This window comes from Iodidimonas sp. MBR-22 (assembly GCF_029946565.1).
Taxonomy (GTDB): Bacteria; Pseudomonadota; Alphaproteobacteria; order Sphingomonadales; family Rhodothalassiaceae; genus Iodidimonas; species Iodidimonas nitroreducens.
Window position 1 is genome coordinate 1 of the sequence record NZ_JARKVQ010000006.1, and the last position, 57,671, is coordinate 57,671.

General features: G+C 54.2%; 51 protein-coding genes and 1 tRNA gene (1 of these 52 running past the window's edge). 28 read left to right on the plus strand and 24 right to left on the minus strand.

All coding sequences use genetic code 11. The annotated features are described in order from the left end of the window. Nucleotides 1-90: 90 nt before the first annotated feature. Nucleotides 91-300, plus strand: coding sequence for a hypothetical protein (locus QK300_RS06005; protein ID WP_281320825.1), 210 nt, complete (start codon nucleotides 91-93; stop codon nucleotides 298-300). A gap of 590 nt (nucleotides 301-890) precedes the next feature. Here the strand turns inward: QK300_RS06005 and QK300_RS06010 are convergent. Continuing rightward, nucleotides 891-978, minus strand: a tRNA-Ser gene (locus QK300_RS06010). Between the two features lie 320 nt (nucleotides 979-1,298). Between QK300_RS06010 and QK300_RS06015 the strand changes: the two genes are divergently transcribed. The 9 genes from QK300_RS06015 (at nucleotide 1,299) to QK300_RS06055 (ending at nucleotide 10,471) form a co-directional block, all read left to right on the plus strand. Continuing rightward, nucleotides 1,299-2,453 carry a lytic murein transglycosylase gene (locus tag QK300_RS06015; RefSeq protein ID WP_281300943.1) on the plus strand — a complete coding sequence of 385 codons (1,155 nt, stop codon included), beginning with the start codon at nucleotides 1,299-1,301 and terminating at the stop codon, nucleotides 2,451-2,453. A gap of 138 nt (nucleotides 2,454-2,591) precedes the next feature. Further along, entirely contained in the window at nucleotides 2,592-3,248 is a 657-nt protein-coding gene (locus tag QK300_RS06020) for a septal ring lytic transglycosylase RlpA family protein (protein WP_281300942.1), read from the plus strand. A gap of 124 nt (nucleotides 3,249-3,372) precedes the next feature. Further along, complete coding sequence (locus QK300_RS06025; protein WP_281300941.1) at nucleotides 3,373-4,521, plus strand: D-alanyl-D-alanine carboxypeptidase family protein; 1,149 nt, start codon at nucleotides 3,373-3,375, stop codon at nucleotides 4,519-4,521. A gap of 35 nt (nucleotides 4,522-4,556) precedes the next feature. Next, nucleotides 4,557-5,255: a dTMP kinase gene (gene tmk, locus QK300_RS06030; RefSeq protein ID WP_281300940.1), complete on the plus strand. Its 699-nt coding sequence runs from the start codon at nucleotides 4,557-4,559 to the stop codon at nucleotides 5,253-5,255. After that, nucleotides 5,255-6,457 carry a DNA polymerase III subunit delta' gene (locus tag QK300_RS06035; RefSeq protein ID WP_281300939.1) on the plus strand — a complete coding sequence of 401 codons (1,203 nt, stop codon included), beginning with the start codon at nucleotides 5,255-5,257 and terminating at the stop codon, nucleotides 6,455-6,457. Before tmk ends, QK300_RS06035 begins: the two co-directional genes overlap by 1 nt. Before the next feature lie 30 nt (nucleotides 6,458-6,487). Beyond that, the gene (gene metG, locus QK300_RS06040) at nucleotides 6,488-8,044 is read left to right on the plus strand and encodes a methionine--tRNA ligase (RefSeq protein ID WP_281300938.1); all 1,557 of its coding nucleotides are present in this window, start codon (nucleotides 6,488-6,490) and stop codon (nucleotides 8,042-8,044) included. Further along, nucleotides 8,044-8,841: a TatD family hydrolase gene (locus QK300_RS06045; protein WP_281300937.1), complete on the plus strand. Its 798-nt coding sequence runs from the start codon at nucleotides 8,044-8,046 to the stop codon at nucleotides 8,839-8,841. The genes metG and QK300_RS06045 overlap by 1 nt, the downstream gene beginning before the upstream one ends. A 43-nt stretch (nucleotides 8,842-8,884) precedes the next feature. Further along, the gene (locus QK300_RS06050; protein ID WP_281300936.1) at nucleotides 8,885-9,664 is read left to right on the plus strand and encodes an MBL fold metallo-hydrolase; all 780 of its coding nucleotides are present in this window, start codon (nucleotides 8,885-8,887) and stop codon (nucleotides 9,662-9,664) included. A gap of 165 nt (nucleotides 9,665-9,829) precedes the next feature. Beyond that, a complete protein-coding gene (locus QK300_RS06055) occupies nucleotides 9,830-10,471 on the plus strand; it encodes a TIGR02281 family clan AA aspartic protease (protein WP_281300935.1) in 642 nt (213 codons plus the stop codon). Nucleotides 10,472-10,483: 12 nt separating this feature from the next. Here the strand turns inward: QK300_RS06055 and QK300_RS06060 are convergent, their stop codons facing one another. Then, nucleotides 10,484-12,091, minus strand: coding sequence for a pilus assembly protein TadG-related protein (locus QK300_RS06060; protein ID WP_281300934.1), 1,608 nt, complete (start codon nucleotides 12,089-12,091; stop codon nucleotides 10,484-10,486). A 288-nt stretch (nucleotides 12,092-12,379) separates the two neighbouring features. Between QK300_RS06060 and QK300_RS06065 the strand changes: the two genes are divergently transcribed. Continuing rightward, the gene (locus QK300_RS06065; RefSeq protein ID WP_281300933.1) at nucleotides 12,380-13,012 is read left to right on the plus strand and encodes a TadE family protein; all 633 of its coding nucleotides are present in this window, start codon (nucleotides 12,380-12,382) and stop codon (nucleotides 13,010-13,012) included. Beyond that, on the plus strand, nucleotides 13,003-13,599 hold the full coding sequence (locus QK300_RS06070; protein ID WP_281300932.1) for a TadE/TadG family type IV pilus assembly protein: 597 nt from the start codon (nucleotides 13,003-13,005) through the stop codon (nucleotides 13,597-13,599). Before QK300_RS06065 ends, QK300_RS06070 begins: the two co-directional genes overlap by 10 nt. 174 nt (nucleotides 13,600-13,773) lie before the next feature. On the opposite strand, the gene QK300_RS06075 is transcribed toward QK300_RS06070, so the two are convergent. After that, on the minus strand, nucleotides 13,774-14,166 hold the full coding sequence (locus QK300_RS06075; protein WP_281300931.1) for a helix-turn-helix domain-containing protein: 393 nt from the start codon (nucleotides 14,164-14,166) through the stop codon (nucleotides 13,774-13,776). Between the two features lie 138 nt (nucleotides 14,167-14,304). Next, the gene (locus tag QK300_RS06080) at nucleotides 14,305-15,672 is read right to left on the minus strand and encodes a cytochrome P450 (RefSeq protein ID WP_281300930.1); all 1,368 of its coding nucleotides are present in this window, start codon (nucleotides 15,670-15,672) and stop codon (nucleotides 14,305-14,307) included. Between the two features lie 59 nt (nucleotides 15,673-15,731). Here QK300_RS06080 and QK300_RS06085 point away from each other — a divergent pair, with 59 nt between their 5' ends. Then, complete coding sequence (locus QK300_RS06085) at nucleotides 15,732-16,334, plus strand: trimeric intracellular cation channel family protein (protein ID WP_281300929.1); 603 nt, start codon at nucleotides 15,732-15,734, stop codon at nucleotides 16,332-16,334. Nucleotides 16,335-16,465: 131 nt separating this feature from the next. After that, nucleotides 16,466-16,942 carry a hypothetical protein gene (locus tag QK300_RS06090; protein ID WP_281300928.1) on the plus strand — a complete coding sequence of 159 codons (477 nt, stop codon included), beginning with the start codon at nucleotides 16,466-16,468 and terminating at the stop codon, nucleotides 16,940-16,942. Between the two features lie 15 nt (nucleotides 16,943-16,957). Here QK300_RS06090 and pepN read toward each other — a convergent pair whose 3' ends face one another. The 4 genes from pepN to QK300_RS06110 form a co-directional block, all read right to left on the minus strand. Continuing rightward, a complete protein-coding gene (gene pepN / locus QK300_RS06095; protein WP_281300927.1) occupies nucleotides 16,958-19,624 on the minus strand; it encodes an aminopeptidase N in 2,667 nt (888 codons plus the stop codon). 107 nt (nucleotides 19,625-19,731) lie between these two features. Next, nucleotides 19,732-20,250 carry an Hpt domain-containing protein gene (locus QK300_RS06100; RefSeq protein ID WP_281300926.1) on the minus strand — a complete coding sequence of 173 codons (519 nt, stop codon included), beginning with the start codon at nucleotides 20,248-20,250 and terminating at the stop codon, nucleotides 19,732-19,734. Then, nucleotides 20,243-20,794: a response regulator gene (locus QK300_RS06105; RefSeq protein WP_042084281.1), complete on the minus strand. Its 552-nt coding sequence runs from the start codon at nucleotides 20,792-20,794 to the stop codon at nucleotides 20,243-20,245. The genes QK300_RS06100 and QK300_RS06105 overlap by 8 nt, the downstream gene beginning before the upstream one ends. A gap of 102 nt (nucleotides 20,795-20,896) precedes the next feature. Beyond that, nucleotides 20,897-21,220 carry an Hpt domain-containing protein gene (locus QK300_RS06110; RefSeq protein WP_281300925.1) on the minus strand — a complete coding sequence of 108 codons (324 nt, stop codon included), beginning with the start codon at nucleotides 21,218-21,220 and terminating at the stop codon, nucleotides 20,897-20,899. A 116-nt stretch (nucleotides 21,221-21,336) separates the two neighbouring features. Between QK300_RS06110 and QK300_RS06115 the strand changes: the two genes are divergently transcribed. Next, a complete protein-coding gene (locus QK300_RS06115; protein WP_281300924.1) occupies nucleotides 21,337-24,141 on the plus strand; it encodes a hypothetical protein in 2,805 nt (934 codons plus the stop codon). 293 nt (nucleotides 24,142-24,434) lie between these two features. Then, nucleotides 24,435-26,234: an acyl-CoA dehydrogenase gene (locus QK300_RS06120; RefSeq protein WP_281300923.1), complete on the plus strand. Its 1,800-nt coding sequence runs from the start codon at nucleotides 24,435-24,437 to the stop codon at nucleotides 26,232-26,234. 15 nt (nucleotides 26,235-26,249) lie between these two features. On the opposite strand, the gene QK300_RS06125 is transcribed toward QK300_RS06120, so the two are convergent. The 3 genes from QK300_RS06125 to tpiA form a co-directional block, all read right to left on the minus strand. Further along, nucleotides 26,250-27,878: a CTP synthase gene (locus tag QK300_RS06125; protein WP_281300922.1), complete on the minus strand. Its 1,629-nt coding sequence runs from the start codon at nucleotides 27,876-27,878 to the stop codon at nucleotides 26,250-26,252. 138 nt (nucleotides 27,879-28,016) lie between these two features. Then, nucleotides 28,017-28,319 carry a preprotein translocase subunit SecG gene (secG, locus tag QK300_RS06130; RefSeq protein WP_281300921.1) on the minus strand — a complete coding sequence of 101 codons (303 nt, stop codon included), beginning with the start codon at nucleotides 28,317-28,319 and terminating at the stop codon, nucleotides 28,017-28,019. A 173-nt stretch (nucleotides 28,320-28,492) separates the two neighbouring features. Continuing rightward, nucleotides 28,493-29,251, minus strand: a complete 759-nt coding sequence (gene tpiA, locus QK300_RS06135; RefSeq protein ID WP_281300920.1) for a triose-phosphate isomerase — start codon at nucleotides 29,249-29,251, stop codon at nucleotides 28,493-28,495. Between the two features lie 236 nt (nucleotides 29,252-29,487). On the opposite strand from tpiA, the gene QK300_RS06140 reads away from it, so the two are divergent. Together QK300_RS06140 and trpE are read left to right on the plus strand one after the other, a co-directional pair. After that, nucleotides 29,488-31,419, plus strand: coding sequence for a peptidylprolyl isomerase (locus QK300_RS06140; protein ID WP_281300919.1), 1,932 nt, complete (start codon nucleotides 29,488-29,490; stop codon nucleotides 31,417-31,419). Next, nucleotides 31,420-32,955 (plus strand): anthranilate synthase component I, encoded by a 1,536-nt coding sequence (trpE, locus tag QK300_RS06145; RefSeq protein ID WP_281300918.1) that lies wholly within the window; start codon nucleotides 31,420-31,422, stop codon nucleotides 32,953-32,955. Between the two features lie 14 nt (nucleotides 32,956-32,969). Here trpE and QK300_RS06150 read toward each other — a convergent pair whose 3' ends face one another. Further along, nucleotides 32,970-34,013, minus strand: a complete 1,044-nt coding sequence (locus tag QK300_RS06150; RefSeq protein ID WP_281300917.1) for a divergent polysaccharide deacetylase family protein — start codon at nucleotides 34,011-34,013, stop codon at nucleotides 32,970-32,972. Nucleotides 34,014-34,240: 227 nt separating this feature from the next. On the opposite strand from QK300_RS06150, the gene QK300_RS06155 reads away from it, so the two are divergent. The 6 genes from QK300_RS06155 to lexA all read left to right on the plus strand — a co-directional run bounded on the left by QK300_RS06155 (nucleotide 34,241) and on the right by lexA (nucleotide 39,330). Further along, nucleotides 34,241-34,837, plus strand: coding sequence for an aminodeoxychorismate/anthranilate synthase component II (locus tag QK300_RS06155; RefSeq protein WP_281300916.1), 597 nt, complete (start codon nucleotides 34,241-34,243; stop codon nucleotides 34,835-34,837). A gap of 1 nt (nucleotide 34,838) precedes the next feature. Beyond that, entirely contained in the window at nucleotides 34,839-35,867 is a 1,029-nt protein-coding gene (gene trpD / locus QK300_RS06160) for an anthranilate phosphoribosyltransferase (RefSeq protein WP_281300915.1), read from the plus strand. Further along, nucleotides 35,860-36,660: an indole-3-glycerol phosphate synthase TrpC gene (gene trpC / locus QK300_RS06165; protein WP_281300914.1), complete on the plus strand. Its 801-nt coding sequence runs from the start codon at nucleotides 35,860-35,862 to the stop codon at nucleotides 36,658-36,660. Before trpD ends, trpC begins: the two co-directional genes overlap by 8 nt. After that, entirely contained in the window at nucleotides 36,653-37,159 is a 507-nt protein-coding gene (gene moaC / locus QK300_RS06170) for a cyclic pyranopterin monophosphate synthase MoaC (RefSeq protein ID WP_281300913.1), read from the plus strand. The genes trpC and moaC overlap by 8 nt, the downstream gene beginning before the upstream one ends. Continuing rightward, entirely contained in the window at nucleotides 37,156-38,370 is a 1,215-nt protein-coding gene (gene glp, locus QK300_RS06175; protein ID WP_281300912.1) for a gephyrin-like molybdotransferase Glp, read from the plus strand. The genes moaC and glp overlap by 4 nt, the downstream gene beginning before the upstream one ends. 111 nt (nucleotides 38,371-38,481) lie before the next feature. After that, on the plus strand, nucleotides 38,482-39,330 hold the full coding sequence (lexA, locus tag QK300_RS06180; RefSeq protein ID WP_281300911.1) for a transcriptional repressor LexA: 849 nt from the start codon (nucleotides 38,482-38,484) through the stop codon (nucleotides 39,328-39,330). Here lexA and QK300_RS06185 read toward each other — a convergent pair. Continuing rightward, nucleotides 39,324-41,516, minus strand: a complete 2,193-nt coding sequence (locus QK300_RS06185; RefSeq protein ID WP_281300910.1) for a ComEC/Rec2 family competence protein — start codon at nucleotides 41,514-41,516, stop codon at nucleotides 39,324-39,326. The two genes, lexA and QK300_RS06185, sit on opposite strands and share 7 nt — an antisense overlap. A 212-nt stretch (nucleotides 41,517-41,728) precedes the next feature. On the opposite strand from QK300_RS06185, the gene gltX reads away from it, so the two are divergent. Next, complete coding sequence (gltX, locus tag QK300_RS06190) at nucleotides 41,729-43,159, plus strand: glutamate--tRNA ligase (RefSeq protein ID WP_281302277.1); 1,431 nt, start codon at nucleotides 41,729-41,731, stop codon at nucleotides 43,157-43,159. Between the two features lie 81 nt (nucleotides 43,160-43,240). Beyond that, nucleotides 43,241-44,551: a citrate synthase gene (locus QK300_RS06195; protein WP_042084243.1), complete on the plus strand. Its 1,311-nt coding sequence runs from the start codon at nucleotides 43,241-43,243 to the stop codon at nucleotides 44,549-44,551. A gap of 174 nt (nucleotides 44,552-44,725) precedes the next feature. Here the strand turns inward: QK300_RS06195 and fabZ are convergent, their stop codons facing one another. From fabZ to rpsB, 11 genes are all read right to left on the minus strand, one after another. Further along, nucleotides 44,726-45,184 (minus strand): 3-hydroxyacyl-ACP dehydratase FabZ, encoded by a 459-nt coding sequence (fabZ, locus tag QK300_RS06200; RefSeq protein ID WP_281300908.1) that lies wholly within the window; start codon nucleotides 45,182-45,184, stop codon nucleotides 44,726-44,728. Nucleotides 45,185-45,239: 55 nt separating this feature from the next. Then, complete coding sequence (locus tag QK300_RS06205; protein WP_281300907.1) at nucleotides 45,240-45,764, minus strand: OmpH family outer membrane protein; 525 nt, start codon at nucleotides 45,762-45,764, stop codon at nucleotides 45,240-45,242. Nucleotides 45,765-45,824: 60 nt separating this feature from the next. After that, nucleotides 45,825-48,227: an outer membrane protein assembly factor BamA gene (bamA, locus tag QK300_RS06210; RefSeq protein ID WP_281300906.1), complete on the minus strand. Its 2,403-nt coding sequence runs from the start codon at nucleotides 48,225-48,227 to the stop codon at nucleotides 45,825-45,827. A gap of 50 nt (nucleotides 48,228-48,277) precedes the next feature. Next, entirely contained in the window at nucleotides 48,278-49,393 is a 1,116-nt protein-coding gene (gene rseP, locus QK300_RS06215; protein ID WP_281300905.1) for an RIP metalloprotease RseP, read from the minus strand. An 11-nt stretch (nucleotides 49,394-49,404) separates the two neighbouring features. Continuing rightward, nucleotides 49,405-50,568, minus strand: a complete 1,164-nt coding sequence (locus QK300_RS06220) for a 1-deoxy-D-xylulose-5-phosphate reductoisomerase (protein ID WP_281300904.1) — start codon at nucleotides 50,566-50,568, stop codon at nucleotides 49,405-49,407. A 15-nt stretch (nucleotides 50,569-50,583) separates the two neighbouring features. Then, nucleotides 50,584-51,492 carry a phosphatidate cytidylyltransferase gene (locus QK300_RS06225; RefSeq protein WP_281300903.1) on the minus strand — a complete coding sequence of 303 codons (909 nt, stop codon included), beginning with the start codon at nucleotides 51,490-51,492 and terminating at the stop codon, nucleotides 50,584-50,586. Next, entirely contained in the window at nucleotides 51,482-52,219 is a 738-nt protein-coding gene (locus tag QK300_RS06230; RefSeq protein WP_281300902.1) for an isoprenyl transferase, read from the minus strand. Before QK300_RS06230 ends, QK300_RS06225 begins: the two co-directional genes overlap by 11 nt. After that, a complete protein-coding gene (gene frr / locus QK300_RS06235) occupies nucleotides 52,219-52,776 on the minus strand; it encodes a ribosome recycling factor (RefSeq protein ID WP_042084224.1) in 558 nt (185 codons plus the stop codon). The genes QK300_RS06230 and frr overlap by 1 nt, the downstream gene beginning before the upstream one ends. Before the next feature lie 3 nt (nucleotides 52,777-52,779). Further along, on the minus strand, nucleotides 52,780-53,505 hold the full coding sequence (gene pyrH, locus QK300_RS06240; RefSeq protein WP_348651841.1) for a UMP kinase: 726 nt from the start codon (nucleotides 53,503-53,505) through the stop codon (nucleotides 52,780-52,782). 173 nt (nucleotides 53,506-53,678) lie between these two features. After that, nucleotides 53,679-54,605 (minus strand): translation elongation factor Ts, encoded by a 927-nt coding sequence (gene tsf, locus QK300_RS06245; RefSeq protein WP_281300900.1) that lies wholly within the window; start codon nucleotides 54,603-54,605, stop codon nucleotides 53,679-53,681. 99 nt (nucleotides 54,606-54,704) lie between these two features. Further along, entirely contained in the window at nucleotides 54,705-55,532 is an 828-nt protein-coding gene (rpsB, locus tag QK300_RS06250; RefSeq protein ID WP_348651837.1) for a 30S ribosomal protein S2, read from the minus strand. A gap of 288 nt (nucleotides 55,533-55,820) precedes the next feature. Here rpsB and QK300_RS06255 point away from each other — a divergent pair, with 288 nt between their 5' ends. Further along, on the plus strand, nucleotides 55,821-57,344 hold the full coding sequence (locus QK300_RS06255; RefSeq protein ID WP_281300899.1) for a replicative DNA helicase: 1,524 nt from the start codon (nucleotides 55,821-55,823) through the stop codon (nucleotides 57,342-57,344). 229 nt (nucleotides 57,345-57,573) lie between these two features. After that, on the plus strand, nucleotides 57,574-57,671 hold the 5' portion of the coding sequence (locus QK300_RS06260; protein ID WP_281300898.1) for an ABC transporter permease. 676 nt of this gene lie beyond the right edge of the window; 98 of the gene's 774 nt are visible here — the first part of the coding sequence; its start codon is at nucleotides 57,574-57,576; the stop codon falls past the right edge of the window.

The window sequence follows — 57,671 nt, forward strand, 5'->3', positions numbered from 1 at the left end:
CAAACTGCGCATAGCCCACCGGAAAACACGAACCAAATGGTGCTGCAATGGCAGTGAATTTAAACCGGACAGCAGTGAGGGCTGACCACAGTGGCGGGTCGGCGTGCATTGCTGGCGAGGGTTCGCCGCCTTGAGCGGGTGCGCGAGTCGCCCGTGTTCATGTACCTCGCTTCGCCAGAGTTTGAGGCGGAGATGCGCGCGGGTGTTGAGGCGGGGCGCTACGACGCCAAGGACATGGCCATCGTGCTTGCCTCAGTGCAGAAATGGGCGCGCGACCGCGTCTGGGAACTGTGGTCATAGCGATGGAGGAACCGGCTTGGCTCAGTGCGTGGAGGGCACGCGGCCCGCGCGCCCGAAGGGTAACTCGTACGGGTTCGTTGAACCGGAGTCTTGGCCCTATGACGGTGGCAAGCGGCGCGAGTCGGTGCTGGACTTGGAATACTTCCCGCCGCGTGTCGTGCGTAAGGTGGGCTGGCGGAACTGCATGTGCTGCGGCAAGCCGTTCTGGTCGGAGGACACGACCCGCCTTCGCCTGTGTGACGGTGATACCGGATGCCGGGACCAGACGCCGGTGAGGTACAGGAAAGCTGCTACGGACTAAGGAGATGCGACCCTGTAGCAGCGCGCGGCTTAGTCACCCGCGACGGGGCATAGCGTTCAGTTCCCCGCTAAATCCAACGGACGCAGGCAGGGCGCGGTTTCTCCTTACCCGCGTGACCTGTCCAGCACCCTCGCCATGCGGCGGGGGTGCTTTCACGAGCGGGGGCTACAAATGCGCTACAAGTGCCCTGTGCGGAAGCAGCTTTGCCGCCGCGTTTTTCACCCTTGTAGCAGCCCTGTAGCGGGGGCGCGGGAAGCGGAACTGACGCTAGATAAGTGCTTGAAAAACTTGGCGGAAGGGGTGGGATTCGAACCCACGGATGCTTGCACATCGGCGGTTTTCAAGACCGCTGCAATCGACCACTCTGCCACCCTTCCGTAATAAGTTTTCAAGACCGGTGCATTCAACCGCTCTGCCACCCGTCCGCGATATGGCGCCCTTGTATCCGAAGTTTTTGCTGTCGCCAAGTGCCTAAGCACATCATCGGCGATTGCCGATTCCCCAAAAATATCAATTGGCATCAAAAGCAACGACAAGGCTTGCGATCAGAGCGCCACTTGTGGAAACTAAGGCCATGGCCGCCTAAAATGTGCCGCACATCTCTGCCAAGGCTATGAAGCCTCAAGGCTTTGAGGGGATATGGGCGGGTATTTTATGGCGTTTCATCTGATTGTGCGATCATAAGGAAAGTTTTTTCATGGGTTTTGTATCCTTCCGCCATTTCAATCGCACGCTTTTGCCTTGGCTTTTTATGCGCGCCTTTATGGTGATCATCTTTATGAGCGTGGCTTTTTTGCCCTTTGCACCATCCGCCCTGAAGGCCCAAGAAACCGCCCAAGAAACCGCCCAAGAAACCGCCCAAGAAACCGCTGAGGACACTGACGCTACGGAGCCTTCGCTGCCGCCTTTTGATCAATGGCTTGATGAATTGCGCGCCGAAGCCCGCAGCAAAGGAATTTCTGAGGCAACGATTGATGCCGCTTTGGGCGCGGTGGTTCCCAATGAACGGGTGGTGGAACTGGATCGCAAACAGCCTGAATTCACCCAGACTTTCGAGGCGTATCTGGCTGCCCGCGTCTCCCCGGTGCGGATCAAACGCGGACGGGAGATGATGGTTGAATATCGCGAGCCTTTGCGCGCCGTGGCCGATCATTATGGTGTGCAGCCTCGGTTTATCGCCGCCATTTGGGGGCTGGAAACCAATTATGGTTCCTTCACCGGGGGCATGAATGTCATTCAATCCCTTGCCACCCTGGCTTATGATCGGCGGCGATCCGATTTTTTCCGCCGGCAGCTTTTTTCCGCCCTGCAAATCATCGATGAAGGGCATATCACCGCATCCGAGATGAAAGGATCATGGGCCGGGGCCATGGGCCAAAGCCAGTTCATGCCCGGCAGTTTCATTGCCTATGCCGAAGATTTCGATAAGGATGGCCGCCGGGATATCTGGAATACCCCTGTGGATGTTTTTGCATCGATTGCCAATTATCTGAAAGCCCATGGCTGGGATGATCGCTATACATGGGGCAGGTCGGTGCGCGTGTCTCCTGATCTTTTGCCCACGAAGGGCGATCTGGCCCAGGAAACGCCCCCAGCAAGCTGTAGCCGCGCCCTTCGAAATCACAGCCGGATGCTCAGCCTGGTGGAATGGGATCGCCGAGGCGTGAAGCGCCTGAATGGCGAGGCTTTACCGATGGTTGAGATCAAGGCATCCCTTGTGAAGCCGGGGACGATTGCCGATCAGGCTTTTCTCACCTATGGGAATTATCGGGCTATTTTGAGCTATAATTGTTCCGATCTTTATGCTCTGGCTGTGGGGCATTTGGCTGATGCCCTTTTATCGGCGCAATGATGGGGGGATATGATCCTGAAGACCATGACAGTGAAACAGCTCTTACCCGTGCTATGCCTTTTAATCCTGGCTGCCTGCAGCAGCGGCTCGGGATCTTATAGCCCGTCGCAAAGCCCGACGCCTGCTACGGGGCAAAAGGTGGGCCGACCCTATCAGATCGGCGGTATCTGGTATTATCCGGCCATCGATCATGATTATGATCGGGTTGGGGTGGCATCCTGGTATGGGCCGAATTTTCATGGCAAACCGACCGCCAATGGTGAAGTTTTTGATATGAATAAGGTGAGCGCCGCGCATCCCACTTTGCCTTTGCCAAGCATGGCACGGGTGACCAATCTGGAAAATGGGCGGGCGATTACGGTGCGGATCAATGATCGCGGCCCCTTTGCACGCGAGCGGATCATCGATATGTCGCGCCGGGCGGCGCAGCTTTTGGGCTTTCAGGATCAGGGAACGACCCGTGTGCGGGTACAGGTTGTGCGACCCGATGGCAGCCTGGCCGATGGCGGGAAACGATCTGCAACACCCCGGCAGCTGGCCGCTGATACCGTGGTGCCGGGGCCATTTTTCATCCAGATCGGTTCTTTTGCGGATCGGGGTAATGCGGATCGGGTTTATCACAGTTTGAATGATCTGAAATCGGTGATCATTCAGGCCGCCGATACGGATGAGGGGCAGGTTTTCCGCGTTCGTATCGGGCCTTTTGGGAATGAGCGCGATGCCCGGCGTATTCTGGATCGTGTTTTTGATCGCGGCTATCATGATGCCCGCATTTTCACCGATCGGCTGGGCTGATATGATCCCGGCTTAAAAACCGCCGGAACCCGCTGGTTTATTTAAGCGCTCACCCTTGATGTTCACTTTGAAGAAGCACCTGAAAATGATTGTAGTAAAAAGATTATTCAAAATCTGTTGTCTCATGGCCCCCCTGTTGGTGGTGGCGCCCTTGGCAGCGGTGGCGCAGGGGCTTGAAACATCGGCCCGCCATGCCTTGCTTTTGGAGATGGAAACCGGCGATGTGCTGTTTTCCAAAGACCCGGAAACCCCGTTCCCTCCGGCATCGATGTCAAAGATGATGACTGTGTATCTGGCATTCGATCAGATCCGCGCGGGCAGCCTTTCCCTTGAGGATACCACAAGGGTGAGCGATGAAGCCTGGCGGCGCTGGGCGGGAACCGAAGCCTCCTTGATGTTTTTAGGCGCCGGTGAAGAGGTAAGCGTAAAGCAATTACTCCACGGAATCATTGTCTCGTCCGGGAATGATGCCTGCACGGTTCTGGCCGAGATGATGTCGGGAACGGAAGATGCCTTTGCCCTTTGGATGAATGAAAAAGCCGCTGAAATCGGCATGACCAACAGCCAGTTCAAAAATGCATCCGGCTGGCCTGCAGATGGGCAATATACCACCGCCCATGATCTGGCGACTCTGGCCGAGAAAACGATCAGGGATTTTCCCGAGCTTTATGAAATTTATGCCGAAAAAAGCTATACCTATGGCAAGGATTTTCGGACAGGCGAGGCGATCACCCAATCCAATCGCAATCCTTTGATTTATCGCATGGATGGCGCTGATGGCCTTAAAACCGGCCATACCGAAGCGTCTGGCTATGGGCTGACGGGATCGGCGATCCGCAATGGCCGTCGTCTGATCGTGGTGGTTTCGGGGTTGGATAGCGTATCGGCCCGGGCCCGGGAAAGCCAATCTTTGCTGGAATATGGCTTTCGCGCCTTTGATACCTACAGCGTTTTTGATGCTGGCGAGCAGATCGGCGAGGCCGATGTGTGGCTGGGCAAAAGCGGTAAACTCCCCCTGATCGTTCAGGATCCGCTGAAGCTTACCTTGTCGCGGCGGGATCGCATGGCACTCAAAATGGTGCTGCGCTATGATAATCCCATCCCCAGCCCTATTAAAAAAGGCCAGCCTGTGGCCACCGTCACCTTAAGCGCGCCCGATCTGGGGGAAAGGCAAATTCCGGTTTTGGCGGGCGAAAGCATCGAACCCGTGAGCGGCTTTGGACGGATTGGCGCGGCGCTTGATTATCTGCTCTTTGGTTCTGCCGGGAAATGAGTGCGCGGCCATCCAAAGATCAGCACAGGACTGGAATGTTTATCACATTCGAGGGCGGCGAGGGGGTCGGGAAATCGACACAGGCCCGGCTTCTGGCTGATCATCTGCGCGCCCAGGGCCAGGATGTGGTGCTGACACGGGAACCCGGTGGTGCACCGGGGGCCGAGCAGATCCGCGATCTGCTGGTCAGGGGCGATCCCGCACGCTGGGAACCGATGAGTGAAGCGCTTTTGCATATCGCCGCCCGGGTGGATCATGTGGCCAAAACCATCCAGCCTGCGCTTGATCGCGGGGCTTGGGTGATCAGCGATCGTTTCAGGGATAGTACGCTTGTTTATCAAGGGCTTGCTCAGGGCGTGGGGCGAGAGCGGATCGAATCCCTCCATGCCCTGGCCTTGGGAAGCCCGGATCATCCCGATGGTTTATTGCCCGATCTCACCTTCATTCTGGATATGCCCCCTGCTGAGGGATTATTGCGGGCGCATTCGCGGCAATCGCAGATCAATGATCAGCAGACGACAAAGGCTTCAAATCTTGCTGAGGATCGTTATGAACGCATGGGGGATGCTTTTCATCACGCCCTTTCTGCGGCTTTTCAAAAGCTTGCGATCTTCTACCCCGAGCGCTGCCATTTGATCGATGCATCGGGGGATGAACAGCAGGTGGCGCAGATCATTTTGAAGCATATTGCATCCCTTGAAAACAGACCTGCGATGGATGTGGGGCAGGGCTGATGGCAAGACCTGCGGCAGGACAAAAATCGGCTGAACCGGGGCCGGATGCCCATGATCCGCGCCATAACCCAAAGCTTTATGGCCATGAACGGGCCGAGCGGATTATTCTCGATGCCATCGCATCGCACAAGATGCATCATGCCTGGCTGATCACCGGGCCAAGGGGGGTGGGAAAAGCCACCTTGGCCTATCGCATGGCCCGGTTCATTTTGAAATCCAATGAGCAGAAAAGCCGCGATGATCCCCCCTCGCTTTTTGGCGCTGGCCCCAATGATAATGGCCCCAGCCCGGTGATTGCGCCCTTAACAAGCCTTGAGCTTCCGGTGGATGATCCGGTGTTTCAGCGCATTGCCCAAGGATCGCATGGCAATCTTTTAGTGATCGAACGAGGCTGGGATGATCGACGCAAGGTCATGCGCGGCGATATTCTCGTGGATGATGTACGCAAGATGCAGGCCTTTTTCAACCGCACGGCGGCCCAGAAAGGTTGGCGGCTGTGCATCATCGATGCGGCGGATGAATTGAACCGCAATGCCGCCAATGCCATTCTCAAAATTCTTGAAGAGCCACCTGCCGATTGTCTTCTCTTATTGATTTCTCATGCGCCCGGGCGGCTTTTGCCCACCATCCGCTCGCGGTGCCGCAGCCTGGCGCTGGCCCCTGTGCCGCAGCAAAAGGTGATTGATGCGCTTGCCTTGAGCCATCCCGATCTGGCGGCGAATGAGGCCCGGGCTTTGGCCATTTTATCGGATGGAGCCCCGGGGTGGGCCATGAGTTTGGCCGAAGGCGATGGCCTGTCTCTTTATACCGATCTGCTGGCGCTGATCCGAACCATGCCGGGCATCGATTTGGTGAAAGCCCATCAGTTTGCCGGTCGGTTCTCCCTCAAATCAGCCGAGCCCGCCTATCAGCTTATGATCAGCCTGCTTTTATGGTGGGTTGAAACCAGCGTGCGATGGGCGGCAATGGGGGATTCAAAGCCATCTGCTGATGGCAGCCGCGATGTGATCGAAGGGGAGGGCGCACTGCGCCAGCATTTTGTGGCTTCACTGGCGCTTGATCGCTGGGTAGAGCTGTGGGAAAAGATGACCGGCCTGATTTCGCGGACTGATGCAGTGTATCTTGATCGTAAACAGGTTTTGCTGTCTTTGCTTTTGATGCTGGATGAAGCCGCCGCCGGCCGCATGCCATCACACCACTGATCAGGTTTACAGATAGGATAAGGGTCCGCCATGCCGGAACGGAAAACATATTACATCACCACGCCTATTTATTATGTGAATGATGTGCCCCATATCGGCCATGCCTATACCACCCTGGCCTGCGATGTGCTGGCACGTTTCAAGCGGCTGGATGGTTTTGATGTCATGTTCCTGACCGGAACCGATGAGCATGGCCAGAAGGTGGAAAAATCCGCCGCCGCTGCCGGTGTCGATCCCCAAAGCTTTTGTGATCGCGTGTCGGGCCGCTTTCGCGATCTGGTGGATAGCATGGATTTTTCCATCGACCAGTTCATTCGCACCACCGAAGATCGCCATATCCGCTCGGTTCAGGCTTTATGGCAGCGGATCGAAGCGGCGGGCCATATCTATAAAGGGGCCTATAGCGGCTGGTATTCCGTGCGCGATGAAGCCTTTTATGCCGAATCTGAATTGATCGACGGGCCGGACGGCCAGAAATGCGCCCCCAGCGGTGCCCCCGTGGAATGGCTGGAAGAGCCGAGCTATTTTTTCAAGCTTTCGGAATGGCAGGATAAGCTGCTGGATTTTTACCAGAAAAACCCGCATTTCGTGCTACCCAAAAGCCGCATGAATGAAGTGATGAGCTTTGTAAAAGGCGGATTGCGGGATTTATCGATTTCGCGCACCAGCTTTAATTGGGGGGTTCCGGTGCCGGGTGATCCTGATCATATCATGTATGTGTGGATCGATGCCCTGACCAATTATATCACCGCCCTCGGTTATCCCGAACGCAACGAAAACGGGGATTATCAGCGGTTCTGGCCCGCCGATGTGCATATGGTGGGCAAGGATATTCTGCGCTTTCATGCGGTTTACTGGCCCGCCTTTTTGATGGCGGCAGGCCTGGAGCCGCCACAGCGGGTGTTTGCCCATGGCTGGTGGACGAATGAAGGCCAGAAAATTTCAAAATCTGTTGGCAATGTGATTGATCCCTTTGCTTTGGTTGAAGAATTCGGCCTTGATCCGGTGCGCTATTTCCTGATGCGCGAAGTACCTTTCGGCAATGATGGCGATTTTTCCCGCGAAGGATTTCTGGCGCGCTGCAATGCCGATCTGGCCAATGATTTCGGCAATCTGGCTCAACGCAGCCTGTCGATGATCGCTAAAAACTGTGATGGTCTGATCCCCCAACCGGGCCTTTTATCGGATGCGGATGCGGTTTTGCTCAGCGATCTTGATAAAACCTTGAATGAAGTGCGGGTTCATCTTGATGATCAGGCCATTCATCAGGCGATTGAGGTGATCTGGCGGCAGATTTCTCGCGCCAATGGCTATATTGCAACCGAACAGCCCTGGGCCCTGAAGAAAACCGATCCCGAACGGATGGGAACGGTGCTTTATGTGGCCGCCGAAGCGGTGCGCAATCTGGCCATTCTGGCCCAGCCTTTGATGCCCAAAAGCATGGCGCAATTGCTTGATCAACTGGCTGTGCCGGATGAAAATCGGGGCTTTGCCGATTTGGGCGAAGCGGGGCGATTGCAGGCGGGGCTGGCCCTGCCGGCGCCAAGCGGTATTTTTCCGAGGCTTACGGAAAAGGATGCATCCTGATGTTGGTTGATAGCCATTGTCATTTAAATTACGAGGGCTTGGCTCATGATGTTGATGCAGTAATTGAACGTGGACGGGCGGCGGGCATCACCACTTTTCTCAGCATCAACACCAAATTGCGCGAATATGACGAGATCATCGCTCTTGTCGATCAGTATCATGATGTGTTTGGCACGGTGGGCATTCATCCCCATGAGGCGCAAGCCGAAATCGGGATGGGGGCTGCTGATCTTATTGCCAGAACGGCGCATCCCCGGATCATAGGTTTAGGGGAAACCGGGCTTGATTATTTCTATGAAAATGCCCCGCGCGATCATCAGATCAAAAGCTTCAAAGAGCATATCGCGGCGGCCCGGGAAACGGGATTGCCCCTGATTATCCATAGCCGTGATGCCGAAGCCGATAGCTTTGATATACTAAGCGCGCAATTGAAAAAAGGGCCGTTCAAGGCGGTGATCCACTGTTTTACCGGCAGCCGGAATTTCATGAAACAGATGGTGGATCTGGGGTTTTTTATCTCGATTTCAGGGATCGTTACCTTCAAAAAAGCCACCGACCTGCAGGAAACCGCCAAAGCCATTCCCGATGATCGCCTGCTTGTGGAAACCGATGCGCCCTTTTTGGCGCCTGTGCCCTATCGTGGCAAAATTTGCGAACCGGCCTATGTTGCTGATACCGCGCGGTTTTTGGCGAATCTCCGAGGGGTTGAGCTTGAGGATTTGGCGCGCCAGACAACCACCAATTTTTTCCGGCTGTTTTCGAAAGCCACCCCACCAGGCGCATTGGCTGCCCAATGATAAAGGGTGGGTGCGTTAAAGGGTGGTTTTAATGGGGCAGGGCATGGATAGCATGCAGATCACTATTTTGGGCTGTGGCACATCCACAGGGGTGCCGCGCCTGCCCAATGATTGGGGGCGCTGTGATCCGGCGCAGCCTAAAAATCGCCGCACCCGGGCATCCATTCTGATCCAAAAGGGCGATATCAATCTTCTGGTCGATTGCGGGCCCGATATGCGCGCGCAATTGCTGGCCACCGGGATCGATCATATCGATGCCGTTTTGATCACCCACGATCATGCCGATCATACCCATGGGATCGATGATCTGCGGGGATTTCATATGGAACAGGGGGCCGAAATCCCCCTTTTTGCGCCAAAGGAAACACTGGATCGTCTTTATCAGCGCTTTGATTATATTTTTTCATCCCGCCATGGCTATCCGGCGATCTGCAAAGGCCATGAAATTGCCGGACCGATCCGGATCGGAGATTTATGTGCCCAGCCATTCTGGCAGGAACATGGGCCCATCTGGTCTTTGGGATTTCGTTTCGGGGATTTTGCCTATTCCACGGATGTGAATGGCTTCCCCAAAGAAAGCCTTGATCTGCTCCGGGGGATCAGGCTTTGGGTGGTGGATGCCCTGCGCCATCGCCCCCATCGCACCCATGCTCATCTGGATAAAACCCTGGGCTGGATCGATGAGGTAAAGCCCGAACGCGCCATTCTCACCCATTTGAGCAATGATATGGATTATGACAGCCTAAGGCGTTCTTTGCCGCCGCATATCGAACCGGCTTATGATGGCATGGTGCTGACTCTGGAGGCGAAAGCCGCCAGATAAAAGCGCTTTGATCTTTCAATATTACGCGGCTACACCTAAATTAGAGTGATGCCAGCAGACCCATGGAGACCAAAAAGCCCCGTGCCGCCATCGCGTCGCCCTGTACAAAAGAGGGGCGGAGGCCTTCGCCCTGTTTTTAAAAAACTGCTCTGGTGGTTTGGCTTTTTGCTGGTTTTATATCTGGTGCTCGGCTGGCTTTTTCCCGGCACGCGCATCAATCATGTTGGCGGCATCCTCACTTTAGTCACCTTGATGACCATTGGCAGCCTGATCGTCATTTCTTTACGCATGCATTTTCGGGAATTTTTCCGCAATATTGCCATCTGGTCCGGCATTGTGCTTGTTTTGGCCATTGCCTATGCCTTTCGCCATGAAATAGGCGGGGTAGCGGATCGGGTGGTGGGCAATGTGGCGACAGAACGGGGCTATCGCAGTGGCGACGCCATGGTTTTTGAGCGTGATCCCAGCGGCCATTTCAAGGTGCGGGCCCATGTTTCCGGCCAGCCGGTCACCTTTCTGGTGGATACCGGGGCCAGCCATGTCATCCTTTCAAAAAGGGATGCTATGGCATTGGGGATCAATCCCCGGCCGGAACAGTTTTTCGAGCGCTATTACACCGCCAATGGGGTGGTGATGGGGGCCCCGATCTTTCTTGAAAGCATCGAGATCGGCGGGCATTTGACCATCGAAAATGTGCGGGCCAGTGTCACCGATGGCAATCTCAACACATCCTTGCTGGGCATGTCATTCCTCAACCGGCTCGAAGGCTTTGAGATCACGGGCGAGCGGATGACCCTGCGCCCCTGATAGGCGCTAAAATCAGCGGCTGAGATGCAGATTGGCGAGATCATTGCCGATGGTGCGGAATGCAGACCGCAGATCTTCATTGCTGGGGGCCAGAAAGGCATTCGCCGGGCGCGATGCACAGGCCTGATAAAGGGCGCGAAGATTGATGGCTCTGGGGCTGTTTTCAGTCGCGAAGCTGCCAAAAATAACGGTGTAGATCTGCACCCGATCCTGACCATTTACCCCGCCCATCTTCATCGCCGCACAGGCCTTGATCATTCTGAGATTGATGGCATCGGCGGCAGCAGTGACATTCGTCGTCCCCAAGCGGCCATCATCAAGCCGTCCATAAGCGGTATAATCGGATTCCGGCCGATCTGAAGCTTTGTTATTGGGTTCGGAGCGACGGCCGTTAGAAGCGGTTTTGGCATATTGATCATGGGGCAAGCGGAAGATCTCATTCACCCCATCGGTCATCATCACAAGGGCCTTCACCGTTGCCGGATCATTATAAGGAACCGTATTGGGGAAGGGTGGTTCGGGATCAAGCATCCGCCAGCCCCACATCAAGCCTTCACTGCCAATGGTGCCCCCGCGCGACCAGGCGATGGTATTATCTTTAATATAATCAATAACCTGATCATAGTTATTGTTGAATGTCATCACCTCGGCAGGGCAGCCGATATTGGGGCCGGTATAGGCATTGCCCAAGGATGGATTGGTGTTTGGATTGCTCCAGACCTCGCCATAGGGGCCTTTGCCCTGGCGATAAGCCATGGCATCGAAAACACCATCGAGATTGCTGCCGGCATTTTTACCGGGGTCGCGGGGGTCTACATCATCCTGAAAAGGAAAGCTGTGATATTTATTATCATACCAATGGGGATACATATAGGGCCGCCATTTCCCGCCAATGGCGGGGGGCGCCAAGCTGATATCCCACGCCCCGACATCAAGCACATTGGGGTTGGAACTGAGCGAGGTGAGCGTTTCCCGCGCCAGCACGCAGCCTTTCCATTTTCTGTCATCATTGGGTTTATAGAAAAATTCCGGTGGAATGCCACTGAAATCAAGGAAAGAACTACCCAGATCGCCCACATTCACGGCGGCCGAATAGGGCACGATGGCAATACTCAGGCGATCATGGGGCTGGTTTTTCTTATTGCCAAACAAGATATCAACCAGATCGATACTGGCGTCTCGTAGGGCATTGATCTTTGATCCCGCCATCGAACCGGTATGATCCAGCACCAGAACGGCCTGCAGCCCCAGATTTTCACGGGTGACCTCAGAACTTGTGCCTACGCTCATCTCTTCGATGCCCACGAGTTTCATGAACAGGGTCGGCATTTCAACGGATGCCGATACCCGAAGACGTTCAGGCTCGCCAGGAATTTCCAGCGGTTCGATTTCAAGCTTACCAAGGGTGGCCCCCATGAATCCGGCGGGAAAATTGGCCGCAAAATAATTGCGCACATCATCATCGCGGCTGGGTAAATTAAAGGCCCGTCCGCCCGCCAAAGCCGCAGCATCCAAAGCCGTATTGAGTTGCGAGCGCATGACAAAACCACGGGCAATATCGGTGGCCATGCCAACGGAAACCACCAGCGGGATCAGCGAAACCGCGACCCAAACCAGCATCGAACCCTTTTTTTCCCGCCACAAACGATGCGGCCATCCTCGATGGAGAAAGGAAGGGAGCCCAGCGCGTGTTTTCATAAGGGCAGAAAGCCCTATTCGCCATACTGACAGCATTTTCATGCTCCCCTCTGAAGGGTTGGATTCATAGAGGCATGAGACTGACAGAGAGGGTTGAACAGCCCGTTAAAGAATAAAGATTATTTTCACGAATATTTAAATATCAGGGAACACATTATTAGGAACCATCGATTAACATTCAATACTTTATGAATGTATGAGAATGCACGGATGCCTGATCATCAGATTTTTTGCAATAAGGCGCGCGATTTCTACCGACGCAGGTCGGGATCAGCGATCGTGGAATTTGCGATTGCGTTTCCCATCATCATCGGGCTGACCATGGGAATCGTTGAAATTGGCCATATCAGCTTTGCCAATGCGACACTTGAAGGCGCCGTGCGCGAAGCATCCAGACGCGGCGTCACCGGATTCGTGCCCGTTGATGGCTCGCGAGAAAGCTATGTTCGCAGCCGAGTTCTCGACATGATGGAAAATTTCACCCTTATCGGGCCGGTTGTGATCGAGACGAAAGTTTATGAGAGTTTTGCCGACATCGGAAAGCCAGAGCCTTTCAGTGATGACAATGCCAATGGTGTTTATGATAGCGGAGAATGTTTCACCGATATCAATCAAAATGGGCAATGGGATGCAGATATGGGGGCAGTGGGGTTGGGCGGTTCCGGGGCCATCGTCGTTTATGATGCGCGGGTGCAATTAAAGCTGATCACCCCGGCTTTTGCGTTCATGACCGGCTCCGATAAGGGCGCGATCGGGCTTCAGGCTTCCACCGCCGTGCGAAATGAACCCTATAATCTGCTGGAAGAAGATAGTTCCACCGGGGGGGCCATTTTATGCAGCTGATATCGCAGCTGAAGCCAATATTTTCAGTGCATCGCAATCAAAAAGGTTCGATCCTGATTGAAACGGCGCTGGTCCTCCCTGTGCTGTTGCTATTACTGGCGGGCGCCGTGGAAATGGGCCGTTTCATGCTGGCCAACCAGAAATTGTCGTCTTTGGCATCCTCTATGGCGGATATGGTGTCGCAGGCAGAAGATGGCATTACGGAAAACGAGATCACCCAAATTTTCGCTGCGATGAACCATGTTTCAAAGCCCTTCGATATGAACCAGCAAGGCCGGGTGATTTTGAGCGGGGCCATCGGCACGGATAATCAGGGTAACAGGATCAACTGGCAGCGATGCGAAGGGGCGCTTATCGGCTTGATGAGTGAAATCGGCAATGAGGGAGAGACACAGGTTGCTCTGCCGGGAAGCCTTATTCTGGGTGAAGGCGATATGGCGATCATTGCGGAAGCTTATTTCCACTATGAGCCTTTGATTTTTTCGGGCTTTTTCGATGCGGTTGATCTTCGATCCAGTGCCAGCTTCAGACCACGTTTCGGCGCCATGGATCAGATCACCCCGGATGGCCTCCCTCAAAGCTGTTAAATTTTACATAATATAAATTATGCGCATTATTGATGCCGTAAAACAAAATGGCCCCCGCTTGTTTTTTCCTCTGAAATTTACCTAAGCAATTGGCATCGCATAAAAAACGGCGCTGCAAATTGCAACGCCGCTCACTAGATTTTTATGATATCGCATTGACCGGAAAATGGAGCCCTATTGATCCTGGCTATCATGAACCGATTGAATAAGATCGATCATCCGCCGCCGGACCCGATCATCGCGAATCCCAATGAGGCATTTCACGACCGACAAGACCTGAGCATGAGACAGAATATGGGGATCGATGGCAGGCTTTTGATTGACAGTTTCCGCGCCATGATCGCGCTCGATTTCTTCAAAGAAATAGGAAATGGGAACATCCAGCGCCTGGGAAAGCTGAACCAGCTTGCTGGCCCCAACACGATTGGTTCCACGCTCATATTTTTGGACCTGCTGAAAGCTCAAGCCCAGCTTCACGGCAAGTTTCTGCTGCGTTAGCCCAACAATTTTACGGCGCTCACGGATCCGCCGCCCCACATAGTTATCAACTGGATCGCCTGGCTCCATTGCTTATCTCCTGTTGTTTTTGAAAGCCTAGATGAAAATGACATTGCCTATTAACGCAGAAACGGCTGTAAATTTCAAGCATTCAGAGAGAGGCAAGGCCAAATTCCCGTGAATATATCTGTCCTTATTGGCGAAAATTTACGGTCTCAGTACGAAATGCGCCCTCACCGGCCTGTCCGGTCTCAGGGTCGTGGCGGCGATGGGTTTAATCTCTTCAGCTTCCTCGATATCGATCTCGAAATTTTTCAGGATCAACGACAGCAGATAGGGCCCTTCCAGCATTGCAAAGCGCGCCCCCAAACAGGCATGACGACCGCCAGCAAAGGGGAAATAGGCATGGCGAGGGCGTTTGGCGCTGTTTTCACTGGTGAAATGATCAGGATAAAAGCGTGTGGGATGCTCCCAATAAAGGGGATTCCGATGGATATTATAGGCGCACAGGATCACCGTTTTCCCGGCCGACAGTTGTGTGTTCCCAAATTCATGCGGCTTTTCCAGTTCCCTTGAAAAGCACCAGCCCGGGGGGTAAAGGCGCATCGATTCCTGATAAACCCGCTTTGCTATTTCCAATTGATTGATATGCGCCGTATTCAATTTTTCATCATTTAAAACAGCATCGGCTTCGGCCCGCATCTGTGCTTCGATTTCCGGATTTTGTTTTAACAGGATCAGTGACCAAAGCATGGATAAGGCACTGGTTTCAAAGGCCGCTATCAAAATCGACAAGAGCTGCGCCCGTGTTGTTTTGCGTCGCGCGTCCGGATTCTCAGCACGATCTGTAGCGGTCAGGCCATTAGCCGCTAGAATGGCATCAAGCAGCAATGCCCCCTGATCATCCCCCTCGCCCGCCAATCTTTGATCGATCTGCTGATCCAGAAAGCGATGAAAATGGCGATTTCGCTCATTAAAATGCTGATTGTCCTTTGTGGGCAGCCATAAGGGCAGCGGTATCGGTGACCAGAGTCTGTCTTCTAAAAAGCGTAGAATGTCTGATAAATCCTGGGCAAGCTGCACACTGTCATCAAAGCGCACCTTCAGGCCAAAAAACACATGAACCGCAATCATCAGGGCAATGGCCGAGAAGAAATTGAGCAAATCGAGATCGGATCGCCCTTCCCCGCCGGGCCCGCCAGCCCCATCGGCCAGATGCGTTTTGATGATCTGTATGGTTTGTTGGCCGGATTGGCCGATCATCGGGGCAAAGGCGCGAAAATGCTCCCCCCCGAAAAAGGGTTGGGCAATATGGCGTTGACGCCGCCATTCTTCGCCTTCAAGAGTGAAGAGTCCGCCGCCCAATAGCGGCGTGATGCGGCGATAATAGCGGCCTTTAACGAAATTGGGATCATTCCCCACAAAAACAGATTTTACATGATCGGCATTATTGAGCAGATAAAGCGTTTCAAGACCGATCCTGATCGGGATCACATCAGCCTTTGATTGTCCCTTCTGCTCCAGAAACAACAGCGGATTTTGCGTCAGCGCACGATATTCACCCAGCATGGTCACTATCCAATGACATTTATAACTGTGCTAGTGTTCAACTATTTGGAGACATAGGTAAAGCCATGAGTCCGTTATTTGTCATCATTGAATCGGTCGGCATTCTTGCTTTTGCCCTTTCCGGCGCTCTTTCTGCGGCGCGCAAGGATATGGATATCTTTGGTTTTGCCGTTTTGGCTCTGATGCCTGCGGTGGGCGGCGGCACCTTGCGGGATCTGATTTTGGATGTTCCGGTTTTCTGGATCGAGGATACCCGCCCGATCTGGATCACCGGCATCGCTGTTCTGGCGGCCTATTTCGGGGAAAAGCATCTGGAAAGCCGACGCACAGTGATCATCTGGTTTGATGCTTTGGGCCTTGCCTTATTTGCTGTGACCGGGGCGCGCAAAGCCTTTCTGGTGACCAATGATCCCCTGATTGCGACGATGATGGGGGTTGTGACCGGGGTTGCCGGGGGGATCATCCGCGATATCATCGCCAATGATGTTCCGATGATCTTGCAGCAGGAAATTTATGCAACGGCGGCATTTATCGGCGCCCTTTTATACGTGCTGCTGGCATGGGCCGGCCTGCCCTTCATCTGGGCGGCGGGGATTGGATTTCTGGCATCCTTTATCATTCGCGCCGGAGCCATCCAATTCGGCTGGAGCCTGCCCAAAAGAAATTAAGCCTTACATTAAGAATGCAGCCTTATTCTTTTTTCTAAAGATGACGGTCTCTGCTAAGATGAAATAAAATGGCTGGGGCTTTTCATATGATACAAATTTATCCATCCGAAGATTACCCTGATTTTTCTTATATGAATGAGCCTCATCCCATTGAGGCACAGAGCCTAGCTTCTGCCCATCCGGTGATGGCTTTCTACCGATATTGGCTGTCCTTGAATGATGGAAAAATTCCCCACCGCGCCATGTTCAATCCTTTTAAAGTGCCATCCGCCCTGCCCTGGATCATTCTTTTTGAGCAGGTATCTGCATCAGATGATCCCGAAGCCGAACCCGATTATCGCGTGCGCCTGCATGGCAGCGGGATCAGTGCGGTGATAAAAGCATCATGGAAAGGGCGGCTTCTCTCCCAACAAATGGATCATGCTGTGTTTTTAAAACGCTGTACGGAATTCAAAAGCACGCTGGATTCCGGGCAGCCACAATTCAGCCGGGGCGATATGATCGTCAATCATGTCAAATGGGTCATCACACGCGGCATCTTTCCCATGCATGTAGAAGGTGGAAGGCCGCAAATCTTTTTTCTAGGGGTTTCGGAAAAGCATATTTGATTGAGGGTTCTGCTCCTATTTTTCGGAAATTGATTTTGTGAGAATTTCATAGACATCGCGCGACAGATCTTTATTGGCTGCCAGATCACGCAAAACAGAGGTCATCATCGCCGATCTTTTAGGGTCGAACCGCTTATGGGTTGATAAAGGCAGGATCAGGCGCGCCGCCGTTTGCGGATTAAACCGATCCACTTCGCCCACGATTTTGCCTAAAAAGCGATAGCCTTCGCCGCTGATATCATGAAAACGGAGCTGATTTCCCGCAGCAAAACTGCCGACCAGAGCCCGCAGGCGATTAGGATTGCGCAAAGAAAAGGCATCATGGCGCAAGAGCGATTTCACCCGATCCAGGCAATCCGGCCGCAAAGATAAAGCCTGCATGGCAAACCATTTATCAATGGCCAGAGGCTCATGCGCCAATCTGTTATAGAAATCGGCAAAAATCCGTTCACGCAGATCATCATCATCGCTATGAGACAGGATCCGCAAGGCCGCCAACCGATCGCTCATATTATCGGCTGTTTGATAATGCTTTAAGGCCGGATCGGAATCGCCGCCAAAGCACAGATATAGAAGGGCCACAGAGCGTAAAGCCCGGCGGGCTTTGTGTTCGGCCGTCAATTCATAAGGCCCTTTATTCGCCAATTGATCATAAAGGTCCCGCCATTGGCTCGCCAAACCCTCGGCCAATGCCTTTTTCAGATATTGGTGCGCTTCGTGGATCGCATCCACCGCCACCGGCGTCATCTTCTGGCCGATATAAGCTTCGCTCGGCATACTCAGGATTTCTGCGGTAAAAGCCGGATCGCGATCTGCATCCTTCAGGAGAGCCGCGCAGCTTTCGATCAGCTGAGAGACATCGGGCATCGGCTTTTGCTGCGAAATCGCCGATACGCCTTTCAAAATGGCATCGATCATCAGATCCTGACAGGCTTCCCAACGGGAAAATTCATCCTGATCATGGCGCACCAGAAAATGCTTTTGCTCATCATCTGCGGGCGAAGAAAGCTGCACCGGAGCACTGAATTGGCGCAAAAGGCTGGGCACCGGCTTTGCTGCCAGATCAGTGAAGCGATACACCGCCTCAGCTTCCTTCACATGCAAAAGTAAGCCCTTGTCCGTTTGGTCCGCATCGCCTTCGATCAATCGGGCCGCCATCTCCCCACCATTGGGGCCAATCAACCCCATTAAAACTGGAATATGCAGTGCAGCCTTTGTGCTTTGGCCCGGCGTTGGATTAATATATTGCTTGAAATAAAGGCTATATGTCTTTGTTTTATCGTCCCAATCTTCGTGCACATCAAGATGCGGCGTGCCGGCTTGGCTATACCATAAAGCAAAATGCGACAGATCTGCCCCATTGGCATCCTCCATGGCAGCGACGAAATCATCGCAGGTTACAGCCTGCCCATCATGGCGCTGCACATAAAGATCCATCCCGCGATGAAAGCCATCCGCCCCTAGAATGCGGTGCATCATGCGGATCAGTTCCGCCCCTTTATTATAGACGGTGACAGTATAGAAGTTATTGATCTCCATATAGCTTTCCGGGCGCACAGGATGCGCCATCGGGCCATCATCTTCCGCGAACTGATGCGCGCGCAGGATCCGCACATCCTGGATGCGCTTGATCGCGCGGCTGCCCTGATCGGATGAATATTCCTGATCACGAAAAACGGTCAGCCCTTCTTTCAAGGAAAGCTGGAACCAATCCCGACAGGTAATGCGGTTGCCAGTCCAATTATGGAAATATTCATGGGCAATCACCCCTTCCACATGATCAAAATCATCATCGGTTGAGATTTCAGGATCGGCCAAAACATATTTTGTATTGAAAATATTGAGGCTTTTATTTTCCATGGCCCCCATATTGAAATCGGAGACTGCGACGATATTGAAGATGGAAAGATCATATTCCAGACCATAAACCTCTTCATCCCAGCGCATGGCGCGCTTCAGGCTCTCCATGGCATGCCGGCATTTGGGCAGATCATGGGTGCGGGCATAGATATTGAGGCTGACATCACGGCCCGATCGGGTGGTGAAATGATCCTTGAGGCAATCCAGATCACCAGCCACCAAGGCAAATAAATAGCTCGGCTTTTGAAAAGGATCATGCCACAGGGCAAAATGGCGGCCATTGGCCAGATCGCCACTGTCCACAAGATTGCCATTGGAAAGCAGCACGGGATAAAGGGCTTTATCGGCTGTGATGCGCACATGGTAAATGCTCATCACATCCGGGCGGTCGAGAAAAAATGTGATATTGCGGAAGCCCTCAGCCTCGCATTGGGTGCAAAATTGCCCGCCTGAGCGATAAAGCCCTTCAAGACGGTCATTTTTTTGCGGTTCGATCTCAACCACTGTTTCAAGGGTGAAATGATCGGGCACCGCTTTGATGCGCAGGGTTTCATCCTGCCGATGCAGGCGATCTGCGGCCACAGGCTGCCCATCGAGGGTGATGGATAACAGCTTCAATCCGGCATCGCCATCCAGCACCAGATCATCCTGATCTGCCGCCAATTTCTGCAAAACCATGCGGCACTTGACCCGGGTGCCCTCTTCTTGCAGATCGAAATCCAGATCAACCTGCTCGATCCTGAAGGCCGGGGGCTGATAATCCTTCAGATAAATCGTTGGGCGGGTTTCGTTTTCGGCAGCAATCTGATCGGATGACATCATGAAATACACTCATAGGCCAAAGGAACCAAGCCCCTGACTTTTAGGCCCATGACCATCGACTGACAAGGCAAGCAGATAAAAAACCCCGCGAAACAGGCCTTTCAGACTCAAGCGCCTTTTTTGTAGGATTCGATGGCTTTTTGCAATGTGGCCGAAAGCTGCTGGCCCATCTCCCCGCCATCGCCTTTGATCCGGCCTTTGATCACCGCCCGCATGGCATCGATATGGGCTTTCACCAATTCCACCATGCGATCATTGATATCATTGCGAATCGTGGTGAAATTATAAAGGGAATCGGCAAAATCGGTGATCAGGGGAAAGCCGAAGGTGCCACCCTGCCCCTTCATATCATGGGCGATCCGGTTGATTTCCTCGAAATGATCGCGGCGATCTTCCGGGGTATCCACGCAGCGACCATGCTGTTCGGCCAATTTGGTGATCAAACCCGATACCCAATCGGGATAATCCTCGGCCATGGATTCAAGGGCTTTTTCAGCCGCTTCCAAAGCCTCAGCGGAAATCCCCCCCTTGCCCCCGGCCAGGCCATGGGTTTTTTCCTTCAACCGATTGCGAAAGCGGTAAAAGCGGACGATTGTGGGGGCTTTTTTTTCATTGGGATCAGCCACGCACTATCTCCACACCGGGGCTTTTATCGGTCAGATGCCGCCGATCTTCAAAGGGAATTTCAACCGTGCGCCGCCGCCTGTCGGGCCCGAAATAGGAGCGCGTATGAACGAATTGCCGCTGCCGTTCGATGATCGAAATCAGCTTATTGCCAATGGCATGGATGGTAAAAGGCTTGGCCAGAAATTCAGTGACCCCCATATCGCGGGCTTCATGCACCCTTTTGGGTTCGGAATAGCCGGTGATCAGGATGAACGGAATGAAGCGATCCGGGCTTTCCTTGTGGCGGCGCGCCCAGCGCAGCAGGATCATGCCATCCACCGGCGACATCTGCCAATTTGAAATCACGATATCCACTTCCTGCGTACCCGCAGCCATGGGGTCTTCTTTCACCTTTTTCAGGAAATGAATGGCCTCGCCGCCGTGATCCACGGCGAAAACCTTCCCCACCCCCAATATTCGCAGTGAATTGATTAAAAGGGACCTGATGAAAAGGCTGTCCTCAACAACAAGGACACATAGTTTTTCAAAATCATAATCAGCCATTGAAGCCTCGACCCACCCGAAGACAGTTCCGCAAAGCCTATGTAAGGCTGAATAACGTAAATTTTTCAATAATATTACACAGAAATGTCCAGGGTTCTGATCCTAAAGCAGAAAGGCCTTCAGCCGCGCAAATTCCTCGCGCATGGCCCTGATCAGAGAAAACTGCTCCTCAAAATCCGCCTGCTCGGCCTTTTCCGCCAGCTTTGCCAGTGGCCAGGCCCCCACGGATCTCGCTGTTCCCTTTAATCTGTGAAGCTGTTCCTTCCTTTGCTCGGATGTCGTATCATCAAGCTGATTAAGATATGCGGGCACATGATCAAGAAAGAGTTTTAAAACATCCGACTGCAAGGTCTTGTCACCGGATGTAAAATTGTCAAGATGGGCAAGATCAATGGGATCATCCCCGGATGGTTGAAGAGAAGACATGGAATGACGTTCCGGAATGCGAAAAGAATTTAAATCATGATGAAGGTCAATTCGGGCATCATGCACCTTCGATGACCCATTGAGCAAGCGTGGCAAAAGACCCATCGGGAAATAACATGAACGCCAAACTGGATTTCCAGCCACCCCCGCCACAAGAGGCGCAATCCGAAGATCTGGCCGAAGATCTGGCCGAAGATCTGGCCATTGATCAAGGCCCTGTGGCGGATGGTGAAAGAACGCCCCCTTTAAGGGATATGACCCCCTCGATTTCACGGGTGCGGCGGCTTTGGTCTTTTCTGCTGGCCTCGGCTTTAAGCCTGATATGGCTGGGTTTGGCAGCGTTCCTTGCCTGGGATAAGGGATATTTTCTGGGTGATGCACCTTTAGATATAGCCGCCATTTCAGCACTTGTGGGGGGGGTGTTTTCGCCCTTGGCCGTGGTGTGGCTGATCACGCTGGTTTTCCAAAGAACCGATCCCCTGCTGGAACATCGCCTGAATATCGCGCGCAATCTTGATCGTGCGCTCGCCCCCATCGAACATGCCGAAAAACGGCTAGATCAGCTTGTTGGCAAAATTCGTCATGATATGGATCATGTGGAAGCCGCTGTTGATCTGGCCGCCAGCCGAATCGATAGCCTTGAAGCGCGTTTTAAAAAAGAAGTTGCGGACTTATTCTCGGTCACCGCCGATGCCGAAGCCAAATCGGCCACCATCCAGAATGCCCTGCAGCGTGAACGCGATGCCCTTCTCGAAATCGAAGAACTGATTGGCCGCAGGCTATCGGGCGCATCGGATCTGGCGGATCGCTTTGCCGAGCGTATTTCCATGGCCACAGCCCATGCCGATGAGGATATCAACGAGGTGTCAAAGCGCCTGGATGCCCGGGCTGAAGATATCATCCGGGCGGCGGATCACAGCGTTGAACAGATCGCCGCATCAGAACAGGGGCTGTCGCGTCGCCTTCAGGCTATCGATGGGCTCTCTTTAAGCCTTGAAACCCGAATGAGCGCGATCAGCGAAGCCATGGATCAGCAGCTCGACCGTTTGCATCAGCGTATGGAGGGCCTGGATAAGCTCGATGGAAGCCTTTCCGAGGCCTTGGAGGAACGCCATGGTCGCCTGGCTTTTCTGGCGCAATCCTCAGAAACCGATGCGCAACGCGTGTCCGAGGCCTTGCAAAAGAACAGCGATCTGCTTTCAGACCGTGCCGAGCAGGCCATCGGTAAAACCGAAGAAGCGGCGCATCTGATTGAAAAGCAGGCGGCTGAGATTGCAGCCGTGATCACCGCCAGCATCGATCAGGCCCGGGATAATTTCAAAGCTTTGTCACAAGATCTCGCCGATCAGGCCCATGAAGCCGATCTTTTAACCCAGAAACAGGCGGAAGATACCCTTTCGCGGGTGAAAACGATGCTCTCCGGCTTTGCCGATGAGCTTAACCAGTTCGATCAAAAGGCCGATCAGGCGGGCAACCGGATCGCCGAAAGACTGGATCATCTTAAATCCAGCTTTGATCAGGAAGCCGGTGCCGTGGAAAATCGTGCCACCCGCAGTGTCGAGGAATTGAGCCGTCTTGCCACCATGCTGGCCGATCAGGCGGAAATGGTCGCCTCGGCGGCGGGCGATGCGGCGCGCAATATGGGTGAAGCCGGGGAGCGTATGGATGAACGCTCCGCTAATCTGGGTCAGGTTCTGGAGGATATGCGGCGGCGGGTGGATGATGTCACCCAAAAGCTGGAGCATGAGCGCGGCGCTTTGGCCGAGGCTTCAAAGGCCAGCAGCAGCACTGTTCTCGATGCCGCAGAACAATTCCGCAAACAGTCCGAAAGCTTGAGCCAGCAAGCTGAAAGCACATCCGCCCGCCTGAAGGAAAGCAGCCAGGGCCTGGGCGATGAAATCGAACAGCTCAAAGATCGCAGCAGCCAGACCGCCAATGCCCTGGAAAGCACTATCCGGCAATTGAAAAATGAGGGTGAAGGGCTGATGGATGTTCTGGAACGGTCATCCCAATCCCTGGGCCAGGCGGCCACGGCTTTTGGTGGCGAGCGCAAGCGGGTGCTGGACGATACCAGCGAAGCCGCCAGCCGCTTACAGGATATTGCCCAGATCGTCACCGATAAAGCCGCCCTCCTTCGCAATGCTGGCGATGAAACCGGCAATCGTCTTGATGAAATCGCCCAGCGCTTTTCCCATGCCGCCGAACAGATCATTGCTCTGGCCGCACGCGCTGAAACCAGCGCCAAAGACTCATCGGAAAGCTTCGAGCGCAATCTTTCGGAAAGCATCACCCGCAGTCTGGAAGATGTGGGAGCCTCGATGGAAAGCCTCAATAGCCTGTTTGGTCAGGGTGTTGCGGATATGGAACACCGGGTATCAAAGTCGATGAATGAAACCGTTATGCATCTGCGGCAGGCCGCCAATGACGCCGGTGAAGAAAGCGAACGCATGGCCAAAAGGCTGGCGGAACAAACCGATAAGCTGATCCATAAAGCCAATAGCTTCCTCAGCAAATCTGAAGAGGTGGAGCGCCGCCTGCTGGCAGCCTCCAGCGATGAATTTGTCAGAACATCGTCGCTTCTGGTGGATAGCCTGCATTCGGCTTCGGTGGATATCGATAAAATTCTTGATGATGATGTGCCCGATGAGGTGTGGCAGCGCTATCTGTCCGGTGATCGCTCAATCTTCTCGCGACGTGCGGTGCGCATGGCGGATCGGAAAACCCGCCAGCGCATCACCCAGATGTTTGAAAATGATCGTGAATTTCGCGATACTGTCTTAAAATTCTTCCGTGATTTTGAAGCCCTGATGGAACAGATTTCAACACGCGATCGCCATAGCGCCATGTCGGTGACCCTGATTTCATCGGATATGGGCAAGCTTTATGTCCTTCTCGCCCAGTCTTTGAAGAAAATACAGTAAGCTCCCAGTAGATATTTCTTTTTCGTCACCCCGGGCTTCTTTGATCTCACGCCAGTTCGCTGCGCTCACGGCTCCGATGGGGCGGCGCATAAGCGCCGGCGCTCAGTCGCGCTGGCTCTTTCTTTTCACGGCTCCCTTTTTTGCTTCACCCCAGCCGCAAACTCTATCGTCACCCCGGGCGGAGACCCGGGGTCCATTCTTTCCCATCCTCAGCAGAACCCCCCATTTGATCAGCTATGTCTTTTCTGATCCATCTCTATAAAATGGACAGAATATCAGCTTAGGAGTCGTTTATGGACCGCATCATCAATCGCCGGGATCTGGCGTTTCAGCTTTATGAAATGCTCGATGTTGAAAAGCTTAGCCACTATCCCCGGTTCAAGGATCATGATCGGGCCACCTATGAAGCGGTGATCGATGCGGCGGAAAAGCTGGCCATCGATAAATTTGCCAATCACGCCCATAAATCCGATGAACAAGAGCCGCAATTCGATGGCGATAAGGTCAGCCTGATCCCCGAGGTGAAAGAGGCGATCAGCGCTTATCTTGAAGGCGGGTTTCATCTGGCACATCGCGATGAAAGTGAAGGCGGGATGCAATTGCCTTTATGCATCAGCCAGGCCGTGGCCGCCATTTTTACAGGGGCCAATGCCGCCACCACGGCCTATCCCTTTCTCACCATCGCGGCGGCCAATCTGCTGACAGCTCATGGCGATGCATGGCAAAAAGAGCGTTTTTTAAAACCCATGCTGGCGGGCCGGTTTTTTGGCACCATGTGCCTTTCAGAGCCGCAGGCAGGATCATCCTTGGGCGATATCCGCACCAAAGCCGTGGCCAATGCGGATGGCAGCTATCAGATCAGCGGCACCAAAATGTGGATATCGGGGGGTGATCATGATCTGAGCGAGAATATCATCCATCTGGTCTTGGCAAAAATTCCCGGTGGCCCCGCCGGGGTGAAGGGCATTTCGCTGTTCATCGTGCCCAAATATCGGCTGGATGAACAGGGCCGAACTCTTGGTTCCAATGATGTGGCTTTGGCCGGGCTCAATCACAAAATGGGCTATCGCGGTACCACCAATTGCCTGCTCAATTTTGGTGAATCCGGCGCTTGTCAGGGCTTTTTGGTGGGGAAACCCCATCATGGGCTTGGCACGATGTTTCATATGATGAATGAAGCCCGCATCGGCGTGGGGCTTGGGGCCACCATGATGGGCTATGCCGGTTATCTTTATTCCCTTGATTATGCGCGCCAAAGGCCTCAGGGGCGCCCGGTTGATGCCAAAGACCCCGAAGCCCCGCAGGTGCCGATCATTGCCCATGCCGATGTGCGGCATATGCTGCTGGCCCAAAAATCCTATGTGGAGGGTGGCCTTTCCCTGTGCCTTTATTGCGCGCATCTTTTGGATCATGCCCAACAGAGCGACGATCCCAAGGAAAAAGCCGATCTGCTGCTTTTGCTCGATTTTCTGACACCGCTGGCCAAGGCCTGGCCTTCGGAATTCTGTCTTGAAGCCAATAAGCTGGGGATGCAGATTTTAGGGGGCTATGGCTATACCCGCGATTATCCGCTGGAACGCCTTTATCGCGATAATCGCCTCAATCCTATTCATGAAGGCACCAATGGCATTCAAAGCCTTGATCTTTTGGGGCGCAAGGTAATGGCCGATCAGGGCCGCGCGTTCCATATGGTGATGGAACGCATGGGAGAGGCCATCGGCGCGGCAATGAAATATCCGGCATTGGAAGAATTTGTTGCGGCCATGCAGGGCGCTGTTGATTTGATGTCGCGTGTCACCATGAAGCTGGTAGGTGCCGCCCGCGAGGGCAAGACCGAAAGCTTTCTGGCCAATTCCCATGATTATCTGCTGATGACCGGCCATATCGTGATGGCCTGGATGTGGCTGCGCCAAGCCACCAGCGCTGCTGCGGCGATCGAGCAGGCATCGGGTGATGAACGGGCCTTTTATGCCGGCAAGCTGATGACAGCGCGTTATTTCTTCCATCATGAATTGCCCAAAACCGGGCCGCAGGCAGCGTTTCTGGCGTCCCTCGATACCACGGTTCTGGATATGCCGGATGCGGGATTTTGAGGATCGTTTGGCTGTTTAAACCAATCGGCTCTGCTTTAAGGCGGCGCCGATGAAGCTGGCAAAAAGGGGATGCGGATCAAAGGGTTTTGATTTCAATTCGGGGTGGAATTGCACGCCGATATACCAGGGATGCCCGGGAATTTCGACAATTTCAGGCAGGCTGTTATCGGGTGAGGTGCCGGAAAACACCAGCCCCGCTTTTTCCAGATCCTGTTGATAGGAAATATTGACTTCATAGCGATGGCGATGGCGTTCGGAGATTCGGTCGGCCCCATAAATTTCATGGACATGCGATCCGGACTTTAACAAGGCGGGATAGGCCCCCAAGCGCATGGTGCCCCCCAGATCGGTATCCTGATCGCGCAGTTCGATGCCCGCTTCGGTCGCCCATTCCGTGAGCAGCCCCACAATGGGGGCCGCGCATTCGCCAAATTCGGTGGAACCGGCGTCTTTGATCCCAGCCATATTGCGGGCGGCTTCGATCACGGCCATCTGCATCCCAAGGCAGATGCCGAAAAAAGGCACATTATGTTCGCGGGCAAAGCGGGCGGCGGCAATCTTGCCTTCTGTGCCGCGATGACCAAAACCGCCCGGCACCAGAATGCCATGCACATCCTCAAGGCGATGGATGGCATCGGGCTGTTCAAAAACTTCCGCCTCGATCCATTCGATCCGCACCCGCACATGATTGGCGATGCCGCCATGGATCAGCGCCTCTCCCAAAGATTTATAAGCATCTTTAAGGCCGGTATATTTCCCGACGATAGCGATGGTCACCTCGCCTTCGGGATGGTTGAGATTGTGCACGATCTCTTTCCAGCCGCTGAGATCGATGGGGGGATCGGTGGGGATGCCAAAAACCTTGAGCACTTCGTCATCAAGACCTTCGGCGTGATACGCAATGGGCACTTCATAGATCGATGACACATCAAGCGCCTGCACGACTGCCGATTTGGCCACATTGCAAAACAAAGCGATCTTGTGGCGATCACTGAGAGGGATGGGATGCTCGGCCCGGCACACAAGCACATCGGGCGAAATCCCGATCCCGCGCAATTCCTTCACTGAATGCTGGGTTGGCTTGGTTTTCAGTTCACCCGCCGCTTTGATGAAGGGCACAAGGGTAAGATGGATGAAGCACGATTGCCCACGGTTTAATTCGGTGCCCAATTGGCGGATGGCTTCCATGAATGGCAGGCTTTCAATATCGCCCACCGTGCCCCCGATTTCACATAAGACAAAATCAATGCCAGCAGTTTCAGCCAACACGAAATTCTTGATCGCATCGGTAACATGGGGGATCACCTGAACCGTGCCGCCCAGATAATCGCCCCGGCGTTCTTTGGTCAGAATATCCTGATACACACGGCCCGAGGTGATATTATCGGTGGAACGCGAAGGCACCCCGGTAAAGCGTTCATAATGCCCCAGATCAAGATCGGTTTCCGCCCCATCATCGGTGACATAAACCTCGCCATGCTGATAGGGGCTCATGGTGCCTGGATCGACATTGAGATAAGGATCAAGCTTGCGCAAGCGAACGGAATAGCCACGCGCCTGCAATAAGGTTCCCAAAGCGGCCGATAAAAGTCCCTTTCCAAGGGAAGAGACAACGCCGCCGGTGATGAAGATGAAACGGGTCATGAACGCGCACTATTGTTAACTATTGGCAAAGCAACAGTTATGGATTTCAGGACAATCATGAAAACATCCCCACCAAAGCAGACTTTATACAAAAAAGCCCACAACAAGCAGGAAATGGCGTGGACCGAAAAACTATATTTATTCAGGAACAGGAACGCTGGGCGTATCCGGTTGCTGTTGTTCGAGCGGGGTATCATCCAGAACTGAACGATTATCTTCACCCTGACCCGCAAGAATTGCCAAAGTCAGGCTGGTGATCAGAAAACCAACCGCCAGAATGGATGTGGTCTTGGTCAGCAGATCAGCCGCACCGCGTGCCGACATCATGCCGCCGGGGCCGCCACCCATGCCCAATCCGCCACCTTCGGATCGCTGCAAAAGAATAACACCAACCAGAGCAATGGCGATGGCCAGATGAACAATAAGAAGAACGACTTGCATCTTATAAGTACCATGCAGATAAAATGTGGAACGCACCATCCCGGGCGAAACCCCGTTGGCGCATTGGCCGCCTGTCTAACGCAGACAAACGGCAATGACCAGCAAGAAGTTTATAGCGCCAGCGATGAACCAAAAGCCGATCCATGCAAAGGCGCCAGGCAAAGCCGCAATTTTCAACGCCTATAAGCATCGAGAATGGCATTGAAATCGCTGCTGTCAAGGCTTGCCCCCCCGACCAAAGCGCCATTGACATGAGCCACCGACATCAATTCACCCGCATTTTTGGGCTTCACCGATCCCCCATATAAAATGCGCATCGATCCGCCATCTTCAAAGCGCTTGGTGAGATAGGATCGGATCGCCTGATGCATCTGGGCGATATCATCTGTTTGTGGCGTGCGCCCGGTGCCAATCGCCCACACCGGTTCATAGGCGATGATGCAATTCGCGGCATTGGCTTTGTCAGGCACCGATCCTTCAAGCTGTTTTATGACAATCTCAAGAGCCGCCCCGGCATCGCGCTGGGCTAGGGTTTCCCCCACACAGATGATCGCCGATAGGCCCGCTTTATGGGCGGCCAGTGCCTTGGCCATTATCAGAGAATCACTCTCGCCGTGATCCGTGCGCCGTTCTGAATGGCCAATAATCACATGGCGAACCCCCAGATCGGCCAGCATCGGGGCGGCAATATCGCCGGTATGAGCCCCTTCATCTGCGCTGTGGCAATCCTGTGCCCCTATGGCGATTGTGCTGCCGGCGGTGATTTTGATGGCGGCATCGATCAGGGTGAAAGGCGGGCAGATGGCACAATCTGCCCTAGATGGGTTTGCGGCCAATAATGTGCGCAAGCGTTCAATCTGAGCAAGCGCGGACCTGAGACCAAACATTTTCCAGTTTCCGGCAACCAATGGCCTGATGGCTGGCTGAGACATAAGGAGGTTCCTTGCGTGATAGGCTGCTATCGGCAGGCTTTTTCGCCATTGATCAGCATGTTTGATGGGAAATCGGCCAAAAGATACAGATTATCCTTGCAGATATATCTATCAGCACCATAAGAAAACGCCAAGAACGGTCGATATTTGCAATTGAAGCTTCAGCCAGTACACTGCGCCTCAAATCAATGCCTCGATCATGCGGCTCCTTTATCATCTAGAGCGAGATAAAATTCATGCTCAGCGCCATTCGCAGCACTTTGGGATCATTTGTGGTTCTTGCCCTTCTGGGTCTATTGATTGCCAGCTTCGCCCTGTGGGGGATTCCCGATCTGTTTTCCAATACCGGTGGCCGCACGATTGCCAGTGTGGGCGATTCTGAAATCGATGTCGTGGACTTTGATCGGGCCTATAATCAGCGCCTGCGTCAGATCGAAGCTCAGATCGGCCAGCCGATCGATCGTCAGCAGGCTTTGGGTTTGGGTATTCCCCAGCAGGTTTTGCAGCAGCTCATTTCAGAACAGCTTTTCGTCAGTCATGCCCGCGATCTTGGTTTGCGCGGCAGCAATCGGCAGGTTGTGGATATTCTGCGCAGTGTTGAGGCTTTTGCCGGTTTTGATGGCAAATTCGATCGGCAGGCCTATGAAGAACAGATTGCCCGCGCCGGGCTCACGGCGGCTGAATTTGAAACATCCCTGCGCACTGATATTGTCAGGCGGCAGATGCTCCAAACCTTGGTCGCGGGCCGTCCGGTTCCCGATGCTTTGGCAAAGCCTTTGTTTCGCTTTCGCAATGAAGGCCGAAAGGCAACCATTCTCAGCGTTCTCGCCAGTGAAATCGGTGCTGTGGACGAGCCATCGGACGACGAACTGCAGGCGGTTTATGAACTGGAAAAATCCGGTTATATGACCCCGCCTTATCGGGCCATCGCAGTGGCGGAAATCTCACCGGCTTCGGTGGCCAAACCGGAAGAGATCACCGATGAAGAACTGGCCACCGCTTATGAAGAGCGTTTGGCGCAATTTCAGATCCCTGAATTACGCACGGTGGATATTGTTTCTTTTGGTGTGGATGACAAGGAAAAGGCCGAAACCTTTGTCCGCCGAATTGAAAGCGGGGAGGATTTCGCCAGCCTTGTCAAAGAAATGACCGATTTCAGCGTCGATGAGATTGCCTTGGGCGATGTCAGCCGTACCGATCTCGAAACCGATTATAATGCCCGGGTGGCCGATGCGGTTTTCGCCACAGATGAAGGGGCGCTGAGCCCCCCCGCCCAAAGTGTTTTCGGCTGGCATGTCTTTCGGGTGCGATCCATCACCCCGCCCCTTCATCGCCCCCTTGATCAGGTTGCCACAACGCTCCGGCAGGATCTGGCCGAAGAAAATGCGCTGGAAACGGTTTATGATATTTCGGTCAAGGCCGAAGACATGCTGGCCCGGGGTGTTGGGCTTCCCGAAATCGCCAATGAATTGGGGCTGACCTATGCAGAAGCCACTGTCTCACGCGATGGTCGCTTAGCCGAGGGCGGCGCGGTTGAGGGGGCCGTCTCACGGCATCTGGCTAAAGGCTGGGAATTGGCCATTGATGAGCCTGCCTTGCTTGAACCGAGCGATGATGGCGGCTTTGTGCTGGTGGATGTGGTGGATGAAATCCCGCCCCAGCAACGGCCTTTTGAAGATGTTCGCACCCAGATTTTGAATCGGCTGATCAATGAACGCAAGCTGGCGCAAGCCGGGGCGCAGGCGGAAAGCATTGCCACCGCCCTTCGCGCGGGCAAGGCGGCGGCTGATCTGGCTAAGGAAAATGATACCGGGCTTGCCTCATCCGATTGGGTGATCCGGTCTCGGGTCGATCAGGGTCAGCAGGTGGCCCCTGTGGTTGGGCGTTTGATGTTTCGGATGAATGTTGGTGAAATCAGTGTCGAACGCACTGCCAATGGCGATGGCTATGTCATCGTCAGGCTTGATGAGGTAAAGCCCGGTGATCCCGCACAGGATCCTGCGGCTTATGATGCTCTGATGCAGGATTTGGGCACCGCACTTTTAAATGATGCTCTGGTGCAGTATGAAAATGCCCTGCGTGCCGATCTGGGGGTTGAGGTGAATAGTCAACTGTTCCAGCAAATTGTCGATCCCGTTCAAGGCCTTCTGCCCCAAGGTGGTTTCTAGGTGCCGGACGAAACGGTTTCACGCGATGATGCCCGCTTGCTTTATGATCGCGGCATCCCCCAGATTCTGGCCACCCGCTTGGTGGCGGATCTGGAAACGCCGGTTTCTGCCTATCTGAAGCTCACCGGCGGCCAGCCCGGTAGCTTCTTACTGGAATCGGTGGAAGGCGGGGCCGTGCGCGGGCGCTATACGATCATCGGATTCGCCCCGGATCTGATCTGGCGCTGCCATGGCAATCGGGCGGAGCGGGCGCAGATCACCCCCGGCCAGCCCGCCCATTTTATGCCCGATGATCTGCCCGCTATGCAGGCTTTGCGTCGCTTGCTTAAAGAATCGCTGATTGATCTGCCTCAGGACCTCCCCCCCATGGCGGCGGGATTGGTGGGTTATATGGGCTATGATATGGTGCGCCTGATGGAAGATCTGGGCCCGGGCAACCCTGATCCCTATGGTCTGCCCACGGCCCTGTTTCTGCGCCCCACCATGATGGCCATTTTCGATCAGGTCACCGATCGCATCACTTTGGTTACCCCTTTGCGCCCGGATGCCGAAATCAGCGCCGATGCGGCCTATGATGCCGGGTTTTTGAGGCTGCAATCGGCGATGGAGGCGCTATCGAAGCCCCTGCCGATGATCCGGGCGAAAAACGGCAGCAAAAACGCGGCGCAGGCAGAGATCACCAGCCATACCGGCCTTGATCGCTATCGCCAGATGGTGGCCAGCGCCAAAGAGCATATGGCCGCAGGCGATATTTTTCAGGTGGTGCTCTCCCAGCGCTTTTCAGTGCCCTTCACCTTGCCGCCTTTTGCCCTTTATCGCACTTTACGGCGGCTCAATCCCTCGCCTTTCCTTTATTTCCTGAATTTCGAGGAAGCCGCACTGGTGGGCTCGTCGCCTGAAATTCTGGTCCGCGCCCGCGATGGGGATGTGACCATCAGGCCAATCGCCGGAACCCGCCCCCGGGGGAAGGATGCCACAGAAGACGAAGCCCTGGCGGCCGATCTTTTATCCGATCCCAAAGAGCTATCGGAACATCTGATGCTTCTGGATCTGGGCCGCAATGATGTGGGCCGGGTCGCCATCCCCGGCACGGTCAAGGTCACCCAGCGCAATCTGGTCGAGAAATATTCCCATGTGATGCATATCGTCTCGAATGTGACCGGCAGGCTTGATGAAGAAAAATTCGATAGCGTGGCCGCTCTGGAAGCCGGTTTTCCTGCCGGAACCGTTTCGGGTGCCCCCAAAATCCGGGCTATGGAAATCATCGATGAACTGGAAAGCGAAGGCCGGGGGCCTTATGCCGGGGCGGTGGGTTATTTTGCCGCCAATGGCAGCATGGATACCTGCATCGTTTTGCGTACGGCGGTGGTGAAAGATGGCGTCATGCATGTTCATGCCGGGGCCGGTCTGGTGGCCGATAGCGTTCCTGAAATGGAACATCAGGAATGTGAAAACAAAGCCAAAGCCCTTTTTCGTGCTGCCGAAGAAGCGGTGCGCTTTGCCCAGCTTCCCGGACATGGGCCAAAACTGGATTAAATCCGGGAAAAGCTTCAGCGCTCCCCATCCTGCCTTTCAGCCATATGGCGATACAGAGATTGCTGGCGGATGATGGCGGCGCTCAAGGGCAGCAGCACAAAGCCGCGCTTTTGGGCATCGGGCAGCCATTGGGCAATAGCCTTGATCGTTTCATCATGAGGATGGCCAATCCCGATGGCCAGCCCGGTTTCAAGGGCGATATGCTCCATTTCCTGCAGGCGGGCCTTCACCGCTTGGGCGCTGCGGTCATTATCAAGAAATACATCCCGCGATAGACTGGGCACGTCATGATCCTTCGCCAATCGGCTGGCCACGGTCTCCACCGTGGTGCGCGAATCCAGAAACAACAAGCCCCGCTTTTTCAGATCGCCAATGATCAGGGTCATGGCCTTTTCATCGGCGGTGAGGCGGCTGCCCATATGATTATTGATTCCCACATAGCCTTGAAAACGGCTGAGATTCCAATCGAGCCGGTTTTGCATGGCCGCTTGATCCAATGCGCTTAAAAGCGCCATGGGGCCGGGATCGGCGCTGTCGCTCATCGGCTCCATCGGCATATGCACCAGCAATTCATGGCCGCGCCCGCGAGCCCTGGCGGTTTGTTGGGGCAAATCATCGGCATAGGGCAAAAAGGCGAGGGTTAAAGGTCCGGGAAGTGCAATCACCGCCCTGCCCGCCGCCTTATCCAACCCCAGATCATCGATCACCAAAACAACGGCTGGATGGAGGGAGCCGCCCGCAGCTTTGGAAAAAGGCGCGGCGTTCGCCTGCCATGCCGGTAAGCCCGGCGGCGTTCGCGTCATTTGAGGCCGGGGCTTTGCCCCCTCGATTTCGGGATTGGCAAGGGATGTGCTTTTTGAAATATGCGGCGGCGCAGTTTTTAGGGCCGTAACCGCAGCGCTTTTATCGGGCTCTGCCCTTTCAGACGATGAGTAAAGCCCCGAAAGATGCCATAAAGCCAATAGGCTAACGCCAAAAATCGCCACCGCACCGATCAGGCCAAGGCCCCGCCCCGCCCGTCCAAGCCATGTTTTGTAACCGGTTCCGATCCTGGCCATTTTGACGGGCTTCTGCTTTTGACGCTGATTTTGCTGATTTCTGGCCTTCACAACTCGCCTCATCTCCCGAAATGCATCATCAGGACGCTTCGGGCTGGTTCATTTGAAGGGACACTGATAAACACTTTCTTACGAAAAGGCGACCCGATCATGATCTTTGGCAGGCATCGGATGGCTCTGCCCAGCGATGGGGCTTATAAAACAACTTCAGGATAAGCGTGTTCTTGATGTATTTACTGATCGATAATTATGATAGCTTCACCTTCAATTTATTCCATTATCTGGGTGAATTGGGGGCCGATATTCAGGTCGTGCGCAATGATGCCATCAGTGTCGATGCTGTGCTTCATGAAATGCGCCCGCATGGGGTGATCATCTCACCCGGACCGGGCACCCCAAGTGACGCCGGGATCACCAGGGATCTGATCGCAAAAGCGGCGGGCCGCTTACCCATTTTGGGCGTATGTTTAGGCCATCAGGCCATCGGCGAAGTTTTTGGCGGAACCGTGAAGCGGGCGCCCAAGGTGATGCATGGCAAGGTCAGCGCCATCAGCCATGATGGGCGGGGGGTGTTCAGGGATCTGCCCTCGCCATTCAATGCCACGCGCTATCATTCTCTGATCGTCTCTGAGGATGATCTGCCCTCCTGCCTTTCGATCACCGCCCGTTCCGAAGATGGCTTGATCATGGGTTTGCAGCATGTTGATCAACCGCTTCATGGGGTGCAATTTCACCCTGAAAGCATCGCCTCTGATCATGGCCATAAAATATTGGGAAATTTTCTGGCGTTGGCCGATGCCTTTCATACCGAAGGGGTGATCTGAAATGTCGCATCTGCAGAAAATCATCGCCCGCATCGCCGATGGCCATGCATTGGATCGCGCCGAGGCCCGCGATGCCTTTCGGCTGATCATGGATGGGGCGGCACAAGATGTTGAAATCGCAGCCTTTTTGATGGGCCTTAAAATGCGCGGGGAAACCGTGGCGGAAATCGCCGGGGGTGCGGATGTGATGCGCGCCAATGCCCTGCCCCTTCAGGCCCCCCCCGGCACGGTGGATACCTGCGGCACCGGCGGCGATGGCCTGGGCACCTATAATATTTCCACCGCCGCTGCTATTGTTGCGGCTGCTGCCGGTGTGCCGGTGGCAAAGCACGGCAATCGCGCCGTTTCCTCTCTGTCTGGCTCCTCGGATGTGTTGGCCCATCTGGGCGTGGCAATGGATGCGCCCCTTGATCGCGTTCAAGGGGCGCTCGACCGGTTTGGTCTGTGCTTTTTACTGGCTCCGCGCCATCATGAAGCCATGCGCCATGTGGCTTTGGTGCGAAAGGCACTGGGCGTGCGCACTATTTTCAATATTCTGGGCCCCCTCACCAATCCGGCGGGGGCCAAGCGCCAATTGATCGGGGTTTATGATCAACGCTGGCTGAAGCCGTTGGCGGAAACCCTTGGGCTTTTGGGGTCCGAGCATGTTTGGGTGGTGCATGGCCATGATGGATTGGATGAATTGAGCATCAGCACGGAAAGCTCGGTGGTCAGTTTTCACAATGGAAAGCTTGAGGAGATGATCATCCGCCCCGAAGATTTCGGCCTGAAACGTCATCCCTTAGAAGCTTTGAAGGGTGGCGATGCGGCACAGAATGCCGCTGCCTTGCGCGATCTATTGATGGGGCAGCCTTCGGCTTATCGTGATGTTGTGGCCCTGAATGCCGGGGCGGCGCTGATGCTGGGCGGTGGCGCGGCTGATGTGGCCGCCGGTGTTGTCATGGCCCAAATTGCCATTGATAGCGGTAAGGCTTTGGCCCTTTTGAATGACTGGGCGGCCTATAGCCGTGGAGAAACAGCCGATGTCTGATGTTTTGAGCAGAATTTGCGCGGATAAACGCGAGCAGATCGCCAAGGATAAACAAACGCTGTCTCTTGCAGATCTGGAACAGCGGATCGATCAAATCAGCCCGCCGCGCGGCTTTTATCAGGCTTTGCAAAAAGCCCGTGCGGACAAGCGCTATGGATTGATTTGTGAAATTAAAATGGCCAGCCCCTCGAAAGGGCTGATCCGGGCTGATTTCGATCCCGCAACCCTGGCCCTTGCCTATGAGGCGGGCGGGGCCAACTGTTTATCGGTGCTGACCGACAAGCCCTATTTCATGGGCGATGATGCCTTTTTGGGCGCCGCAAGGGCTGTGGTGTCCCTTCCGGTTTTGCGCAAGGATTTCATGCTCGATCCCTATCAGATCACCCAATCTAGGGCTTTGGGCGCAGATTGCATTTTGCTGATCATGGCCGCACTCGAAGATGAACAGGCGTTGGAATTGGCGCAGGCGGCCCAAAGCCTTGGGATGGATATCCTCGTTGAGGTGCATGACAGGGATGAATTGCAGCGCGCGCTCAATATCCCCTCGCCCCTGATCGGGATCAATAATCGCAATCTGAAAACACTGAGCGTTGATCTCAACACCACCCTCGATCTTTGCGCCGATGTGCCGCCTGATCGCCTGCTGGTGGCCGAATCGGGGCTATTCACCCCCGCTGATCTCGCTTTATGTGCCCAAAAGGGCGTGACCAGCTTTTTGATCGGGGAATCACTGATGCGCCAGAAAGATGTCACCCGCGCCACCCGTGCTTTGTTGGAGCGGGCGGATGCCTGAAAAAACCACCAAGGATCAGGCGGGGCAAAGGCTCACCCATCTGGATGAAAGCGGGGCGGCGCATATGGTCGATGTCTCGCAAAAGCGGGTGACGGCCCGGAAAGCCAAGGCCAAGGGCATTGTGTTCATGACAGAAAAGACCCGCGATCTGATCATGAAGGGCGGCCTTGCCAAGGGCGATGCCATTGCCGCCGCCCGCATCGCCGGGATCATGGCCGCCAAGCGAACCGGCGATCTCATCCCTTTGTGCCATCCTTTATCAATCACCGCTTTATCCATTGATTTCAATGCGATTGATGAAGGGATTGAGATCATATCGGACGTATCGACAAAGGAACGAACCGGGGTTGAAATGGAAGCCCTCACCGCCTGTTCTCTGGCTGCCCTCACCTTGTACGACATGGCGAAGGCCGTTGAAAAATCCATGCGGATCGGCGATCTGCGATTGGTGCATAAGGAAGGGGGGAAATCAGGCGATTATCACGAGGAGACGCCATGATCAGCGTTGAAGAGGCCCGCCGGACAATCCTTGAAGGGCTGGCCCCACAAGGGCGGGAATCCCTGATGCTGATGGCCTGCGCTGATCGTGTTCTGGCGGCCCCGGTGCTGGCCCGTCGAACGCAGCCCCCAGCGGATTTTTCGGCTATGGATGGCTATGCGATCCGTGCCGCCGACAGCACTGTGCCCGATCAAAAGCTTGAGCTTGCAGGGGTTTCCCGCGCGGGTGCGGGCTTTGATGGCCCCCTACCGCCCAAGAGCGCCATCCGCATTTTCACCGGTGCACCCCTGCCCGATGGCGCGGATGCCGTGATCATGCAGGAACAAACCGAAAGCAGCGGTGATCAACACATCATTTTGCACAAATCAGTGCAGCCGGGAGCGAATATCCGGCGCAAGGGCCTCGATTTCACGATAGGCGATCCCGTTCTGGATGTGGGCACTTCGCTTTTTCCACGCCATCTGGCGGTGATCGCGGCGGCCAATGTTCCCTGGGTCGAGGTTTATCGAAAGCCGCGGATCGCCCTTTTGAGCACTGGCGATGAACTGGTGCAAACGGGCGAAACGGTGGAAAAGGATGCGATCATCGATTCCATCAGCCCTGCATTATCGGCGATGATCATCGCCCGTGGGGGGGATGTGGTGCATCTGCCCATCGCCCGTGATCAGCCGGACCAGCTCGCGTCCGCCATTGCCATGGCCAGGGGCTGCGACCTGCTGGTAACGGTGGGGGGCGCCAGTGTGGGAGATTATGATCTGGTGGCACAGGCGATGCAGAAGGAAAAAGCCAATCTCGCCTTCTGGAAAGTAGCGCTCAAGCCCGGCAAGCCAATCGTGTTTGGTCGATTGCGGGATATGCCGCTCCTGGGTTTGCCGGGTAATCCGGTTTCGGCTTTGGTGTGTGCTCTTTTGTTTTTAGGCCCTGCCATTGATGCACTGGCGGGTCGCGCCCCGCGCCTGCCCCATCCACACACCGCCTGCCTTGCTGGGTCTTTGGCTGCAAATGGCCCGCGAGAGGCTTATCTCCGCGCCTTTTTCTGGCTTGATGCCGATGGCCATGCGCATGTGAAGCCCCTGCCCAAGGATGATAGCAGCGTGCTGAGCATTTTTGCCCAAGCCAATACCCTGATCCTGCGCCCCCCTCATGCCCCGAAAGCCGAGACGGATGATCCGGTCACGATCCTGCTATTGGATCAACAATGTGGGGTTTGAATAAGGCTGATACAGGCCTTTAAAGGGATGGCTAAATGGGGTCTTGACAGATTGTTCCCGTGAACTAAGATGGAACATAAGTAAAACATGCACCCTTTAGGAGCTTGGCTCATGCTCACCAAAAAACAGCATCAATTGCTCCATTTCATTCATCAGCGGCTGAACAGCACGGGTGTGTCTCCTTCTTTTGATGAGATGAAAGATGCTTTGGGTCTGGCTTCAAAATCCGGCATTCACAGATTGATCACCGCCCTTGAAGAACGCGGCTTCATCCGCCGTTTGCCGAATAAAGCGCGGGCTCTTGAAATCATCCGTTTTCCTGAAGGGGGCGGCGCTTTCGCTTCGGACCAAGGGCGGAGGTCAGTGCAATCGGTCTTGGCGCGCCCCTCGCCTTCTGTGCAATCCGATGCAGAGATGACAGGCCGTGCCGTCTCGCAGGCTGATCAGGGTTATCCGGGGGGAACCATCCTGCCCTTCAGCCGCCCGGCTGCGCCTGATAAAAATGCAGATGTCGCGGGCGATCAGGCGGATGCATCCCGCGAGGTGCGCACGCAAAAGGCGGCAAAGTCGTCAGATGCCGGAATCATGATCCCGCTGCATGGCAGGATTGCGGCTGGCACCCCCATCGAAGCCCTTGAAAATTGCGATAGCTTTGTGTCCGTCCCTGAAGGGATGATCGGCGCAGGGCTGCATTATGCCCTGACCGTTGATGGCGATAGCATGATCGAAGCCGGTATTCTGGATGGCGATACCATTGTGATTGCGGGATGCGATACCGCCCGCGATGGCGAAATCATCGTGGCTTTGGTGGATGGGCAGGAAGCCACCCTGAAAAAGATCAGGCGTGCGGGGCGCGAAATTGAATTGATTCCCTCAAACAGGCAATATCAGGTGCAACGCCTGGCAGCGGATCGGGTGCGCATCCAAGGGCGTCTGGTGGGGCTTTTGCGTCGCTATTGAAAGCTCTCATCAGGGCTTTCAAATGCGCTTGATCCATCCTCGTCGCTCTGCCGGTTTTGTTCGGTTTCTTTATGTTGTCTGTTTCGCACCCAGGGTCGGTTGCCCCTTGCCTCTCGCACAGATCTGATCTTGATATTCCCACCATCGATCCAAAGGGCATGGGCTCCATCCCGCCAGACATCGAAACGGTCGATGACAATGTCAGGGATCGGGCACGCACCCCAAACCGGGATGGCTGCCAACAGAATATGGGCTTTGTGGCAATCTTCCCGCAGGGCTTCGGGGGTAAAGGCTATGCTGATCAGATTGGGGGCCGTGCCCATCGTGCAGCCCATGGCATCGCACTGGGCTAAAGGCCGCCCCGCTCTTCCCTTGCCTGCCTCTCTCTCCATCAAGGCTTTGTTCCATAAAAACGCTGTTTCGGCCCCGGTGGCCCTTGTCCATTGCTCGCGGCTATAGCGGGCCTTGCTCAGGGATGAAACCGCAAGGCCATCAACCGTTGTGGCCCCAAAAAGATCGGCATCCCGACTGATCAGAAGGTCAGGCGGGCGCTGCGAAGCGGCCAGCGCCGCAGCCATGAGCAATAAAGGGAGAGACAGCAATCGCAAGATCATCTGCCGCCATAAAAAAAGGCATAATCCCGCCATCACAAAAAACACCAGCGCCATGGTTGGCAAAGCGGGGATGATCCATTCCGCGCCCGGCAATCCCGTGACCTGATGCGCGGTCTTTAAAATAATCGAAACCCCAAGACCCATCAGATCGAGCGCCCAGCCCTCCAGCCCCAAAGGCATCAGGATCAGCGCCAAAAGCCCGGCGGGCATCACCACAAAAGCCATCAACGGCACAGCCACCAGATTGGCCAGCAGCCCATAGCTGGTGAATTGATTGAAATGATAAGCAGCAAAAGGCGCGATAGCGATTTCAGCGATGATGGTGGTGAGGCTCACCCCCAGAAAATAAAAAGCGATCCTGCGGCCAAAGCGGCTTTTATCTGGTTTTAGCCAGGATTTCCCGGCCAGAATTTCATAGGCCCCTACAAGAGCCGTCACCGCAGCAAATGACATTTGAAAACTGGGGCTGAGCAGGGCTTCCGGAGAAAACAGCAAGGTGATAAATGCGGAAAACGCCACCAGCCGCAAGGTAAAGGGCTGCCGCCCCATAAGCAGCGCCAATAAAATGACACTGGTCATGAGAAAGGCCCTTTGGGTGGGAATCGTGGCCCCGGACAATAAAAAATAGCCCAAAGCAATCATCCACGCGCCAATGGCTGCCAGCTTGCGCCCATCAAGGCGCAAGGCGATGGCTGGGACCAGCGCAATTCCCGCGCGCAAAACAAAAAACGCCACCATGGTCACAAGACCGATATGAAGGCCGGAAATGGCCAGCAAATGCGCCAGCCCCGCCACCCGCATGGCGTTTACATCCTCATCGGCGATGGTGCTGCGCATCCCGGTGAGCAAGGCGGCGGCCATCGGCCCGGCATCCGGCCCCAGCCTTTGGCGCACCCGATCAGCCAATTGATAGCGCAGCCCTTCGATGCTGGAGAGGATCGAAAATTCCGTCGCCCGGCCGGTAATTGCCACATCACTCACCGCAAAACCCACGGCCCCAATCCCCTTGAAATAAGCATCGCGGGCAAAATCAAAGCCATCAGGGATCACCGGCTCTGGCGGGGGATTGAGAATGGCGCGGAATGAAACACGATCCCCGGGCTTTGCCTCTCCAAATTGCGTGCGAACGGTGACCCGGATTTTTTGGGGCGTATCGTGCGGATCAAATCCAGCCATCTGCAGATCATTAAGGGTAAAGCGAGCGGAGGTGCCCTGCTGCGGCTCGATTCTGGCAATCTGTCCCGAAAGCGCGATGGGGCGGGTCGATTCGCTTAAAACCGGGGCGGCGACCTGTGCACTCCGCCATTGTGCCAGCATCAGCCCACTGATCATGATCAATGTGGCGATCATCATAATTTTGAAAACACCCCGGCTCAAGATGAGCAGGGCAATTGAAAGAAGACAGGCAAGACCCGTAAAAATCACCGGAATTTCAAAGGGAGAGGCAAAATAAACCCCGATGCCACAGCCCATCAGCACCGGACTCCACAAGATGAAGGCTTCACGATCAAGTGAAATCGCCCGCACCAAAAGCGCGCCCGGGGTAAAGGGGCGGCCATTTTGTGCGACCAAGGCTGCAACACTCTTTTCGGGGTTCAGAATTGGCCTCTTTGTGACTGAACGATCATTGTGCTAGAAGGCATCGCGGTTCGTGTTTTGCAGCGCTTTTTCCAGCTGATCTGCTAAACCTGCATCCGATAAGTCTGATAGTCCAGATTGGAAACGCATGGATGCGTTCAAAAAATGGCGTCTTTGATCTGGCCAAGAATAAGGTAGTGAGTATCATGGGTTCCGGCCCTCATGTGAATAAAACGAATGTGGTCACGCGCTTTGCGCCCTCGCCCACCGGCTTTTTGCATATCGGGGGCGCCCGCACAGCCTTGTTCAATTGGCTTTTTGCCCGCCATTATGGCGGTCATTTTCTTTTGCGCATTGAAGATACGGATCGCAGCCGCTCCACGGATGAAGCCGTTACGGCCATTCTCGATGGTCTTAAATGGCTTGAGCTTGATTGGGACGGTGAAGCCATATCGCAGGCATCCTGTGCTGATCGCCATCGTGAAATCGCCCAGGCATTGCTTGAAAAGGGCCATGCCTATCGCTGCTTTGCCACCCAGGAGGAAGTGCAGACAGCCAGAGAGCAGGCCCGTGCCGAAGGCCGCCCCTTGCGCTTTGCCAGCCCCTGGCGCGATAGCACGGCTGTGGATCACCCCGAAGGTCGCCCCTTTGTCATTCGCTTCAAGGCCCCCCTTAGCGGTGAGACGGTGATCGAAGATCATGTGCAGGGCCTTGTGCGGGTTCCCAATCAGGAACTTGATGATATGGTTTTGCTGCGTTCCGATGGTTCGCCCACCTACATGCTTTCGGTGGTGGTTGATGATCATGATATGGGGGTCACCCATATCATTCGCGGCGACGATCATCTGACCAATGCGTTTCGGCAGATCCAGATCATTCATGCGATGGATTGGACGGCTCCCGTCTATGCCCATATTCCGCTGATCCATGGGCCTGATGGCAAAAAACTGTCCAAGCGCCATGGGGCTTTGGGCATCGATGCCTATCAGGAGATGGGTTATTTGCCTCAGGCTCTGCGCAATTATCTGTTGCGGCTTGGATGGGGGCATGGCGATACCGAATTGATTTCCACTGAAGATGCTATCGAGCTGTTTTCGCTGGAAGGCATTGGCAAGGGCGCGGCTTGCTTTGATTTCAAGAAACTCGCCAGTTTTAATGGCCATTATATTCGGCAATCATCACCGGCACGGCTTTGTGAACAGGTCCGCCCTTTTCTCGAAAAAGACCTGAACCGCGGGCTTTTGGCAGATGATCTGACCCTGCTTTTAAAGGCCATGCCGGGGTTACAGGAACGGGCCAAAACACTTTTGGAATTGTCTGAAAGTGCATTGTTCCTATTTAAGGAACGTCCGCTGCTTATGAACGAGCCGGCGGAAAAAATTCTAAATGATGAGGCGCGATCCATTCTTGCCTCTTCAATCAACGCACTGGAACCTATAAAGGATTGGTCTGCATCATCGATTGAACAGGCATTGCAGGCCTTTGCTGAGGCTCAAGAATTAAAATTTGGTAAGGTCGCGCAGCCGTTGCGTGCGGCGCTTACGGGCAGCAATGTTTCGCCTGGCATCTATGATGTCCTTGAGGTGCTTGGGCGCGATGAAAGTCTGGGAAGATTGCGTGATCAGACGAAAGCCTGAAACAGAACAGAGTGTTCTAATGTGTTTTCATGTCAGCCACTCGACCCGGAATGATAACAAAAGGGCAAGGAGAGATACCCTATGAGTACCAAATCCGCTCGCGGTGAGAATGAAAAGGTTCTGACACTGAAAGGTGACGGGATTGATTTCGATATGCCGCTGAAATCAGGCACAGTTGGCCCCGATGTCGTGGATATTCGCAAGCTTTATGCGAAAACCGGTAAATTCACCTATGATCCCGGCTTTACCTCGACAGCCAGTTGCGAATCAAAGATCACCTATATCGATGGTGATAAGGGCGAGTTGATGTACCGGGGTTATCCCATTGAACAGCTTGCTGAAAAAAGCGATTTCATGGAGGTTGCCTTTCTTCTGGTCTATGGCGAATTGCCAACCAAGACAGAAAAAGAGAAATTCATCCACGACATCACCTATCACACCATGCTGCACGAACAGCTCAATCATTTTTTCACCGGGTTCCGCCGCGATGCGCATCCCATGGCGGTGATGGTGGGTGTTGTGGGCGCATTGGCCGCATTTTATCATGATAGCACCGATATCAGTGATGAACGTCAGCGGATCATTGCCAGCTATCGCATGATCGCCAAAATGCCGACCATCGCAGCCATGGCCTATAAATATTCGGTGGGCCAGCCCTTCATGTATCCGCGCAATGACCTCTCTTATGCTGGCAATTTCCTGCATATGATGTTTTCAGTCCCTTGCGAGGAATATAAGGTCAATCCCATTCTTGAAGATGCGATGGATATGATCTTCACGCTGCATGCCGATCATGAGCAGAATGCATCCACCTCCACCGTGCGTTTGGCGGGCTCTTCGGGCGCCAATCCCTTTGCCTGCATTTCTGCGGGCTGTGCCTGTTTATGGGGTCCGGCGCATGGCGGTGCGAATGAAGCGGCCCTGCGGATGCTCGAAGAAATCGGCACGCCTGATCGGATTCCCGAATATATTGCCCGCGCCAAGGATAAGGATGATCCCTTCCGCCTGATGGGCTTTGGCCATCGGGTTTATAAAAATTACGATCCGCGCGCTACGGTTTTGCGGAAAACCGCGCATCAGGTTCTCGATGAATTGAACATCAAGAATCCCTTGTTCGATGTGGCACGCGAGCTTGAGAAAATCGCTTTGGAAGATCCTTATTTCGTTGAGAAAAAGCTCTATCCCAATGTCGATTTCTATTCCGGCATCATTCTCTCGGCGATGGGTTTTCCCACCTCCATGTTCACTGTTTTGTTCGCCATTGCCCGCACCGTGGGCTGGGTGGCTCAGTGGAATGAAATGATCGCCGATCCGGTGCAGCGCATTGGCCGCCCGCGCCAGCTTTATACCGGTTCGCCCAAGCGTGATTTTGTGCCGATCGAAAAACGCTGAAATTCTTGAGCCTCACGCGGGGCTCATTCTAAAAAGCCGCTGGCAGCCAACCCGCTGCTGGCGGCTTTTTCCATTTTAATGGGTGATCTTCAATAGATAAGCTTGGCGCATAAAAAACCGCCATGAAGCTCAGGCTTCATAACGGTTTTTAAAAACACAAAAAAAGTGTGCAGCTTAGCCTGCGTCTTTTTCCAACAGCATGGCAGCAACGGTCGCCTGGGCAACAACAGCCCCCTCAACCTTACCAAGACAGGCAAAGCGCCAGACATTACCGCGTGATCGTTCTTTCACGACCTCGAGATGCAAAACATCGCCGGGGGTTACGGGCTTGCGAAAACGGGCATTATCAATGCTCATGAAATAAACAAGCCGCCCTTCAGCCTCTTCTCCCAAACTATGCACAACCAAAATCCCGCAGGTTTGTGCCATGGCCTCGATGATCAGAACGCCCGGCATCACCGGCCGTTCAGGAAAATGCCCGGGAAAGAAGGGTTCGTTGATCGTTACATTCTTGATCCCGGTCGCTTTTTCACCGAGGACAATATCCTTCACACGGTCCACCAGAAGGAAGGGAAAGCGGTGGGGGATCTTGCGAACGATATCGCCAATATCAAGGACATCCAGTTCACTCATTCGATTTTTGCTCTCTCGTTCATAGCGGGATCAGGATTCTGGCCTGAAGCTCAGATCATTCTTTCACTTTAGGCAAGGATACATCATAGCTTGGCAGAACTTCATTAAGCTTTTCGATCACTTCAGTGGTAACATCCAAGCCTGCCACATGATGCGAGACGAGGGCTTTATCCAGAACGATATTGGCCCCCTTTGCTTCCATCGTTTCACGCACGATGGGCCGCAAGGCACGCTGAACTTCCAGATTGGCCTGCTGCATGGCCTGCCCGCTTTGACGGTCAAGACCCTGAAGATCAGCCTGCATTTTTTGCGCTTTTTGTTGGAATGTCCGCACTTTTTCGTTGAAGGCATCCTGACTGATGATGCTGCGCTGCTTTGTCAGTTCTTCTTCTTCGGCCGTCAGTCGCTGCTGCACGGCGCGGGCCTGCCCTTCCAGATCAAGACGGAAGGATTGGGTTTGGGCCGCAATATCCTTGCCCACCAAAGATTCACGGGATACGCGATCAAAATCAACAACGATGATTTTGGAATTGGGGGTTGATTGCGCCTGGGCCGCGCCCGCCAACGTGATCAGCCCCATTATCATTAGAATTTTTTTCAGCACGAGACGTCCTTCCTTCTATTTCAGGTCGTAAATTGTTTAGAAACTGGTTCCAACATTGAACTGGAACGTTTTGGTATCGTCAAACTCTTCGCTCTGCAAGATTTTGGCGAAATCAATCCGGAATGGCCCAAAGGGTGATTCCCAAGCAACCCCCACACCAACAGAAATACGAGGTTTGGCTGTATCGCCGAATACAGCTTCTCCCTCAAATTCGGTATTGCCACTAATCTCGAACAAGGATGCGGCATCCAGATAAAGGCTTGCTTGCACCCCTAATTCACGCGCGGCTTCACCCAAGGGCAGGAATAATTCCGCAGTCCCTTGATAGAAAGCTTCACCGCCGATGAAATCAGGCCGGAAACCGGTAATCGGATTACCATCATTATCCAACAAAACAGCCGCCGGGCCAAGACCCGCCGTATCAAAGCCGCGCACCCTTGGTCCGCCAAGGAAGAAGCGGTCATTGATCCGAATATCCTGACCCAATCCACGTATATAGCCGCCTTCGGCACCCAAGCGGCCATAAAAGCCCCAGATCAATGGAACAAATTTATCATAATCAAGCCGACTGCGAAGATAGAAAATATCGCCGCCCACCCCGGCCAGATCCTGGCTGAAAACCGCACGTTGCCCGCGTGTGGGGCGCAAGGGATGATTAAGGCTATCATAGATCAGGCTATAGCCCACGAGGGACGTGATATTATCCCCCAACTGATCGCGAATAAAGCGGGATGTACGATTTGGATCGATATTGCCAATATCCACAAGATCGCGACGAACGGAATAACGCAAGGCCAGCACGGCACGTTCAGCAATCGGCAGACCAAGCCGGAAGGATATCCCTGTTGTGGTGGTCCGAAAGCTGCTGAACCGGCTTTGTTCAAGATTGATCCGAAAGAGATCAATGCCGGCCGAGATATTTCGGCCCAAAAAGCGCGGTTCGGTGAAGCCGAGATCAATCTGCTGACGCAGGCTGGAAAGCGAGAAATTCAGCCGCAATTCCTGCGCCCGTCCCAAAAGATTGCGCTCTCGGATGCTGAATTCAAAAATGAAATTTTCCAGGCTGGAAAAAGCCGCGCCCAAGGATAATTCGCCGGTGGCATCTTCCTCAAGACTAACATCGAGCACCAATCTATCGGGCCGGCTGCCGGGAAGCTGTTCCACTTCTGCACCGCGAAAAAAGCCCAGCGAATTGATCCGCTGGCGTGATCTTTCCATCTTCGACAGATTGAAAGCATCGCCCTCAACGAGCCGAAATTCGCGCCGAACCACCTGATCGCGGGTTCGCACATTGCCATGCACATTGATCCGCTCCACATAAACCCGTGGAGCATCCAGAATGCGAAAGGTAATATCCAGCGTATTGGTTTCACGATTTTTGCGCGGTATGGGGCGCACGGTGACAAAGGCAAAGCCCAAAATACCGGCGGCATTGGTTAAACGTTCAACGGTTCCGGTAATCCTGTCGAGATTATAAAGCTGGCCTTCCTGCATCCCTAAAAAAGCGCGAAACAGAGATTCATCAATATCACGGATTTCGCTTTCAATCTCGACCTTGCCAAAACGATAGGTTTCCCCTTCCTCGATCACAAAGGTGACGATGAAATCCTCACGATTAGGGGTGAGTTCGGCCGTTGCAGAAACCACACGAAAATCGGCATAGCCATTATTGAAATAAAATTGGCGAAGCTGCTCACGGTCAAACGCCTGCCGATCAGGATCATAGGTATCATTCGAGCCGAAAAGCCGCCACCAGCGCGCCTCTGAAGTGGCCATTTCAGACCGCAGTTCCTTATCGGAAAAGGCAGAATTTCCAATGATATTGATCCGCCTGATCTTACTTTTCGGGCCTTCGGAAATCTCGAAAATCAAATCCACACGATTTTGGGGAAGCTGCACCACCTTAGGCTCGATCACCGCAGCAAAGCGGCCCGAACGCCGATAAAGATCAAGCATCCGCTGCACATCGGCCTGAACCTTGGCGCGGGTGAAGACGATCCGTGGACGCAATTGAACTTCAGCGCTCAGTTCTTCATTATCAAGACGTTTATTGCCATCAAAGATGATGCGATTGATGATCGGATTTTCAGCGACATCGATAATCAGAGTATTGCCGCGCCGATCAAAAGAAACATCGGCAAACAGGCCCGTGGCAAACAGGCTTTTCAGGCTGTCGTCAAGCAGTCGAGGATCAAAGGGATCGCCGATCCTGACCGAAAGATAAGAGACCACCGTGGCGGATTCGATCCGCTGTATCCCCCTGACGGCGATACCCTCGATCCGGCCTTCACCAACGGCAAAGGGGGATGGCGTGGCGCTTAGATCCTGAGCCTTTAGCTGAGGCGTAGACCAAAGCAGGAGAACGGATGCCAAAAGGGCACGAAAAAGAACAGGAGCAAGGGAAGGCACCCGATTAAGCAGGAACGTCCGCAATGTCACATACCTTAATTGAAATTGAAATTCATCACCGAGTGCGTGGGCAGACTGTCTCACTGCACCAAGGATTGCAAGTCGTTCAAAGTAAGAAACAGCATCAAGCTGATGATCAAAGCAAAGCCAGCCATATATCCCATCTCCTGAATGCGGGCGCTCACCGGCGAACCCTTGATCGCTTCAAACATATGAAAGAGCAGATGGCCGCCATCAAGCATGGGAATGGGAAAGAGATTGACCAGACCAAGATTGATGGAAATCAGGGCAACCAATTGAATAAAAGCCAGAATTCCCAGTGATGCCTGCTCGCCTGTTACCTTCGCGATCTTCACAGGCCCCCCCAGATCATCAAGAGAGCGCACCCCCATGATGACCTGCCCCGTGGCGGTAAGCATTAGCCGCACCATCGTCACCGTTTCAGAAACCGCATCACCCATGGCTTCAAAAACCCCCGATCTTTGCAGGCTTTGGGGGGCATCAAGCGCCACGCCCAAAAGGCCACGGCGATATTTGTTTCCGAATCGGTCAATTTGCACATCTTCAGCCAATGTCACCTTTTGGCTGAATTGAGCCTGATCGCGCTGCCAGATGATATCGACGGTCATCTCTGGATAAAGGGAGACAGTTCGGATCAGGGCGCGGGCGTCCTCGATCTTATGGCCAGCCACAGACAGAATTTTATCACCGGCCTGCAATCCAATCCCCTGCGCCGGCATATCGGGCTGAACATCGGCAATGATGGCTGGCTGCACCGGTTGGCCGATGCTGACGAACAGGCCGAAATAGATCAAAATAGCGAAAAGAAAATTGATCACAGGCCCAGCCGCCACAATCGCCGCGCGCTGGCCCACCGGCTTATAATGAAAGCACACGGCTTTGTCTTCATCGCTCATCTGATGATCAAGATCGGGGGTGCCCTGACTTGCCTGATTGGCATCGCCGTAAAATTTGACATAGCCCCCAAGGGGCAAGATGCTGAATTTCCAGCGGGTTCCGTTCTTGTCGGTCCGGCCATAAATTTCACGACCAAAGCCAATGGAAAAGACATCAACCCTTACCTTGAACAGGCGCGCCACGATATAATGGCCCCATTCATGCACAAAAACGAGGATGGTGAGAGCAATCAGAAAACTGATGATCGTAAAGATCAATCCGGGATTGCCGGTTTCCATGGCAAGGGACCTTATACCAGTGCGTTTACGCAGGATGCGGCCCGCGCTCTGGCGCGGCTGTCGATTTCATAAACATCATCAAGGCAGCCAAGGTCAACCGATGGCATGGCTGAAAGGCACTCTTCAACAATAGAAGTGATATCCAGAAAGCCGATCCGATTTTCCAGAAAAGCCGCCACGGCAATTTCATTGGCTGCATTCAAAATGGTTGGGCTGCTGCCCCCGGCGCGCAAGGCATCCCGGGCCATCCGCAGGGCCGGAAACCGCACCAGATCAGGAACTTCAAAATCGAGCCGGGCGATTTCGGCAAGATCAAGTGGCTTGACCGGCGCTTTCATTCGGGCGGGCCAGGCCAAAGAATAGGCAATCGGCGTGCGCATATCGGGGCTGCCGAGCTGCGCCAGAACCGAGCCATCAACAAACGCCACCATGGAATGGATCACCGATTGGGGGTGGATCAGAATTTCGATCCGATCTTCGGCCAGAGGAAAAAGATGATAGGCCTCAATCAACTCAAGGCCCTTGTTCATCATACTGGCGGAATCCACGGAAATTTTCGCGCCCATCGCCCAATTGGGATGCTTCACCGCCTGTTGCGGGGTGACATCTTGCAGGCTGGCAAGAGGATGGGTACGGAAAGGCCCGCCCGAAGCGGTGAGGATGATTTTCGACACGCCTTCAGGACGCGCGAAATCAAACACCTGAAAAATGGCATTATGCTCTGAATCCACAGGGAGCAAGGTGGCGCCATGGGTTTGCACGGCCTTCATCACCAGATCACCCGCACAAACCAGACATTCCTTATTGGCCAAACCAATGATCGCGCCGCGCTCGATGGCTTTCATCGTGGGTTTCAAACCGGCTGCCCCCACAATAGCCGCCATCACCCAATCCGCAGGCAGATCGGCGGCTTCGAGCAGGGCATCCGGCCCGGCCGCAGCCCGCACATCAGAACCGGCAAGGGCATCTTTGAGGGCTGAGAATTTCGCCGGATCGGCAATAACAGCCAATTGGGCCCCTACCCGCCTTGCCTGTTCAGCCAATAAATCGACATTGCTATGGGCCGTCAGCGCCAGCACCCGCCAAGCCTGGGGGTTGTCTTCGATTAAAGACAATGTATTGCATCCGATCGAGCCGGTTGACCCCAAAATCGTGATGGTGCGAACCTCATTCATAAATCGTCTCTTTGTCTATCGCGCGAAATAAAGAAATAGAGCCACCAGCGGTGCCACAAAAACAAGGCCATCAACCCGATCCAGAACACCCCCATGGCCGGGGATGATCCGCCCGGAATCCTTGACATTGAAATGCCGCTTCAAGGCACTTTCCGCAAGATCACCAATCTGGCCGATCACAGCAAGCCCTGCGGCCGCCAAAGCCAGATAAAAAACCGAGCCAAAATGAAACCATAAAGCCCCGATCAAGCCCGCCAAAGCCGCCAAAGCCATCCCGCCAAAAAGCCCCGACCATGTTTTATTAGGGCTGATCTTTGGCACAAGTTTGGCACCGCCAATCGCCCGGCCAACAAAATAGCCGCCAATATCGGTTCCCCACACCACCAAAAGAACCCAAGCCACAAGCCACAAGCCCCCATCCTGTGCCCGCAACCACATCAGGGCATAAAGGGGTGTCCAGCAATAGAAAATGGCCAGCCCCCCCCATTTCAAAGGAGCAAAGCGATCAGAAATAAAGGAAAGCAACAACAAAACGCCACCCGCGCAAGCAGTAAAAAGCCCCCAATCGGCAAGTGAGGCAAAAGAGTTTAAGGCGAGATCAGCGGACAATTTTTCCGACGAAAGCAGAATGAACCCCGCAACAAGAAGGGTTGTGAAGCCGTAAAATACGCCCAAGAGACGACGGTTGAAACCGGCAATCATGGCCCATTCCACACTCATCACCGCGCCCACAAGGGCCAAAAGCCCCGCAAACCAGATGCCGCCAAGCCAAACAGCGGATAAAGCCAAAGGAATGAGAATGAGCGCGGAGCTCACCCTTGTCATTAATTGCGAAGGCGTTGGCTGGATATGCACGACATCGCTGAGAGGATCATCCCCATCCGCATTTTCATCCGGCCCTTGCTCTGCCCTTTTATCGGCCACCAAATCGCCGCTCCCGTCCCTGATAATCCCTGATCGCTGTTTTCAAACTTTCAGCATTGAAGTCCGGCCATAAAATATCAAGAAAAAGTAATTCGGAATAGGCCGATTGCCAAAGAAGAAAATTGCTCAGTCTTTTCTCGCCACTGGTTCGGATCACCAGATCCGGCTGCGGCAGATCAGCCAATTGCAGATGATTGGCCAGCATTTGGCAATTAATCTCATTGGGGGTGATCTCTCCCGCCACGGCTTTTTGCGCCAAAGCCTTGCAAGCCATCACGATTTCCGCCTGCGAGCCATAATTAAGGGCAATCACCAGGGTCAGCTTTTTATTGCTGATCGTTCGGGCCTCAGCCTTTTTGATCATCATTTGCAGATCAGCAGAAAGATCCTTCAATGCACCCATGAAGCGAACCCGCACCCCATTCTGATGCAGATCGTTGATTTCACGCTTCAGATAAAGACGCAACAGCGCCATCAGATCTTCCACCTCATCGGCGGGTCGTTTCCAGTTTTCCGATGAAAAAGCATACAGGGTCAAAACCTCGATGCTTTCGGCAATGCAGGCCTCAACCGTGCGGCGCACAGCATCAGCACCCCGACGATGACCAAGCGCGCGCGGCAGATGATGGGCCGCAGCCCATCGCCCATTGCCATCCATGATGATGGCAATATGACGGGGGATCAAGGCCATCCCCGCAGGCGCGGTTGTGGGTTGAACGGAGGCCATCAAACCTGCATGATTTCCTTTTCCTTGTGCGCCAAAACCTGATCGATCTGGGCAATCATATCATCTGTCAGCTTCTGGATGCGGTCAGACCATTTCTTGGCCTCATCCTGACCAATTTCACCATCTTTTTCGAGCTTTTTGACATCATCCATGCCGTCGCGGCGCACATTTCTGACGGCAATGCGCGATTGCTCGGCATATTTCGCTGCCACTTTCGACATTTCGCGCCGGCGTTCCTCGCTCAATTCAGGAACCGGAATACGCAGGGTTGCCCCTTCTGTCATGGGATTCAAACCCAAACCGGAATTGCGGATGGCTTTTTCCACCGCGCTCACATTCGAGCGATCCCACACCTGCACGCTCAGCATTCGGGCTTCGGGAGTGGAAACGGTGGCCACCTGATTGATCGGCATCATCGCGCCATAAACATCAACAGTGACGGGATCGAGCATCGCCGTATTGGCCCGCCCGGTGCGCAGCCCCGAAAATTCATGCTTTAAACTGTCGATCGCGCCTTTCATGCGGCGTTCGAGGTCTTTGAAGAGTGTGTCCGCCATCGTCTAGTCCTTCTCTCCGACAATCGTGAATGTTCCTGATCCATCGAGAACGCGGCTGAGTTCGCCGGGATTCTGGATGGAAAAAACCAGAATGGGAATTTTATTCTCGCGGCACAGGCTGACAGCCGAAGCATCCATCACCTGCAAATCCTGGCGCAAGACATCCATGAAGCTCAGCGCTTCATAGCGCTCAGCCGTTTTATCTTTTTTGGGATCGGCGGTATAAACACCATCAACCTGCGTTCCCTTGAGCAGCGCATCGCATGACATTTCAGCCGCCCGCAGGGCCGCCGCCGTATCGGTGGTGAAAAAGGGATTGCCCGTGCCCGCAGCAAAAATCACCACCCGCCCCTTTTCCATATGGCGGATCGCCCGGCGGCGGATATAAGGCTCGCACACGCTGGACATGGGAATAGCCGACAGAACGCGGGTAAAAATCCCTTGTTTTTCTAGGCCATTTTGCACCGCCAAAGCATTCATCACCGTAGCCAGCATCCCCATATAATCGGCCGATGCCCGATCAAAGCCGCTGGCTGCTGCCGATAAGCCCCGAAAAATATTGCCGCCACCCACCACAAGGCAGATTTCCACACCCATATCCCGCGCAGCGCTTATATCTGCAGCGATCCGATCAATCACCGCCGGATCGATGCCATAGCTGTTATCCCCCATCAGGGCTTCCCCCGAAAGTTTGAGAAGAATGCGCTTATATTTGGGGGAAGTGGTCATGGTCATGTTCGGCTTTCTTGAGATCAGGAACAACGAATGCGCACGGGAGCTTAGCTTCAGTTGACGAGATGTGCCACTGGCGAAACCATGTTCCGGGATATTTTTGGTGAAAAAAAGCCCGGCAGCCAAAAAGACCGCCGGGCCATCAATGATTTCCCGCAAAGAAACAAGGATCAGGAACCAGCGGCTGCTTTCACTTCAGCAGCAAAATCGGATTCTTCCTTCTCCACACCTTCACCCAAAGCAAAGCGGCTGAAGGCCATCAGCTCAATGGGGGTTCCGGCGGCTTTGGCTGCGGCTTCCACCACCTGCTCAACGCGATTTTCGCCATCAACAACGGAAACCTGCTTCAAGAGCACGACTTCCTCATAATATTTGCGCATCCGGCCTTCGATCATCTTTTCGATGATGCTTTCCGGCTTGCCAGAGGCGCGCGCCTGATCGCTCAGAACCGTTTTTTCGCGCTCGATCAATTGCGGATCGAGATCAGCCACATCAAGGGATTGCGGCGCTGTGGCGGCGATATGCATGGCGATATGCTTGGCCAAAGGCTCCAAAACATCCTGGGGTGCCGATGATTTCAAGGCCACCAGCACACCGATTTTGCCCAAGCCATCGGCTGCGGCATTATGCACATAAGAGCCCACATAACCCTCGGGCACTTCAAGCAAAACGCTCCGCCGGACCGACATATTTTCGCCGATAGTGGCGATCAGATGGGTTGCCTGTTCTTCGACCGTGCGGCCAGCTTCAGGAAAAGCGGCTGCTTTCAAATTTTCTACATCACCGCCAAATTCCAGCGCCAGATCGGCAGTTTTGCCGACAAAGGCCTGAAAATGCTCGTTGCGAGCCACGAAATCGGTTTCGGAATTGACCTCGACCATCGCCCCGCGCCGATCAGAAACCGCAACACCGATCAAGCCTTCAGCAGCTACGCGGCCTGATTTCTTGGCCGCTGCCGCAAGACCCTTCTTGCGCAGCCAATCCACCGCTTCTTCAAGATTGCCATCGGTTTCACCAAGGGCTTTTTTGCAGTCCATCATGCCGGCACCGGTTTTGGTGCGCAGCTCTTTTACCATCGAAGCTGTAATCTCAGCCATCATCTGTTCCTTCGCATCTTGTCTCGTCACATCCCGAACCGGATCGATTGCGGGCGACCAAAAAGCCAACAGGCCATCAGCCGCCCTCATTCCTTATGATCAGGCGTTGGTATCAGTGCCGTCCGTGCCTTCAGCAACAGGCGCTTCGTCCGTCGGGATTTCATCAGCCGGGGCATCATCCAGAACCGCTTCCACCGGCGCGGTTTCCATCTCGCCAATATCAGCGCCACTTTCGCCAAGCTGCACAGAAATGCCATCAAGAATGGAAATCGCCATCAGATCGCAATAAAGCTTCACCGCCCGGGTGGCATCATCATTGCCGGGAATGGGATAGGTCACGCCATCGGGATTGGAATTGGTATCAACCACCGCAATCACCGGAATTCCTAAGCGATTGGCTTCCTGAATGGCAATTTCTTCGCGATTGGTGTCGATCACGAAAATCAGATCGGGCAAGCCGCCCATATCGCGAATCCCGCCAAGCGAAAGTTCAAGCTTGTCGCGCTGCCGGGTGAGTTGCAGACGCTCCTTCTTGGTGAAGCCCGTCTCCGGCTCGGCCAGCTTTTCATCAAGCTGTTTCAGCCGCTTGATCGATTGGGAAATGGTCCGCCAGTTGGTGAGCATCCCGCCAAGCCAACGGTGATTGACGAAATACTGCCCCGAACGCCGGGCGGCATCGGCAACAATCGGCGAGGCCTGACGCTTGGTGCCTACAAAAAGCACCCGACCGCCGCCCGCCACCACATCGCGCGCTTCTTTCAGCGCCCGCGAGAGCAAGGGAACGGTTTTTGACAGATCAACGACATGAATCCCATTGCGATCGCCAAAAATATAGGCGCGCATCTTGGGATTCCAACGATGGGTTTGGTGACCGAAATGAACGCCAGCTTCCATAAGCTGACGCATGCTGAATTGTGGCAGCGCCATGGTAATCTTCTCCTTTACCGGTTCGTCCTCCATGAGCCAAATATTTCCCCAAAGGGGAAACACCGGAAGGCGGATGTGATCTGCCGATCACCCTGCCCAGCGGCTCATGTGCGGAATGCGTCTTCCCTACCCATAGCCGCCCCGGGATGCAAGGGAAAACGCCCCTCATCTGCATAAGCTGCCAGGAAAGCAGCATTCCTGACTTCTCCCCGAAGTTAACAGCCTGTGGATAACTTCCTGATTTCTTATGCTTTGCGGTTGGGGCAAAGCCATGGCATCAAGGGCGCCATGTCAGAACACAATCACAAAACTGTCACCCTGCATCCCGGGGCCACCCACGAGCAGCCATCGCCCGAGTCTTTGGATTATCGGCAGCCGCCGAGCAATCTGGAAATCGAGCAGGCGCTTCTGGGGGCAATGCTGGTGAATAATGAAGCCGCCGAGCAGGTGCGCGAATTTTTGCAGCCGGAACATTTCCACGAGCCGGTTCATGGCCGCATCTATGATATGATCCTGCGCCTGATTGATCGCGATCATACTGCCGATCCGGTGAAGCTGCGCCCCTTTTTCGATCAGGATGAAGCCCTGGCCGAGATGGGCGGCGGCACCTATCTGGCGCGATTGGCGGCATCGGCGGCCACCATCATCAATGCCACCGATTATGCCCGCACTTTGCGCGATCTGGCCTTGCGCCGCGCCCTCATCTCGGTGGGCCAGGATATGGTGATCACCGCTTATGATGCCGATCCATCGGATTCCGGTGAGGGGCAATTGGAAGCAGCGGAATCCCGGCTGTTCGATCTGGCCCAAACCGGCAGCGCCAACAGTTCCTTCACGCCTTTTCGCACGGCGATCTATAAAGCCCTCGAAGCCGCCGAGGCCGCCTATAAAGACCCCGACAAGATTTCCGGCGTCTCTACCGGTTTAAAGGCATTGGATGCCCAGATTGGCGGGCTTCATAAAACCGATCTTTTGATCCTTGCCGGTCGCCCGGCCATGGGGAAAACCTCGCTTGCGACCAATATCGCCTATAATGCCGCCATGCGCTGGCTGGAAGATCGCGAAAATGGCGTTGAGCCGAAACGATCCCGTGGGGCGGCGGTGGCTTTTTTCTCATTGGAAATGTCCGCCGATCAATTGGCGGCCCGCATTGTTTCGGATCGCGCCAATATCAAATCCGAAGAAATGCGCCGGGGCCGCCTGACCGACCGGCAATTTGAAGATCTGACCCGCGCAGTGCAGGAAATCGAAAATCTGCCCCTTTATATTGATGATACCGCAGCCCTGTCGATTGCCGGTGTCTATACCCGTGCCCGACGCCTGAAGCGGCTGCATAATATCGGCCTTGTGATCGTGGATTATCTGCAATTGCTGAGCGGATCGGCAGCCCGCGCCGAAAGCCGGGTGCAGGAAATTTCTGAAATCACCCGGGGTTTGAAGGCCCTGGCTAAAAAGCTGGATGTGCCGGTGATTGCCCTTTCGCAATTGAGCCGAACCGTTGAAAGCCGCGAAAACAAGCGCCCGCAATTATCGGACTTGCGCGAATCAGGCTCGATCGAACAGGATTCCGATATCGTGATGTTCGTCTATCGCGATGAATATTATAAAGAACAGGCCAAGCCCGATGAGGGTGACGAGAAAAAATTTGCCGAATGGATGGACTCCATGGAACGGGCACGTGGTCTGGCCGAGGTCATCGTCAGCAAGCAGCGCCATGGCCCCACGGGCACGGTGCGTTTGCGCTTCATCAAGGAAACAACCCGCTTTACGGATGAAGCCGTACCCGAATATACCGCCGAACGCATTGGTTAGGGGCTTTGGTGGGGAACCGCCCAAACCCCACAGGGCCGTGAATTGACCAATGCCTGCGGCTCCTCTAATGTCCCGCCCAAATTATCGTGATAACAGTGCCGTTTATCGGCCTTAGCCTCGGATCATAGTGGATCATGCACACTCCCGAATATCCATCAGCCGCTTTGCGCCTGTTCAGGATCAGTCTGCACAACCATAAAACGTTCATCCGCAAAGGGATTTTCGGGCAATGAACATTTTTGCCATCATCGGGCGCCTCACCCTTGAAGGTCTGGCGGCATTGGGGCGCTTGGCCATCTTTGCGAGCCATGCGCTTCGGCATCTGGT

What these genes read in the sequence shown, in the direction of transcription:
- QK300_RS06015 (WP_281300943.1), top strand. Translation starts at nt 1,299, where the DNA reads ATGGGTTTTGTATCCTTCCGCCATTTCAATCGCACGCTTTTGCCTTGG.
- QK300_RS06025 (WP_281300941.1), top strand. Translation starts at nt 3,373, where the DNA reads ATGGCCCCCCTGTTGGTGGTGGCGCCCTTGGCAGCGGTGGCGCAGGGG.
- tmk (WP_281300940.1), top strand. Translation starts at nt 4,557, where the DNA reads ATGTTTATCACATTCGAGGGCGGCGAGGGGGTCGGGAAATCGACACAG.
- QK300_RS06035 (WP_281300939.1), top strand. Translation starts at nt 5,255, where the DNA reads ATGGCAAGACCTGCGGCAGGACAAAAATCGGCTGAACCGGGGCCGGAT.
- metG (WP_281300938.1), top strand. Translation starts at nt 6,488, where the DNA reads ATGCCGGAACGGAAAACATATTACATCACCACGCCTATTTATTATGTG.
- QK300_RS06045 (WP_281300937.1), top strand. Translation starts at nt 8,044, where the DNA reads ATGTTGGTTGATAGCCATTGTCATTTAAATTACGAGGGCTTGGCTCAT.
- QK300_RS06050 (WP_281300936.1), top strand. Translation starts at nt 8,885, where the DNA reads ATGGATAGCATGCAGATCACTATTTTGGGCTGTGGCACATCCACAGGG.
- QK300_RS06060 (WP_281300934.1), bottom strand. Translation starts at nt 12,091, where the DNA reads ATGCTGGTTTGGGTCGCGGTTTCGCTGATCCCGCTGGTGGTTTCCGTT.
- QK300_RS06065 (WP_281300933.1), top strand. Translation starts at nt 12,380, where the DNA reads ATGCCTGATCATCAGATTTTTTGCAATAAGGCGCGCGATTTCTACCGA.
- QK300_RS06070 (WP_281300932.1), top strand. Translation starts at nt 13,003, where the DNA reads ATGCAGCTGATATCGCAGCTGAAGCCAATATTTTCAGTGCATCGCAAT.
- QK300_RS06075 (WP_281300931.1), bottom strand. Translation starts at nt 14,166, where the DNA reads ATGGAGCCAGGCGATCCAGTTGATAACTATGTGGGGCGGCGGATCCGT.
- QK300_RS06085 (WP_281300929.1), top strand. Translation starts at nt 15,732, where the DNA reads ATGAGTCCGTTATTTGTCATCATTGAATCGGTCGGCATTCTTGCTTTT.
- QK300_RS06090 (WP_281300928.1), top strand. Translation starts at nt 16,466, where the DNA reads ATGAATGAGCCTCATCCCATTGAGGCACAGAGCCTAGCTTCTGCCCAT.
- pepN (WP_281300927.1), bottom strand. Translation starts at nt 19,624, where the DNA reads ATGATGTCATCCGATCAGATTGCTGCCGAAAACGAAACCCGCCCAACG.
- QK300_RS06105 (WP_042084281.1), bottom strand. Translation starts at nt 20,794, where the DNA reads ATGGCTGATTATGATTTTGAAAAACTATGTGTCCTTGTTGTTGAGGAC.
- QK300_RS06110 (WP_281300925.1), bottom strand. Translation starts at nt 21,220, where the DNA reads ATGTCTTCTCTTCAACCATCCGGGGATGATCCCATTGATCTTGCCCAT.
- QK300_RS06115 (WP_281300924.1), top strand. Translation starts at nt 21,337, where the DNA reads ATGAACGCCAAACTGGATTTCCAGCCACCCCCGCCACAAGAGGCGCAA.
- QK300_RS06120 (WP_281300923.1), top strand. Translation starts at nt 24,435, where the DNA reads ATGGACCGCATCATCAATCGCCGGGATCTGGCGTTTCAGCTTTATGAA.
- QK300_RS06125 (WP_281300922.1), bottom strand. Translation starts at nt 27,878, where the DNA reads ATGACCCGTTTCATCTTCATCACCGGCGGCGTTGTCTCTTCCCTTGGA.
- secG (WP_281300921.1), bottom strand. Translation starts at nt 28,319, where the DNA reads ATGCAAGTCGTTCTTCTTATTGTTCATCTGGCCATCGCCATTGCTCTG.
- tpiA (WP_281300920.1), bottom strand. Translation starts at nt 29,251, where the DNA reads ATGTCTCAGCCAGCCATCAGGCCATTGGTTGCCGGAAACTGGAAAATG.
- QK300_RS06140 (WP_281300919.1), top strand. Translation starts at nt 29,488, where the DNA reads ATGCTCAGCGCCATTCGCAGCACTTTGGGATCATTTGTGGTTCTTGCC.
- QK300_RS06150 (WP_281300917.1), bottom strand. Translation starts at nt 34,013, where the DNA reads ATGGCCAGGATCGGAACCGGTTACAAAACATGGCTTGGACGGGCGGGG.
- QK300_RS06155 (WP_281300916.1), top strand. Translation starts at nt 34,241, where the DNA reads ATGTATTTACTGATCGATAATTATGATAGCTTCACCTTCAATTTATTC.
- trpD (WP_281300915.1), top strand. Translation starts at nt 34,839, where the DNA reads ATGTCGCATCTGCAGAAAATCATCGCCCGCATCGCCGATGGCCATGCA.
- trpC (WP_281300914.1), top strand. Translation starts at nt 35,860, where the DNA reads ATGTCTGATGTTTTGAGCAGAATTTGCGCGGATAAACGCGAGCAGATC.
- moaC (WP_281300913.1), top strand. Translation starts at nt 36,653, where the DNA reads ATGCCTGAAAAAACCACCAAGGATCAGGCGGGGCAAAGGCTCACCCAT.
- glp (WP_281300912.1), top strand. Translation starts at nt 37,156, where the DNA reads ATGATCAGCGTTGAAGAGGCCCGCCGGACAATCCTTGAAGGGCTGGCC.
- lexA (WP_281300911.1), top strand. Translation starts at nt 38,482, where the DNA reads ATGCTCACCAAAAAACAGCATCAATTGCTCCATTTCATTCATCAGCGG.
- gltX (WP_281302277.1), top strand. Translation starts at nt 41,729, where the DNA reads ATGGGTTCCGGCCCTCATGTGAATAAAACGAATGTGGTCACGCGCTTT.
- QK300_RS06195 (WP_042084243.1), top strand. Translation starts at nt 43,241, where the DNA reads ATGAGTACCAAATCCGCTCGCGGTGAGAATGAAAAGGTTCTGACACTG.
- fabZ (WP_281300908.1), bottom strand. Translation starts at nt 45,184, where the DNA reads ATGAGTGAACTGGATGTCCTTGATATTGGCGATATCGTTCGCAAGATC.
- QK300_RS06205 (WP_281300907.1), bottom strand. Translation starts at nt 45,764, where the DNA reads ATGGGGCTGATCACGTTGGCGGGCGCGGCCCAGGCGCAATCAACCCCC.
- rseP (WP_281300905.1), bottom strand. Translation starts at nt 49,393, where the DNA reads ATGGAAACCGGCAATCCCGGATTGATCTTTACGATCATCAGTTTTCTG.
- QK300_RS06220 (WP_281300904.1), bottom strand. Translation starts at nt 50,568, where the DNA reads ATGAATGAGGTTCGCACCATCACGATTTTGGGGTCAACCGGCTCGATC.
- QK300_RS06230 (WP_281300902.1), bottom strand. Translation starts at nt 52,219, where the DNA reads ATGGCCTCCGTTCAACCCACAACCGCGCCTGCGGGGATGGCCTTGATC.
- frr (WP_042084224.1), bottom strand. Translation starts at nt 52,776, where the DNA reads ATGGCGGACACACTCTTCAAAGACCTCGAACGCCGCATGAAAGGCGCG.
- pyrH (WP_348651841.1), bottom strand. Translation starts at nt 53,505, where the DNA reads ATGACCACTTCCCCCAAATATAAGCGCATTCTTCTCAAACTTTCGGGG.
- tsf (WP_281300900.1), bottom strand. Translation starts at nt 54,605, where the DNA reads ATGGCTGAGATTACAGCTTCGATGGTAAAAGAGCTGCGCACCAAAACC.
- rpsB (WP_348651837.1), bottom strand. Translation starts at nt 55,532, where the DNA reads ATGGCGCTGCCACAATTCAGCATGCGTCAGCTTATGGAAGCTGGCGTT.
- QK300_RS06255 (WP_281300899.1), top strand. Translation starts at nt 55,821, where the DNA reads ATGTCAGAACACAATCACAAAACTGTCACCCTGCATCCCGGGGCCACC.